The 56,772-nt window shown below is 62.9% G+C and carries 54 protein-coding genes and 2 tRNA genes (2 of these 56 only partly in view); 41 read left to right on the forward strand and 15 right to left on the reverse strand.

What is annotated here, in order from left to right:
- The 7 genes from rpoB to ADAD_RS0103850 form a co-directional block, all read left to right on the forward strand.
- On the forward strand, positions 1–1,876 hold the final stretch of the coding sequence (gene rpoB, locus ADAD_RS0103820) for a DNA-directed RNA polymerase subunit beta (RefSeq protein ID WP_192807571.1). The gene continues 2,279 nt to the left of window position 1, outside the view; the window shows 1,876 of its 4,155 coding nt (coding positions 2,280–4,155); its start codon lies beyond the left edge, outside the window; the stop codon is at positions 1,874–1,876.
- 7 nt (positions 1,877–1,883) lie between these two features.
- Positions 1,884–1,963, forward strand: a tRNA-OTHER gene (locus tag ADAD_RS0103825).
- 42 nt (positions 1,964–2,005) lie between these two features.
- The gene (gene rpoC, locus ADAD_RS0103830) at positions 2,006–6,337 is read left to right on the forward strand and encodes a DNA-directed RNA polymerase subunit beta' (RefSeq protein ID WP_010409903.1); all 4,332 of its coding nucleotides are present in this window, start codon (positions 2,006–2,008) and stop codon (positions 6,335–6,337) included.
- A 125-nt stretch (positions 6,338–6,462) separates the two neighbouring features.
- Positions 6,463–7,275 carry a hypothetical protein gene (locus ADAD_RS0103835; protein WP_139020324.1) on the forward strand — a complete coding sequence of 271 codons (813 nt, stop codon included), beginning with the start codon at positions 6,463–6,465 and terminating at the stop codon, positions 7,273–7,275.
- Positions 7,276–7,442: 167 nt separating this feature from the next.
- Positions 7,443–9,752, forward strand: a complete 2,310-nt coding sequence (locus tag ADAD_RS0103840; protein WP_139020325.1) for a putative bifunctional diguanylate cyclase/phosphodiesterase — start codon at positions 7,443–7,445, stop codon at positions 9,750–9,752.
- Between the two features lie 39 nt (positions 9,753–9,791).
- Positions 9,792–11,180 carry a glutamate--tRNA ligase gene (gltX, locus tag ADAD_RS0103845; RefSeq protein ID WP_010409909.1) on the forward strand — a complete coding sequence of 463 codons (1,389 nt, stop codon included), beginning with the start codon at positions 9,792–9,794 and terminating at the stop codon, positions 11,178–11,180.
- A complete protein-coding gene (locus ADAD_RS0103850) occupies positions 11,177–12,184 on the forward strand; it encodes a histone deacetylase family protein (protein ID WP_010409910.1) in 1,008 nt (335 codons plus the stop codon). Before gltX ends, ADAD_RS0103850 begins: the two co-directional genes overlap by 4 nt.
- A gap of 18 nt (positions 12,185–12,202) precedes the next feature.
- Here the strand turns inward: ADAD_RS0103850 and ADAD_RS0103855 are convergent, their stop codons facing one another.
- Positions 12,203–13,360: a GGDEF domain-containing protein gene (locus ADAD_RS0103855; RefSeq protein ID WP_010409912.1), complete on the reverse strand. Its 1,158-nt coding sequence runs from the start codon at positions 13,358–13,360 to the stop codon at positions 12,203–12,205.
- A gap of 364 nt (positions 13,361–13,724) precedes the next feature.
- Here ADAD_RS0103855 and ADAD_RS0103860 point away from each other — a divergent pair, with 364 nt between their 5' ends.
- A complete protein-coding gene (locus tag ADAD_RS0103860; protein ID WP_139020326.1) occupies positions 13,725–14,297 on the forward strand; it encodes a hypothetical protein in 573 nt (190 codons plus the stop codon).
- A gap of 6 nt (positions 14,298–14,303) precedes the next feature.
- On the opposite strand, the gene pyk is transcribed toward ADAD_RS0103860, so the two are convergent.
- The gene (gene pyk, locus ADAD_RS0103865) at positions 14,304–15,776 is read right to left on the reverse strand and encodes a pyruvate kinase (protein ID WP_010409916.1); all 1,473 of its coding nucleotides are present in this window, start codon (positions 15,774–15,776) and stop codon (positions 14,304–14,306) included.
- 55 nt (positions 15,777–15,831) lie between these two features.
- On the opposite strand from pyk, the gene ADAD_RS0103870 reads away from it, so the two are divergent.
- From ADAD_RS0103870 to ADAD_RS0103915, 10 genes are all read left to right on the forward strand, one after another.
- Complete coding sequence (locus ADAD_RS0103870) at positions 15,832–16,149, forward strand: DUF1244 domain-containing protein (protein WP_010409919.1); 318 nt, start codon at positions 15,832–15,834, stop codon at positions 16,147–16,149.
- Between the two features lie 115 nt (positions 16,150–16,264).
- Complete coding sequence (locus ADAD_RS0103875; RefSeq protein WP_010409920.1) at positions 16,265–16,501, forward strand: DUF2312 domain-containing protein; 237 nt, start codon at positions 16,265–16,267, stop codon at positions 16,499–16,501.
- A 94-nt stretch (positions 16,502–16,595) separates the two neighbouring features.
- Complete coding sequence (locus ADAD_RS0103880) at positions 16,596–17,471, forward strand: SDR family oxidoreductase (RefSeq protein WP_010409922.1); 876 nt, start codon at positions 16,596–16,598, stop codon at positions 17,469–17,471.
- Positions 17,464–17,814: a YbjQ family protein gene (locus ADAD_RS0103885; RefSeq protein ID WP_010409924.1), complete on the forward strand. Its 351-nt coding sequence runs from the start codon at positions 17,464–17,466 to the stop codon at positions 17,812–17,814. Before ADAD_RS0103880 ends, ADAD_RS0103885 begins: the two co-directional genes overlap by 8 nt.
- 129 nt (positions 17,815–17,943) lie before the next feature.
- Entirely contained in the window at positions 17,944–18,690 is a 747-nt protein-coding gene (locus tag ADAD_RS0103890; RefSeq protein WP_010409927.1) for a YebC/PmpR family DNA-binding transcriptional regulator, read from the forward strand.
- Between the two features lie 199 nt (positions 18,691–18,889).
- Positions 18,890–19,357 (forward strand): crossover junction endodeoxyribonuclease RuvC, encoded by a 468-nt coding sequence (ruvC, locus tag ADAD_RS0103895; RefSeq protein WP_010409930.1) that lies wholly within the window; start codon positions 18,890–18,892, stop codon positions 19,355–19,357.
- Between the two features lie 108 nt (positions 19,358–19,465).
- The gene (locus ADAD_RS0103900; RefSeq protein ID WP_192807570.1) at positions 19,466–19,822 is read left to right on the forward strand and encodes a hypothetical protein; all 357 of its coding nucleotides are present in this window, start codon (positions 19,466–19,468) and stop codon (positions 19,820–19,822) included.
- Positions 19,823–20,012: 190 nt separating this feature from the next.
- Positions 20,013–20,327 (forward strand): antibiotic biosynthesis monooxygenase family protein, encoded by a 315-nt coding sequence (locus ADAD_RS0103905; RefSeq protein ID WP_010409934.1) that lies wholly within the window; start codon positions 20,013–20,015, stop codon positions 20,325–20,327.
- Positions 20,324–20,671, forward strand: a complete 348-nt coding sequence (locus ADAD_RS0103910; protein WP_010409936.1) for an arsenate reductase — start codon at positions 20,324–20,326, stop codon at positions 20,669–20,671. The genes ADAD_RS0103905 and ADAD_RS0103910 overlap by 4 nt, the downstream gene beginning before the upstream one ends.
- A gap of 56 nt (positions 20,672–20,727) precedes the next feature.
- Positions 20,728–21,717 carry a glycerophosphodiester phosphodiesterase gene (locus ADAD_RS0103915; RefSeq protein WP_010409938.1) on the forward strand — a complete coding sequence of 330 codons (990 nt, stop codon included), beginning with the start codon at positions 20,728–20,730 and terminating at the stop codon, positions 21,715–21,717.
- Here ADAD_RS0103915 and ubiG read toward each other — a convergent pair whose 3' ends face one another.
- Positions 21,718–22,446, reverse strand: coding sequence for a bifunctional 2-polyprenyl-6-hydroxyphenol methylase/3-demethylubiquinol 3-O-methyltransferase UbiG (gene ubiG / locus ADAD_RS0103920; RefSeq protein WP_010409939.1), 729 nt, complete (start codon positions 22,444–22,446; stop codon positions 21,718–21,720).
- Positions 22,447–22,499: 53 nt separating this feature from the next.
- On the opposite strand from ubiG, the gene ADAD_RS0103925 reads away from it, so the two are divergent.
- Genes ADAD_RS0103925 through purT form a run of 3 tightly spaced genes read left to right on the forward strand, consistent with a single transcriptional unit; the run spans position 22,500 to position 25,053 of the window.
- Positions 22,500–23,777, forward strand: coding sequence for an aspartate kinase (locus tag ADAD_RS0103925; protein ID WP_010409941.1), 1,278 nt, complete (start codon positions 22,500–22,502; stop codon positions 23,775–23,777).
- A complete protein-coding gene (locus ADAD_RS17290; RefSeq protein WP_010409944.1) occupies positions 23,774–23,899 on the forward strand; it encodes a hypothetical protein in 126 nt (41 codons plus the stop codon). Before ADAD_RS0103925 ends, ADAD_RS17290 begins: the two co-directional genes overlap by 4 nt.
- Entirely contained in the window at positions 23,896–25,053 is a 1,158-nt protein-coding gene (gene purT, locus ADAD_RS0103935; protein WP_010409946.1) for a formate-dependent phosphoribosylglycinamide formyltransferase, read from the forward strand. The genes ADAD_RS17290 and purT overlap by 4 nt, the downstream gene beginning before the upstream one ends.
- 3 nt (positions 25,054–25,056) lie before the next feature.
- Here purT and ADAD_RS15465 read toward each other — a convergent pair whose 3' ends face one another.
- A complete protein-coding gene (locus ADAD_RS15465; protein ID WP_010409948.1) occupies positions 25,057–25,602 on the reverse strand; it encodes a DUF2306 domain-containing protein in 546 nt (181 codons plus the stop codon).
- 165 nt (positions 25,603–25,767) lie between these two features.
- Here ADAD_RS15465 and ADAD_RS0103945 point away from each other — a divergent pair, with 165 nt between their 5' ends.
- Both ADAD_RS0103945 and ADAD_RS0103950 read left to right on the forward strand, forming a co-directional pair.
- Positions 25,768–26,577 carry a LytTR family DNA-binding domain-containing protein gene (locus ADAD_RS0103945; protein ID WP_010409950.1) on the forward strand — a complete coding sequence of 270 codons (810 nt, stop codon included), beginning with the start codon at positions 25,768–25,770 and terminating at the stop codon, positions 26,575–26,577.
- 39 nt (positions 26,578–26,616) lie between these two features.
- Positions 26,617–27,636 carry an NAD(P)H-dependent flavin oxidoreductase gene (locus tag ADAD_RS0103950; protein ID WP_029139889.1) on the forward strand — a complete coding sequence of 340 codons (1,020 nt, stop codon included), beginning with the start codon at positions 26,617–26,619 and terminating at the stop codon, positions 27,634–27,636.
- 35 nt (positions 27,637–27,671) lie between these two features.
- On the opposite strand, the gene ADAD_RS0103955 is transcribed toward ADAD_RS0103950, so the two are convergent.
- Positions 27,672–28,070: a TM2 domain-containing protein gene (locus tag ADAD_RS0103955; RefSeq protein WP_237700734.1), complete on the reverse strand. Its 399-nt coding sequence runs from the start codon at positions 28,068–28,070 to the stop codon at positions 27,672–27,674.
- Between the two features lie 163 nt (positions 28,071–28,233).
- Here ADAD_RS0103955 and ADAD_RS0103960 point away from each other — a divergent pair, with 163 nt between their 5' ends.
- The 4 genes from ADAD_RS0103960 to ADAD_RS15470 all read left to right on the forward strand — a co-directional run bounded on the left by ADAD_RS0103960 (position 28,234) and on the right by ADAD_RS15470 (position 31,493).
- Entirely contained in the window at positions 28,234–28,950 is a 717-nt protein-coding gene (locus ADAD_RS0103960; RefSeq protein WP_010409956.1) for a YceI family protein, read from the forward strand.
- Positions 28,951–28,998: 48 nt separating this feature from the next.
- Entirely contained in the window at positions 28,999–29,889 is an 891-nt protein-coding gene (locus ADAD_RS0103965; protein ID WP_010409959.1) for a dienelactone hydrolase family protein, read from the forward strand.
- A 90-nt stretch (positions 29,890–29,979) separates the two neighbouring features.
- Complete coding sequence (locus ADAD_RS0103970; protein WP_010409961.1) at positions 29,980–31,002, forward strand: SPFH domain-containing protein; 1,023 nt, start codon at positions 29,980–29,982, stop codon at positions 31,000–31,002.
- Positions 30,999–31,493, forward strand: coding sequence for an NfeD family protein (locus tag ADAD_RS15470; RefSeq protein ID WP_010409963.1), 495 nt, complete (start codon positions 30,999–31,001; stop codon positions 31,491–31,493). The genes ADAD_RS0103970 and ADAD_RS15470 overlap by 4 nt, the downstream gene beginning before the upstream one ends.
- A 32-nt stretch (positions 31,494–31,525) precedes the next feature.
- Here the strand turns inward: ADAD_RS15470 and ADAD_RS0103980 are convergent, their stop codons facing one another.
- On the reverse strand, positions 31,526–32,488 hold the full coding sequence (locus ADAD_RS0103980) for a complex I NDUFA9 subunit family protein (RefSeq protein WP_010409965.1): 963 nt from the start codon (positions 32,486–32,488) through the stop codon (positions 31,526–31,528).
- 206 nt (positions 32,489–32,694) lie between these two features.
- Between ADAD_RS0103980 and ADAD_RS0103985 the strand changes: the two genes are divergently transcribed.
- From ADAD_RS0103985 to ADAD_RS0104015, 7 genes are all read left to right on the forward strand, one after another.
- A tRNA-Leu gene (locus ADAD_RS0103985) sits at positions 32,695–32,781 on the forward strand.
- 237 nt (positions 32,782–33,018) lie between these two features.
- Positions 33,019–34,296: a tyrosine-type recombinase/integrase gene (locus ADAD_RS15475; RefSeq protein ID WP_010409967.1), complete on the forward strand. Its 1,278-nt coding sequence runs from the start codon at positions 33,019–33,021 to the stop codon at positions 34,294–34,296.
- The gene (locus ADAD_RS0103995) at positions 34,289–34,858 is read left to right on the forward strand and encodes a hypothetical protein (protein WP_139020327.1); all 570 of its coding nucleotides are present in this window, start codon (positions 34,289–34,291) and stop codon (positions 34,856–34,858) included. Before ADAD_RS15475 ends, ADAD_RS0103995 begins: the two co-directional genes overlap by 8 nt.
- Positions 34,859–34,940: 82 nt before the next feature.
- On the forward strand, positions 34,941–35,117 hold the full coding sequence (locus ADAD_RS16565; protein ID WP_083825560.1) for a helix-turn-helix transcriptional regulator: 177 nt from the start codon (positions 34,941–34,943) through the stop codon (positions 35,115–35,117).
- A 502-nt stretch (positions 35,118–35,619) separates the two neighbouring features.
- The gene (locus tag ADAD_RS0104005; RefSeq protein WP_139020328.1) at positions 35,620–37,251 is read left to right on the forward strand and encodes a hypothetical protein; all 1,632 of its coding nucleotides are present in this window, start codon (positions 35,620–35,622) and stop codon (positions 37,249–37,251) included.
- On the forward strand, positions 37,248–39,617 hold the full coding sequence (locus ADAD_RS0104010) for a hypothetical protein (RefSeq protein WP_010409975.1): 2,370 nt from the start codon (positions 37,248–37,250) through the stop codon (positions 39,615–39,617). The genes ADAD_RS0104005 and ADAD_RS0104010 overlap by 4 nt, the downstream gene beginning before the upstream one ends.
- Positions 39,618–39,854: 237 nt before the next feature.
- A complete protein-coding gene (locus ADAD_RS0104015; protein WP_010409977.1) occupies positions 39,855–40,247 on the forward strand; it encodes a VOC family protein in 393 nt (130 codons plus the stop codon).
- A gap of 124 nt (positions 40,248–40,371) precedes the next feature.
- Here the strand turns inward: ADAD_RS0104015 and ADAD_RS0104020 are convergent, their stop codons facing one another.
- Positions 40,372–41,004, reverse strand: a complete 633-nt coding sequence (locus tag ADAD_RS0104020) for a tyrosine-type recombinase/integrase (protein ID WP_050803683.1) — start codon at positions 41,002–41,004, stop codon at positions 40,372–40,374.
- 926 nt (positions 41,005–41,930) lie between these two features.
- On the opposite strand from ADAD_RS0104020, the gene ADAD_RS16175 reads away from it, so the two are divergent.
- The 4 genes from ADAD_RS16175 to ADAD_RS0104040 all read left to right on the forward strand — a co-directional run bounded on the left by ADAD_RS16175 (position 41,931) and on the right by ADAD_RS0104040 (position 45,697).
- Positions 41,931–42,233 (forward strand): MgtC/SapB family protein, encoded by a 303-nt coding sequence (locus ADAD_RS16175; RefSeq protein WP_010409983.1) that lies wholly within the window; start codon positions 41,931–41,933, stop codon positions 42,231–42,233.
- A gap of 248 nt (positions 42,234–42,481) precedes the next feature.
- Complete coding sequence (locus ADAD_RS0104030) at positions 42,482–43,729, forward strand: DUF389 domain-containing protein (RefSeq protein ID WP_010409986.1); 1,248 nt, start codon at positions 42,482–42,484, stop codon at positions 43,727–43,729.
- A 338-nt stretch (positions 43,730–44,067) separates the two neighbouring features.
- A complete protein-coding gene (locus ADAD_RS0104035) occupies positions 44,068–44,565 on the forward strand; it encodes a YciE/YciF ferroxidase family protein (RefSeq protein ID WP_029139894.1) in 498 nt (165 codons plus the stop codon).
- 1 nt (position 44,566) lies between these two features.
- Entirely contained in the window at positions 44,567–45,697 is a 1,131-nt protein-coding gene (locus ADAD_RS0104040; protein ID WP_010409990.1) for a glycosyltransferase, read from the forward strand.
- Between the two features lie 94 nt (positions 45,698–45,791).
- Here ADAD_RS0104040 and ADAD_RS17180 read toward each other — a convergent pair whose 3' ends face one another.
- A complete protein-coding gene (locus tag ADAD_RS17180; protein ID WP_237700735.1) occupies positions 45,792–45,986 on the reverse strand; it encodes a hypothetical protein in 195 nt (64 codons plus the stop codon).
- A gap of 108 nt (positions 45,987–46,094) precedes the next feature.
- Between ADAD_RS17180 and ADAD_RS0104050 the strand changes: the two genes are divergently transcribed.
- The 3 genes from ADAD_RS0104050 to ADAD_RS15490 are packed head-to-tail and all read left to right on the forward strand — an operon-like array spanning position 46,095 to position 48,230.
- Positions 46,095–46,934 carry an acyl-CoA dehydrogenase gene (locus ADAD_RS0104050; RefSeq protein WP_237700736.1) on the forward strand — a complete coding sequence of 280 codons (840 nt, stop codon included), beginning with the start codon at positions 46,095–46,097 and terminating at the stop codon, positions 46,932–46,934.
- A complete protein-coding gene (locus ADAD_RS16290) occupies positions 46,931–47,653 on the forward strand; it encodes a PIG-L deacetylase family protein (RefSeq protein WP_010409994.1) in 723 nt (240 codons plus the stop codon). Before ADAD_RS0104050 ends, ADAD_RS16290 begins: the two co-directional genes overlap by 4 nt.
- Positions 47,646–48,230: an SAM-dependent methyltransferase gene (locus ADAD_RS15490; protein WP_010409996.1), complete on the forward strand. Its 585-nt coding sequence runs from the start codon at positions 47,646–47,648 to the stop codon at positions 48,228–48,230. The genes ADAD_RS16290 and ADAD_RS15490 overlap by 8 nt, the downstream gene beginning before the upstream one ends.
- Here ADAD_RS15490 and ADAD_RS0104065 read toward each other — a convergent pair.
- From ADAD_RS0104065 to ADAD_RS0104100, 7 genes are all read right to left on the reverse strand, one after another.
- Positions 48,227–49,420: a zinc-dependent alcohol dehydrogenase gene (locus ADAD_RS0104065; protein ID WP_010409998.1), complete on the reverse strand. Its 1,194-nt coding sequence runs from the start codon at positions 49,418–49,420 to the stop codon at positions 48,227–48,229. The genes ADAD_RS15490 and ADAD_RS0104065 overlap by 4 nt on opposite strands.
- Positions 49,417–50,067, reverse strand: coding sequence for an SRPBCC family protein (locus tag ADAD_RS0104070; RefSeq protein WP_010410000.1), 651 nt, complete (start codon positions 50,065–50,067; stop codon positions 49,417–49,419). Before ADAD_RS0104070 ends, ADAD_RS0104065 begins: the two co-directional genes overlap by 4 nt.
- A gap of 9 nt (positions 50,068–50,076) precedes the next feature.
- Positions 50,077–52,170 (reverse strand): catalase, encoded by a 2,094-nt coding sequence (locus tag ADAD_RS0104075; protein ID WP_010410004.1) that lies wholly within the window; start codon positions 52,168–52,170, stop codon positions 50,077–50,079.
- Positions 52,171–53,561: 1,391 nt separating this feature from the next.
- Positions 53,562–54,506, reverse strand: coding sequence for a cation diffusion facilitator family transporter (locus ADAD_RS0104085; protein ID WP_010410010.1), 945 nt, complete (start codon positions 54,504–54,506; stop codon positions 53,562–53,564).
- On the reverse strand, positions 54,503–55,141 hold the full coding sequence (locus tag ADAD_RS0104090) for a cation diffusion facilitator family transporter (RefSeq protein WP_010410012.1): 639 nt from the start codon (positions 55,139–55,141) through the stop codon (positions 54,503–54,505). The genes ADAD_RS0104085 and ADAD_RS0104090 overlap by 4 nt, the downstream gene beginning before the upstream one ends.
- On the reverse strand, positions 55,138–55,506 hold the full coding sequence (locus ADAD_RS0104095; RefSeq protein ID WP_010410015.1) for an STAS/SEC14 domain-containing protein: 369 nt from the start codon (positions 55,504–55,506) through the stop codon (positions 55,138–55,140). Before ADAD_RS0104095 ends, ADAD_RS0104090 begins: the two co-directional genes overlap by 4 nt.
- Positions 55,507–55,531: 25 nt before the next feature.
- Positions 55,532–56,772 carry the end of an efflux RND transporter permease subunit gene (locus ADAD_RS0104100; protein WP_010410018.1) on the reverse strand. It continues 2,023 nt past the right edge of the window, so only the last 1,241 of its 3,264 coding nucleotides appear in the window; its start codon lies beyond the right edge, outside the window; the stop codon is at positions 55,532–55,534.

Consider the following 56,772-nt stretch of genomic DNA (forward strand, 5'->3'; position numbering starts at 1 on the left):
CACGCTGCAGAAGTTCCAGCGTTCGAACCAGAACACCTGCATCAACCAGCGTCCGCTGGTGAAGGTGGGCGAAACGATCGAGGAAGGCGACGTCATCGCCGACGGCCCCTCGACCGACCTGGGCGAACTGGCGCTGGGCAAGAACAGCCTCGTCGCGTTCATGCCCTGGAACGGCTACAACTACGAAGACTCGATCCTGATCTCCGAACGCATCGTGAAGGACGACGTTTTCACCTCGATCCACATCGAGGAATTCGAAGTGATGGCGCGCGACACCAAGCTCGGGCCGGAAGACATCACCCGCGACATTCCCAACGTGGGCGAGGAAGCGCTGCGCAACCTCGACGAGGCGGGCATCGTCTACATCGGGGCCGAAGTGCACCCGGGCGATATCCTGTGCGGCAAGATCACGCCCAAGGGCGAAAGCCCGATGACGCCGGAAGAAAAGCTTCTGCGCGCCATCTTCGGCGAAAAGGCCAGCGACGTGCGCGACACCTCGCTCCGCCTGCCGCCGGGCGTTGCCGGGACGGTCGTGGAAGTGCGCGTGTTCAACCGTCACGGGATCGAGATCGACGACCGTACGCGTGCGATCCAGAACGAGGAAATCGAGCGTCTGCGCAAGGATAGCGCCGACGAACGCGCCATCCTCAACCGCGCGACCTACAACCGCCTGCGCGACATGCTGGTGGGCCAGACCGCTTCGGCCGCGCCCAAGGGCGTGAAGAAGGGCACCGAGATCACCGAAGACGTGCTGGAAGGCGTCGATCGCCACGAATGGTTCAAGTTCGCGGTGGAAGACGATGATCGCCAGGCACAGCTGGAAGCGATCAAGGGCCAGTACGACGAGGCCGTGAAGGGCATCGACGCCAAGTTCGAGGACCGCAAGGAAAAGCTCGAACGCGGTGACGAACTCGCCCCGGGCGTGCTCAAGATGGTCAAGGTGTTCGTCGCGGTGAAGCGCAAGCTGCAGCCGGGCGACAAGATGGCCGGCCGCCACGGGAACAAGGGTGTGATCAGCCGCATCCTGCCGGAAGAGGACATGCCGTTCCTCGCCGACGGGACGCCGGTCGACATCGTGCTCAACCCGCTGGGCGTGCCCTCGCGCATGAACGTCGGGCAGATCTTCGAAACGCACCTCGGCATGGCGGCCCGCAACCTGGGCCACCAGATCAAGGATGCGCTGGAAGACTGGCGTGCCAGCAACCCCGATGCGCAGCCCGGCGAGCCGCCTGCGGCGATCAAGGAGAAGCTGCAGGAAGTCTACGGCGAGGATTACCACGAGACGATCGAAGGTCGCTCGGGCGAGGAAATCTCCGAGCTGGCAGGCAACCTCGTCCGCGGCGTGCCGATGGGTACCCCGGTGTTCGACGGTGCGCGCGAAGGCGACGTGACCGTGCAGCTCGAAAAGGCGGGCCTCGACGGCGACGGCCAGTCCGTCCTGTTCGACGGGCGCACGGGTGAAGCCTTCCACCGCAAGGTGACCGTGGGCATCATCTACATGCTGAAGCTGCACCACCTCGTGGACGACAAGATCCACGCACGCTCGATCGGGCCGTACAGCCTCGTCACCCAGCAGCCGCTGGGCAGTAAGGCGCAGTTCGGCGGACAGCGCTTCGGTGAAATGGAAGTGTGGGCCCTGCAGGCATACGGCGCGGCCTACACCCTGCAGGAAATGCTCACCGTCAAGTCGGACGACGTGGTCGGCCGCCAGAAGGTCTACGAAGCGATCGTCAAGGGCGACGACACCTTCGAAGCGGGCATTCCGGAGAGCTTCAACGTGCTCGTCAAGGAAATGCGCTCGCTGGGCCTCAACGTCGAACTCAAGTCCATCGCGGACGAGGACGACGAAGACGGCATGCAGATCGCGGCGGAGTAAAGATCAGGCCGGTGTGGCGGAACGGTAGACGCACCACTCAAGTGGTCCCCGGCGACGGGGTGCGGGTTCAACTCCCAGCCACCGGCAACTGATCGAGATACGGATTTCACCCCCAAGAGGGATTGAGAAATGAACGAACTGACCAAATTCACCAACCAGCTCGCGAAGCCCGAAACCTTCGACGAGATCCAGATCGGCATCGCCAGCCCCGAGCGCATCCGTTCGTGGTCCTTCGGCGAGATCAAGAAGCCCGAGACGATCAACTACCGCACGTTCAAGCCCGAACGTGACGGCCTGTTCTGCGCGCGCATCTTCGGCCCGGTGAAGGACTACGAGTGCCTGTGCGGCAAGTACAAGCGCATGAAGTACAAGGGCGTTGTCTGCGAAAAGTGCGGCGTCGAAGTGACCGTCACCAAGGTCCGCCGCGAGCGGATGGGCCACATCGAACTGGCCGCGCCGGTCGCGCACATCTGGTTCCTCAAGTCGCTGCCCTCGCGCATCGGCCTGCTGCTCGACATGCAATTGAAGGTGCTCGAGCGGGTGCTCTACTTCGAAAACTACATCGTCACCGAGCCGGGCATCACTCCGCTGGAACGCTTCCAGCTGATGACCGAGGATGAACTCCTCGAAGCGCAGGACGAGTATGGCGAGGACGCCTTTACCGCCGGGATCGGTGCGGAAGCCGTCAAGAACATGCTGATGGACCTCGACCTCGAGCAGGAGAAGGCCGACCTTCTCGAAGAGCTCGAAACCACGAAGTCCAAGCTCAAGCCCGCCAAGATCATCAAGCGTCTGAAGGTCGTCGAAAGCTTCATCGAATCGGGCAACCGCCCCGAGTGGATGATCCTCGAAGTCGTCCCCGTGATCCCGCCCGAGCTGCGCCCGCTGGTGCCGCTGGATGGCGGCCGTTTCGCGACGTCCGACCTCAACGACCTGTATCGCCGCGTCATCAACCGCAACAACCGGTTGAAGCGCCTGATCGAGCTGCGCGCGCCCGACATCATCGTGCGCAACGAAAAGCGCATGCTGCAGGAAGCGGTCGATGCGCTGTTCGACAATGGCCGTCGCGGCCGCGTCATCACCGGCGCCAACAAGCGTCCGCTGAAATCGCTGTCCGACATGCTCAAGGGCAAGCAGGGCCGCTTCCGCCAGAACCTTCTGGGTAAGCGCGTCGACTATTCGGGCCGTTCGGTCATCGTGACCGGGCCGGAACTCAAGCTGCACCAGTGCGGCCTGCCGAAGAAGATGGCGCTCGAGCTGTTCAAGCCGTTCATCTACGCCCGGCTCGACGCCAAGGGCCTTTCCATGACGCTCAAGCAGGCCAAGAAATGGGTCGAGCGCGAGCGCAAGGAAGTCTGGGACATCCTGGATGAAGTCATCCGCGAACACCCGGTTCTCCTGAACCGCGCGCCCACGCTGCACCGTCTCGGCATCCAGGCGTTCGAGCCCGTGCTGATCGAAGGCAAGGCGATCCAGCTGCACCCGCTCGTCTGCTCGGCCTTCAACGCCGACTTCGACGGTGACCAGATGGCCGTCCACGTGCCGCTTTCGCTGGAAGCCCAGCTCGAAGCGCGCGTGCTGATGATGAGCACCAACAACATCCTCTCGCCCGCCAACGGCAAGCCGATCATCGTGCCCTCGCAGGACATGGTGCTGGGGATCTACTACCTGTCGATGGAACGGCAGGAGAAGACGCCCGAATTCGTCGAGGATAATGGCGAGCAGATCGAGAAGCTGCCGCGCTTCACCGACATGAGCGAAATCCACTACGCGCTCGAAACCGGTTCGGTGACGCTGCACTCCAAGATCATCACCCGCGTTCCGCAGACGGACGAGGACGGCAAGACGGAGATGAAGCGCTTCATCACCACGCCGGGCCGCATGCTGATCGGCGAATGCCTGCCGAAGAACCACAAGGTGCCCTACGACATCGTCAACCGCCTTCTGACCAAGAAGGACATCGGCGACGTGATCGACGAGGTGTACCGTCACACCGGCCAGAAGGACACGGTGCTGTTCGCCGACGCGATCATGACGCTGGGCTTCCGCTATGCGTTCAAGGCCGGCATCTCGTTCGGCAAGGACGACATGGAAATCCCCGAATCGAAGGAAGAAATGGTCGAGAAGACCAAGTCCCTCGTCGCGGATTACGAACAGCAGTATCAGGACGGCCTGATCACCCAGCAGGAAAAGTACAACAAGGTGATCGACGCCTGGAGCCGTTGCGGCGACCAGGTGGCCGACGCCATGATGGACAAGATCAAGTCGCGCCCGATCGACGAGAACGGCAAGGAAGCGCAGATCAACTCGATCTACATGATGAGCCACTCGGGTGCGCGTGGTTCGCCCGCGCAGATGAAGCAGCTCGCGGGCATGCGCGGCCTGATGGCCAAGCCTTCGGGCGAGATCATCGAGACGCCGATCATCTCGAACTTCAAGGAAGGCCTGACCGTCCTTGAATACTTCAACTCGACCCACGGTGCCCGTAAGGGCCTGGCGGATACCGCGTTGAAGACCGCCAACTCGGGCTACCTCACGCGTCGCCTGGTCGACGTGTCGCAGGACTGCACGATCGTGGTCGAGGACTGCAAGACCGACAACATGCTCGAAATGCGCGCCATCGTGCAGGGCGGTTCGGTCATCGCCTCGCTCGGCGAGCGTATCCTGGGCCGTACCCTGGCCGAAGACGCGGTCAACGCGGCCACCGGCGAAGTCATCGCGAAGGCGGGCACCCTGCTCGACGAACCGATGGTGAAGGAAATCGAGGCGGCCGAAGTTCAGGTCGCCAAGATCCGCTCGCCGCTGGTGTGTGAGGCAGAGCAGGGCGTGTGCGCCACCTGCTACGGGCGTGACCTTGCCCGTGGTACGCCGGTGAATATCGGCGAGGCGGTCGGCGTGATCGCCGCGCAGTCGATCGGTGAGCCGGGTACCCAGCTGACCATGCGTACCTTCCACATCGGCGGGGCCGCGCAGCTGAACGAAACCAGCCACCTGGACTCGGTGTCCGACGGTAAGGTCGTCTATCGCGACATGCCCACGATCGAGGACAAGAAGGGCCGTATCCTGTCGCTCGCCCGCAACGGCGAACTGGCAGTGATCGACAAGGAAGGCCGCGAGCGCGAGATCCACAAGGTGCCCTACGGTACCGTGCTGATGCACAAGGATGGCGAGAAGGTCACCGAAGGCGATCGTCTGGCCGAGTGGGACCCGTTCACCCTGCCGATCATCACCGAACAGTCGGGCGTCGTGCGCTTCCAGGACCTGGTCGAAGGCTCGACCCTGGAGGAACGCGTCGACGATGCGACGGGCATCGCCCAGCGCGTCGTGACCGAGAACCGGGCAACCGGCCGCAAGAAGAAGGAAGAGCTGCGTCCGCGCCTCACCCTTCTGAACGATGCCGGCGACGAAACCGAAGCCGCCCGCTACCTTCTGGCGCCGGGCACCACGCTTTCGGTCGAGGATGGTGCAGAAGTGCAGGCGGGTGACATTCTCGCCCGTGCATCGCGCGAAGCCGCCAAGACGCGCGACATCACCGGCGGTCTGCCGCGTGTTGCCGAGCTGTTCGAAGCGCGTATTCCGAAGGACAACGCGATCATCGCCAAGATTTCGGGCAAGATCGAATTCGTCCGCGAATACAAGGCCAAGCGCAAGATCGCGATCGTTCCGGAAGAGGGCGAACCCGTCGAGTACCTGATCCCCAAGACCAAGGTGATCGACGTGCAGGAAGGCGACTTCGTGAAGAAGGGCGACACTCTGATTTCGGGTTCGCCCAACCCGCACGACATCCTCGACGTGCTGGGCGTGGAAGCGCTGGCCGAGTATCTCGTGAACGAGATCCAGGAAGTCTATCGACTCCAGGGCGTGAAGATCAACGACAAGCACATCGAGACGATCGTTCGTCAGATGCTGCAGAAGGTTGAGATCACCGATGGCGGCGACACCGTGCTGCTGCCGGGCGAACAGGTCGACCTGGAGGAAATGAACGAGGTCAATTCCAAGCTTGGCCGGAACAAGACGCCTGCACAGGGCAAGCCGGTTCTGCTGGGCATCACCAAGGCTTCGCTCCAGACGCGTTCGTTCATCTCGGCCGCGTCGTTCCAGGAGACGACCCGCGTGCTTACCCAGGCTTCGGTCGAGGGCAAGAAGGACACGCTGATCGGGCTCAAGGAAAACGTGATCGTGGGCCGCCTGATCCCCGCCGGAACGGGCGCGACCATGAACCGCATGCGGGTCACGGCATCCAGCCGCGACGCTGCGCTGAAGGCTTCGTGGAAGAAGGCGCAGGAAGCGATCATCGCCGCCGAAACGGCGGAGGAAGAGCGCAAGGCCGAACTCGCGCAGGGTCCGGAAGCCGCGACGGGCGACGATCCGCTCGCCAAGATGGAGGGAACCACGCACGGCACCGATGCCGATGCGGGCGAGTACCTGCAGACCGGCGAAGAGGATGGCGCAGCCGAGTAAGGCAGCGTTCAACCGCGACACATGAAAAGGGCCCCGGGGGAGCGATCCTCCGGGGCCTTTTTCGTGCGCCCTGCGTTTCATCGCGCGAGCGCGAAAGGCAAATGCAGGAGAGCGCGATGCGTGTGATGCCGGTAATATTCGTTGCGGCCCTTGCCGCATGCGCCCCGCAGGCAAGCGAACCTGCCCCCGGCGGCGGTGACGGCGCGACCGCCTCGACGCAGGCCGGGCAGCCCTACGATCTGCGCGGGCAGTGGAGCGTTGCGCGGCTGAACGGGCAAACCCTCGACACGCGCATTCCCTTCACCGCTTCATCCGACACGTTCACCTGGGAGCCTGCCTGCGCCGGACAGCAGATTGCCTATCGCACCGTGGATGGCCGCATAGAGTTCTACCAGCCGCCGCGCGAAGGGGACCGGATTGTCTGCGATATCGGGTATCCCGAGCCGCTGCCGCGCGTGATCGAAGGGCTGGAGGGCCGCTGGGACGTGGAGCAGAAGGGCAATGGCAACCTTGTGCTGACCCGGGGTGAGACCCGGCTGGAGCTGGAGAAGGCGCCCGCTCAGCCGCAGGTGTCGCTCGCCGGGGAGTGGCGCGTTGCAGGGATCGACGGACGCGAATTCAATGAATCCTACGGCCTCGCGCTGAGCGCCGACGAGAGCGAGCTCTGGTGGGAGCCGCGCTGCGCCGGTGTCGCCGTGGAATATCGTATCGAAGGGACGCGCTTCTCCGCGCACAAGCCTGCCGTCGCACCGCCGCCGACGGCCGGATCGGCAGAGCCGCCAGCTGCCCCCGCCCCTGCGGTATGCGCAATCGGGCTGCCGGAGCGCCTGCAGGAGGTCATGGCAGCGATCCGCGCGGCGGACCGGATAGAGCGGACCCGGGCCAATGGAGTGCTGATTTCGGGCAATGGCCGCAGTGTTACCCTGTTCGGTCAGTAACCGCCGAGAAGAGGCCGGCGGCCGCAGCCGTCGCGAGACGGATCCACTCTGCCGACACTCCATAGATAACCCGCTTGCGAAACTATGTTTCAACTTTGCGGCTATGCGCTTGATCTTCGATTAAGAGTTCTGGGTTACGCGTCCGTCCTCGAAGGGGGAAAGGTTTCGTGACTCAGAAACAGTTGGCGATCCTTGGTGAAAAAAACCTGTTGCTGGCTTGGCGGCTGCGTGAATTCATTTCGCACCTGCCCGCGCTGTGTGCGCTGCATTCCTTTGCCGCCCTTGCCTGCATCGCGGCGCTATGGGGGCATCCCATCATCTTCTTCACGGTTCCCTGGGCGGGGGTTATCGTGCTGTGCAATTACCGCCAGTGGCGCCTCTCGCGCAAATGCTATCCCGATACGATCGACGCGGATCACCTTAGGGGGCTGCATCGCGATCTCCAGATCGCCGCCAATATCGAGACCGCCGGATGGGTTGCGGGTGCGATCCTCCTGTTTCCGACATTGTTCGTGATGCACCCGGTCTTCTTCACGGTGCTGATCGCAGGCCTGCTGGCCTCTACCGTGATCGCCTACCGGCCGTTCCCGGGTTCGCTCGCGCTCTATCTCGGTGGCGCGATGTTTGCGGCGGGGGCGCTTTCCTTCACCATGACGGACACGTTCTCCTGGCCCTCGCTCGCGCTGGCGATCGGCTTTGGCTACGCGCTGATCTGTTCGACCCGCAGGCAGGGGCGGCAGTTCGAACAGTCTTGCCGCGAGCAGATCAACCAGTACGCGACGGTGGAGACGGTAAGCCTGCTGCTGCACGAATACGAAGCGTCCTCCTCCGACTGGTTGTGGGAAGTCGACGAGGGCAACTGCCTGGTCAACGTGTGCGAACGTTTCGGCAGTGCCGCCAGGCAAGACCGGGACTTTCTGGAAGGGCGCGAGCTGGTGGGCCTGTTCGATCACGGCCCGGCGAGGGAACGGCTGGCGGGGCTCCTGCTCGAACGCGCGCCGTTCCGCGATCTGGTGCTCGAGATAACGGTGGCGGATCAAACCCGGTGGTGGACGCTTTCGGGCAACCCCAACGCCGACGGTTCGATGCGCGGCGTCATGCGCGACGTTACAGAGACCCGCGAGACCGAGCAGCGCGTGGCGCGCATGGCGCGGTACGATACGCTCAGCGGCCTCGCCAACCGGCACCTGTTCAACGAAACGCTGGAGGAAACGCTCGGCGCGCAGGTGAAGAACCAGCGCGTGGCGCTGCTGTATATCGATCTGGACCATTTCAAGTCGGTCAACGACACGCTGGGCCACCATGTAGGCGACGAACTGGTCCGGGCCGCAGGCGGACGCATCGGGGCCATCGTGCGCGAACACGATCTTGCCGCGCGGCTGGGGGGAGACGAGTTCGCGGTGCTGCTGACCAGGGTGCGCGATCTCGATACGGTTCACGCCTGCGCGCAGCGGATCGTCGATACGCTTGCAGAGCCTTTCAACCTGCACGGCCAGATGGTCCGGGTGTCGGCTTCCGTAGGCGTCGCCTATGGCTCCACGCGCGGGATCGACGGCGACGAATTCATGCGCCAGGCCGACATTGCGCTCTACGCCGCGAAGCGCGCGGGGCGGTCTACCTTTGCCGACTACGACGCATCGCTCAACCAGATGGAGCGGACCCGCCGCGACCTCGAACTGGACATGCGCACCGCGATTACAGAGGGGCAGTTCAGGCTCGTCTACCAGCCGCAGATCAACCTGCGGACCGGCGCCTGGGCCGGGAAGGAAGCGCTGGTGCGGTGGGAGCATCCCACCCGCGGCGCCATTCTGCCGGGCGAGTTCATCGACATCGCGGAGGAAACCGGACTCATCATCCCGCTGGGAGAATGGATCATCCGGCAGGCGATCCACGAAGCGGTCACCTGGGAAGAACCGCACAGGATCGCGATCAATCTCTCGCCGATCCAGATGCGCAATCCGAACCTCGTCGGCGTGCTGACCAGCGCAATCATCAACGCCCAGATCGATCCGCAGCGGGTCGAGATCGAAATCACCGAAAGCGCGCTGATGCAGGACAGCGAAAGCAATGTCGAAATGCTCCATCGCCTGCGCGAACTGGGCGTGCGCATCGCGCTGGACGATTTCGGGACCGGCTATTCCTCGCTCAACTATCTGCGCGCCTTCCCCTTCGACAAGATCAAGATCGACCGGTGCTTCGTGTCCGAGATGCTCGATCGCAGCGATTGCCAGGCCATCGTGCGCAATGTCGTGATGCTCGCACGGGCGCTGGGTATGGAGACCACCGCCGAAGGCGTGGAGACGCAAGAACAGTACGACTGGCTGAAACGCCACGGCTGTACCGAGGCGCAAGGCTACTACATCTCGCGCCCCCTGGAATCCTCCCGCGCGAGCGAACCTTCGCGCGATCCCTCGCAATGGGCGGAGTATCGCGAACTGGGCACCAATGTTCACCCCCTGCGCCAGGGTGCTGCCTAGAACTTGTCCGCGCCGCGCGGCGGGAGTAGCGCTTGCGCCATGATCGTTACCCGCTTCGCGCCATCGCCCACCGGCCACCTCCACGTCGGCAACCTGCGCACCGCGCTGCACAACTGGCTGCTGGCGCGATCGGGGGGAAGCGGGTCCGCCACGGGCCGCTTCCTTCTGCGGATCGACGATACCGATGCGCAGCGCAGCCGCGAAGAATATGTCGAGGCGATCCGGCAGGATCTCGCCTGGCTCGGCCTGCAGCCGGATGGCGAATACCGCCAGTCCGAAAGGATGGACCTCTACGAAGACGCCTTCGAAAAGCTGAAGGCGGCGGGGCGCGTCTATCCGGCCTACGAAACCGCGCAGGAACTGGAACTGAAGCGCAAGATCGCGCTGGGGCGCGGGCTGCCGCCGATCTACGACCGCGCGGCGCTCGCGCTGAGCGACGAGCAGCGCGCGGCGAAAGAGGCGGAGGGCATCGCACCGCACTGGCGCTACAAGCTGGACCACGAGGAGCACATCGACTGGGCGGATGGCGTGCGCGGGCCGGTGAAGTTCGATCCCTCGCAGCTGTCCGACCCGGTGATCCGCAGGGCCGACGGCAGCTGGCTCTACATGCTGCCGAGCGTTGTCGATGACATGGACATGGGCGTCACCGACGTGCTGCGGGGCGAAGACCATGTCTCGAACACCGCAGTGCAGGTGCAGATGTTTTCGGCACTGCACGAGGCGGGGATGGGGCCCGACCATTGCGATGTGGTCGACAGTTTCCCGCGCTTCGGCCACACCGCGCTGCTGGTGGGCAAGGAGGGGAAGCTGTCCAAGCGGCTCGGCTCGCTTTCGTGCGAAGCCCTGCGAGAGCGCGGGATCGAGCCCGAGGCTATCTTATCCCTGCTGGCGCGACTGGGGACCAGCCAGCCGGTCGAGCCGATCGCGGACCGGCAGGTCCTGATCGAGACTTTCGACCTGGAGACCTTCGGCCGCGCGCCTGCAAAGTTCGACGATGCAGAGCTGGAGCGGCTCAATACCGCCATCGTCCACCAGATGGACTACGCCGAGGTGCAGGGCCGTCTGCCCAAAGGCATCGACGAGGCCGGCTGGCATGCGATCCGGCCCAACCTGTCGCATGTCTCCGAAGCCGCCGAATGGTGGCGGCTGGTCACCGGCCCGATCGAGCAACCGGAATTCTCCGACGAAGACCGCGCCTTTCTGGGCGAGGCGGCGAACGCGCTGGCGTGGTCCGACAATCCGTGGGGCGATCTCACCACGGCTCTGAAAGAGCGGACCGGGCGCAAGGGCAAGCCGCTCTTCCTGCCGCTGCGCCAGGCGCTGACGGGCATGGACCACGGCCCCGACATGGGCGAACTCCTCCCGCTCATCGGAGAGGACGAGGCGCGCGCGCGGCTGGAACATGCGGCAGGCCAGACGCCCGCGTGAGGCATTTTTCCGATCCCGCGCAGGGCCGCCACGCGCCCTTGCGCGAACTGCATAATGGCGAGTGGATGGATTACGCCGAAAGTCCCGCGCGGTTCGAGGCGATCCTGCAGGCGCTCGGCCCGGGGGAGCCCGCGCGCGACTTCGGGCTCGATCCGATCCTTGCGGTTCACGACCCCGCCTACCTTGCCTTTCTGCGCGAGGCGCACGCGTTGTGGCGCGCTGCCGGGCGCACGGGCGATGCGTTGGGGTATGTGTTTCCCGTGGTGGCCCGCCGCCCGCTGGACCTCGAGCGGATCGATGCGCGGATGGGCGCTTATTCCATGGATGTCTCCACCCCGGTCGCCGCAGGCACCTGGGCGGCCGCCTATGGCGGGGCCCAGTCTGCGCTGAGTGCGATGGATGCGGTGCTGGGCGGAGATGCCGGCGCCTTCGCGCTCTGCCGCCCGCCCGGCCACCATTGCGGGGCCGATTACATGGGCGGCTACTGCTACCTCAACAACGCCGCCATCGCTGCGCGCGCGGCGCAGGCGCGCGGCATTTCGCGGGTCGCAATCCTCGATGTCGACTATCACCACGGCAATGGCACGCAGGATATTTTCTACGAGGATGGCGATGTGCTGTTCGCATCCATCCATGCCCACCCGAAGAACGACTTCCCCTTCCATTGGGGTCACGCGGACGAACGCGGCGCCGGTCCGGGGGAAGGAAAGACGCTCAACCTCCCGCTGCCGCAGGGCACCGACTGGACAGCCTATGCGCCCGCGCTGGACACCGCGCTGGACGCGGTCCGGGCGCACGGGGCGGATCTGCTGGTGGTTTCCTTCGGAGCGGATACCTTCGTCGGAGATCCCATCTCGCACTTCAGGCTGACCCGGGAAGACTACGCCGCGATGGGCGCGCGGATCGCCGCGCTCGGCCTGCCGAGCGTGGTGGTGATGGAAGGCGGCTATGCGGTCGACGCGCTGGGCGCGAATGTCGCGGCGTTTCTGGGCGGCTGGGATTAGGGCGCCCCGGCCGATCGGTCAGGCGGCCGCGAGCGTCAGCGACGGCGAGACGGTCTCCTCGCGGGCGATCTCGACCCGGTTCCGGCCGTTCTGCTTTGCCGAATAGAGTGCGATGTCCGCGCTGCGCATGGCGGCGCGTATGGATGTGTCCGCATCGAACGCGGCGACCCCGAAACTGGCACTGACCTGCACGTTCGGGCCGATCGCCGGGTGTTGCAGGCTGTCAAAGGCGCTGCGCAGGCCCTCGGCCTGCTCCGCCGCTTCTTCCAGGGTCGTATCCGTCAGCAGAAGCGCGAATTCCTCGCCGCCGATGCGGCCCGCGTGATCGCCCTGCAGGCTCAGCATGCAGGCGAAGGAGCGGATCACTTCGTCGCCCACCTGATGGCCGAAGCGGTCGTTGATCGCCTTGAACCGGTCGATGTCGCACATGATGATCGCCCCGCGCGACGCGGTGGGCTTGTCGATCAGGGTGTCGAAAGCCCTGCGGTTGAGCAGTTCGGTCAGGCCGTCGCGTTCGGAGGAATGCCGGTAGCCCAGGATCACCCTGGCCACGATCCGCGCTACGACCAGCAGCGCCAGACTCGTGTTGAGCACGCCCATGCACTGGATGAAGACACGTTCGAACAAGGCGGCATCGAAAAGCCCCCAGGGGGTCGGTTCGTCGAGCAGTGCCGGGAACATCGGCACGCGAAGGATCACGCCCACGAGCACGAGGAAGCAGAGCACCAGCAGAGCGTGTTCGAAGGCATCGCGGTCGTGTTTGCGGGCCAGCGCCAATGCCGCGTCGAAGAAGACCAGGATGCTCGCCAGCTGGAACGGCACATATTGCAGCGTGGGTGGTACGGGCATCGCCAGCAGCAGGAGCGATAGGGCCGTGAGCAGCGCGGTGCCGGAAACCACGCGATGGCTCGTGAACGCAAGGCCGGTCCCCCGGCGTATGGCCTGCGCGGCACAGACATAGATCGCGGGAACCAGCATGGCGATGGCTGCGACGCCCAGCCTGGAATGCGCTCCGAAGCGCAGGACCAGCAATTCGACGAAGACGCACAGAAGCGCTGCTGCCATCCAGCCGAGCGCCGAACCGCGCCGCAGGGAAAGATGGACGAGCAGCGACACGAGGATCAGTGCCGTGATGATCCCCAGGATGGTCAGATGCAGGTCTACCGCTATTGCCACTATCGCCCACTCCGCTCTCAGGGCGGTCCTACCGCGATAGACTAAACGTTTTCCTTATAGGGCCCGAGGATCATTCGGCAGCGCCAGCTGACTGCGATCGGCTGGCGACATGCCTCCTTCACCCACCGGAACACGGTATCGGGCGATTGACTGGCTTGCCGACTTGCGCGGTGACGCAGATCGCGCCGAACAGGATGGGCACGATCGCCAGGCCCATGGTCAAGGCTGCATACCGATCCGCGCGCCGCTTCTTCCCCCCTGTCGATTTAACAAGCCCGAACTATACGGTAAGCATTGCTGGATTGGCAGCGCGAACCGGGTGTGGGACCTGCGCGAAGCAAGATCGGGAATAAAGGGGCGGAGAATGCGTTTCATTTGCCAGGCAGTGCTCATCGTGTGGGCTGCGGTTCTTGCAGCCGTGCCCGGCCAGGCTGCGGAAAGTCAGCCCTGGGCGGCGGTGGTCAAGCAGGATGCTCTGACCGACGAGGTTTCCCGCCGCGTGTGCGCGGCGCAGGACGACTTCAGGCTGTGCTTCGAATTCGACGATCGCGGGGTCTGGGCGAGCGTTTCGAGCCTCGGGTCCGCCGTGTTCGACACCCAGCTTTTCCCGGCGTTCCGCGTGGACCGGCATGATGCGATCGAATCGGTCAATGCCGATGTCCTGCGCCTCGAAAGGACGCTGCGGGACAAGATAATCCCCCGGCATTGGGAGCCCGGGCATCTGACCTGGCGGGCCCAGGTTCCTTCGGGCTCGGGAGATTGGGAAGACACCCCGCCGCTGCTGATCGGGCAGCTGGTCGAAGGCGAGCGTCTGCTGGTCCGGGTCTATCTGTCCGGCGGCTACCAGAAGGACATCATTTTCCCGCTGGCCGGATTCTGCGCGGCGGCAGCGCAGGTCTATGCGCAGGGCGCTCCAGTCCTGGAATGCCCGGCCTGAACGCGCCTACCGTCCCTTCAGTTCGTCCCCGCTGAGCGAGACCACGTGCAGCAGATTGGTGCTGCCCGGGGTGCCGAAGGGTACGCCTGCGAGCACGATCAGCTTGTTGCCCGCCTTACCGAAGCCATGGCGCAGCGCCATCCGCTTGCCCTTGCCGATCATCTCTTCGAAGGTCTCGATATCGCGGGTCACAACCGCATGCGCGCCCCACAGCAGGGCGACGCGCCGGGCAACGCCCTTTTGCGGGGTCAGCACCAGCATGGGCACCGAAGGCCGCTCGCGCGCCACGCGCCGGGCGGTTGATCCGCTGAAGGTGAACACCGCGATGGCGCTGATGCTCACCGTTTCCGCAATGGTCGAACAGGCATGGCTGAGCGCATCGGCAGTGGTCGGATCGGCCTTCGTTTCGAGGAAGGTCATCCGCTTGGCGTAGCTGCCGTCGCGTTCCACCTTGGTGACGATGCGGTCCATGATGGCGACCGCTTCTTCCGGCCATTCGCCCGCCGCGGTTTCGGCCGACAGCATTACCGCATCCGCACCGTCGTACACCGCGTTGGCCACGTCGGAGACTTCGGCGCGCGTGGGCGCCGGGCTCTCGATCATCGATTCGAGCATCTGGGTGGCGACGATCACCGGCTTGCCTGCCTGGCGCGTCATGTCGACGATGCGCTTCTGCAGCGGGGGCACGTCTTCCGGGTCCAGCTCCACGCCCAGATCGCCGCGCGCGACCATGATGCCGTCGGACAGCTCCACGATCTCGGCCAGGCGGCGCACCGCGCTGGGCTTTTCGATCTTGGCGCACAGGGCGGGGATCATGCCGTCAGCCCCCTTGGTATGGGAACCCATCAGCTTGCGTGCCTCGGCCACGTCCTCGGGCCGCTGGACGAAGCTCAAGGCGATCCAGTCCGCCCCCTGTTCGCAGGCAAAGGCCAGATCCTTGCGATCCTTGTCGGTCAGCGCGGGGATCGGGATTTCCGCATCGGGCACGTTCACGCCCTTGCGATCGGAGATGACCCCGCCGACTTCGGCCGAACACAGGATCTTGTCCTTTTCCGCCTTGATGACCTTCAGCCGGATCTTGCCGTCGTTGATCAGCAGCCGCTGGCCCTTCTCCATCAATCCGAACAGTTCGGGGTGGGGCAGCTGGACGCGCGTTTCGTCGCCCGGTTCGGGATTGGTATCGAGCGTGAAGTGCCCCGAATGGCGGATTACCGCTTTGCCATCCTTGAAGGTGCCGACGCGCAGCTTGGGCCCCTGCAGGTCCGCCAGGATGGCGATGGGCCGGTCGAATTCTCCCTCCAGTTCGCGGATCGCGGCGATGGTCTGCGCATGAGTCGCGTGATCGCCGTGGCTCATGTTGACCCGGAAGGCATCGACGCCTGCCCTGAACAGCCGGCGGAGCATCTCCGGCTCGCGGCTGGCGGGGCCTATGGTGGCGAGGATTTTGACCTTACGGTTTCTTGGATCGAGCTTGGGCATGGCTCAGCGCTATGGCAGGGCAATATTTCAGTACAAGAGCGAAAGGCCCCGAAACATGTCGCAATCCCAAGATCCGCTGGACCAACTGGACGATGCGGTGGCCGCCGCTGCCTTCCGCCGGCTGGTGCGCCATCTGCGGCATCGCCACGATGCGCAGAACATCGACCTGATGGGCCTCGCCGGCTTCTGCCGCAATTGCCTGGCGGACTGGATCCGCGATGCGGGCTATGAAGGCGACAAGGCTGCGGCGCGCGAGCTGATCCACGGCATGCCGGCCGAGGAATGGAAGGCGACGCGCCAGACCCCGGCGACGCAGGAGCAGATCGAGCGGATGGAAGCCAGCCTCAGGAAGAACGGCCCCGATCTGCGCTGATTGCGGCGGCCGATCCACAGGCTTGGGAAAACTCGGCCATGGCCTCGCCTTGCGCCGTGCGCCGCCGCCGCTATCCCGGCGCCGATTGATTCGTCCCCTCACCGGAGATTACCCCATGGCCGAAGCCACCGACGACCGCCTGCGCCTGTTGATCGAGCGTATCGAACGCCTCGAGGAAGAGAAGAAGGGCATCGCCGACGATATCCGCGACGTCTATGCCGAGGCCAAGGCGGTCGGCTACGATCCCAAGATCATGCGCCAGGTCGTGCGCCTCAGGAAGATGAAGCCCGACGACCGCAGCGAGATGGAAACCATCCTCGAAACCTACAAGGCGGCGCTGGGGCTGGGCTGACGCGCCCGGGCCAACGCCTGCAAAATTCGGAACCGGTCCGGTGCGGGGCGGCTTGAAGAGGGTGAAAGACCCCTCTTTTCAAGGACAAGCCCCCATGACCGACCCGACCAGAACCGACACCGCCTTCGTCCCCGAAACCGCCGAAGAGCCCCGCATGCCGGGGCACGAAACGCAGCTGGACGACAAGCCGCAGTGGCAGCCGCGTTACCCCGGATCGGGGCGGCTCAAGGGCAAGACCGCGCTGGTGACCGGTGCCGACAGCGGTATCGGCCGCGCGGTCGCGGTGCTGTTCGCGCGCGAGGGTGCGAAGGTCGCCATCGCCTATCTGGAAGAGCATGACGATGCGCGCATCACGCGCGAGGCGTGCGAGGCCGAGGGCGCGCAGGTGCTGCTTTCCGCAGGCGATCTGGGCGACCCCGACCATTGCGAAGGGCTGGTGAAGGCGGTGGTCGACCGCTTCGGCGGGCTCGACGTGCTGGTCAACAATGCGGGCGAGCAGCATCCCGACAAGGAGGTGACCAGGATCACCGCGCAGCAGCTTCAGCGCACCTTCCAGACCAATATCTTCAGCCAGTTCTATCTGGTGCAGGCCGCGCGCCCGCACCTGAAGAAGGGCGCTGCGATCGTGAACTGTACCAGCGTGACGATGTACAAGGGCGCACCCGAACTGCTCGATTACAGCGCTACCAAGGGCGCGATCACCGCCTTCACCCGCTCGCTGTCCGAAAACCTGATCGAAGACGGCATCCGCGTGAACGCGGTCGCGCCCGGCCCGATCTGGACCCCGCTCAACCCCATGGGCGGCGCGAGCGAGGAGAAGATGGAGCATTTCGGCGAGGGTACGCCGATGGGCCGCCCCGGCCAGCCCAACGAGGTCGCGCCCGCCTTCCTGTTCCTTGCCTGCGAGGATTCGTCCTATATGTCGGGCCAGGTACTGCACCCCAACGGAGGAATCATCGTCAATGGCTAGCCCGTGGAAGACCGCCGAGACCGGCATCATCGTCACCACCACGCACGCGGTGGAAGGCCGCCCGGCGCAGGACTATCTCGGCATCGTGACCGGCGAGGCGATCATCGGCGCGAACATGTTCCGCGATCTTTTCGCCGGCATCCGCGACATCGTGGGCGGGCGCGCGGGCTCCTACGAAAAGGTGCTCAAGCAGGCGCGCCACGATGCGATCGAGGAGATGCAGGCCGAAGCGCAGAAGCTGGGGGCCAATGCCGTGGTCGGCGTCGATCTCGATTACGAAGTGATCGGCGATACCGGCTCGATGCTGATGGTGAGCGCAAGCGGTACGGCGGTGAAGCTTTAGAAGTCTCGCACTACGCGGAGAAGGGCCTGCGCACATGGCGTTGTCGTGCGCGCGCACCTTCGCTAGGGCAATCCGTCTGACCGGGCCCCACTCCGGGGCCCGCGAAAAGTATCACTTTCCGGGGTCAAAATGGCAGGCCATTCCAAATTCAAGAACATCATGCACCGCAAGGGTGCGCAGGACAAAAAGCGGTCCAACCTGTTTTCCAAGCTCAGCCGCGAAATTACCGTGGCGGCGAAGATGGGCTTGCCCGATCCGGACATGAACCCGCGCCTGCGGCTCGCGGTCAACGCGGCCAAGGCGCAGTCCATGCCCAAGGACAATATCCAGCGCGCGATCGACAAGGCGTCAGCCAGCGATGGCGAGAATTACGAGGAAGTGCGCTACGAAGGCTACGGCCCGGGTGGCAGCGCGATCATCGTCGAGGCGCTGACCGACAACCGCAACCGCACCGCGACCAATATCCGCACGGCGTTCTCCAAGAACGGCGGTAACCTGGGCACCGAAGGCTCGGTCGCGCACGGGTTCGAACGGCTGGGCCTGATCGTCTATCCGGCCGATGCAGGCGACGAGGAAAAGGTCCTCGAAGCCGCGCTGGAAGCGGGGGCGGAAGACATCGCCAGCACCGATGACGGGCACGAGATCTGGACCGCCGCGGAAGACCTCCACGCGGTGGCCGAGGCGCTGGAAAAGTCGCTCGGCGAAGCGGAAACCGTCAAGCTGGCGTGGAAGCCCAACCTCACCGTCGACATGGACGAGGGCAACGCGGGCACGCTGCTCAAGCTGATCGACGCGCTGGACGATGACGACGACGTGCAGACCGTCTGGGGCAACTACGACATCTCCGACGAAGTGATGGAGAAGCTGGACGCCTGAGCTGGAAAGGGTGGTTTGCGCTGAAAAATGACTTGTTCATGCAAGGCGACTGCATCGACCTTGAACAAGCGCCGCCATGTTGGTTTCTCCGTCACCCTGAACTTGTTTCAGGGTCCAGCTCTCCGATGGCTCTGATCGCTCGGGATGCGGAATGGATGCTGGAACGAGTTCAGCATGACCATCAGGCAAGGCGGGTTCCATGACCATCATCCTCGGCCTCGATCCCTCGCTCTCCTGCACCGGCTGGGGCGTGATCCGCGCCGAGGGATCGCGGCTGAGCCATGTCGCCAACGGCCAGATCGCCACCCTGGCCAAGGCCCCGATGCCCGAGCGGCTTGCGAAGTTGCACCGCGAACTCGCTGCGGTGATCGCGCAGCACGCGCCCGAGCGGGCCGCCTGCGAAGAGGTGTTCGTCAACAAGAACCCGCAATCCACGCTGAAGCTGGCGCAGGCGCGCGGGGCGGTGCTGGCCGCTTGCGGTGCTGCGGGGCTGGCCGTGCGCGAACATGCCGCGCGCAGCGTGAAGAAGGCGGTGGTCGGCACTGGCGCCGCCGAGAAGGCGCAGGTTCAGGCGATGCTCAAGGTGCTGCTGCCGGGCGCGAAAATCGCTGGGGCCGACGCGGCGGATGCTCTCGCGGTGGCCATTGCCGACGCCCACGCGCGCTAGCCTGCGCCCCGCCCCCGCATCATTCGGGCGGGAACACGCGATTTCTCCGAGCGTAGACTATCCATCAACAGGCGAGACTGGTGGCCTCGCACAGACCGGAGACCCTCCATGCGCATTCTTCCCGTATCCGCTCTTCTCGCAGGTGCCATCATGCTGGGCGGTTGCGCCTACGGTTATGGCGATGGCTACGGCTACGATGACGGGTATGGCCCCGGTTACGGCGATGGCTATGGGGGCGGCTACGGCTATTCCTACCGCGACAACAATGATTTCGAGCGTGCGGCGGTGAACGCCTGCGGGCGCGAGGCCAGCCGGTATGGCCGCGTCCGGATCACCTACGCCGAAGAGCGCGAGCGGGGCCTGTACACGGTGCAGGGCCAGATCGAGATTCGCGATCCCCGGCGCGACCAGTTCACCTGCGAATTCGGCGCGCGCGGCCAGATCGTCGATTTCCGCCTGGGCTGATTTCGGCCACCTTGCACGGCTGTCCTACCGGCCGGCATGGCGCTAGGGGTGGGCACGTGCCTCGCCCCGCGCCCTCTCGATCGATCGTCCCGCCGGATCGCTCCGGGCAAGGTGGTTTTTCGTCCCTTGTACACTGTGTCAGGTGTGTCAGGCTTCGTGCCTCTGCAATCCGCCCGGGACACGCGCACTGATGTATCTCGTCGTCTTCCGCAGCCGCAAGCGCGCCGATCACGATGCGGCTGCCTATGCGCGCGACGCGCAGCGCATGGTCGAACTCGCCGGCGCGCAGCCCGGCTTCCTGGGGGTGAAGACCTACGCCGCGCAGGATGGCGAGACGGTGACGATCTCGGAATGGGCGACGCGCGAAGCGGCCAGGGCGTGGCGCCGCCACCCGGACCATTCGGCCGTTCAGGGCGCGGGCAGGCAAGCCTATTATGCGCAATACACGATGTTCACCTGCCCCGATCCGCAGGTGACGCAATACCCGCAGGACGAGGACGCATGACCATCACGATCAACGGCATTCCCAATTGCGACACGGTGAAGAAAGCGCGCAAATGGCTGGGCGGGCAGGGGCTCGACCACACGTTCCGCGATTTCAAGAAGGATGCGCCGGGCGCGGACGAAATCGGTGGCTGGGCCGATGCCGCGGGCTGGGAGGTGCTGCTCAATAAGCGCGGCACCACGTTCCGCAAGCTGGACGATGCCGACAAGGCCGACCTGACGCGCGAAAAGGCGATTGCCTTGATGGTGCAACATCCAAGCCTGATCAAACGCCCGGTACTCGAACACGAAGCAGGACTGCTGGTCGGCTTCAACGAACCGGAATGGAAGGACACCTTGTGCTGAAATGGCTTACGGCGGCTGCAATCGCCCTGTCACCACTCGCTGTCAGTGCGCAGCCCATGGCTGATCTGAAACCCGTCAACGCCGATGGCGACATGCTGGTGATCGCGCATCGCGGCGCTTCGGGCGAGCGGCCCGAGCACACGCTGGCCAGTTACGAACGCGCGATCGATCAGGGCGCGGACTATATCGAGCCCGATCTGGTGGTGACGAAGGACCTGGTGCTGGTCGCCCGGCACGAGAACGAGATCGGCGAGACGACCGATGTTGCCGACCGGCCCGAATTCGCGGACCGGCGCAAGACCAAGACCATCGAGGGCCAGCTCATCAATGGCTGGTTCGCGGAGGACTTCACGCTGGCCGAACTGCGCACCCTGCGCGCGAAGGAACGGATGCCGGCGCTGCGTCCGGGCAACACCGCCTACGACGGACTCTACCAGGTGCCGACCTTCGCGGAGATCGTCGCGCTGAAACGCGCGAAGGAAGCGGAAACGGGCCGCCGGATCGGCATCTATCCCGAACTCAAGCACCCGACCTGGCTGTTGCAGGAGACCGGGATCGACACGGTCGACCTGCTGGTGCGCCAGCTGCGCGAGGAAGGGTTGGACGGGGCCGATGCCGATGTGTTCGTGCAGATCTTCGAGGTCGGGCCGCTGCAGCGGATCGATGCGATGATCGACGTGCCGCTGATCCTGCTGATCCGCCCCGAAGGTGGCCCCTACGACGAGCCGGGCATGACCTGGGCCGGCATGATGACGCCCATCGGGCTGTCCGAGGTGGCGGAGTATGCCGACGGGATCGGCCCGTGGATGGGCCATGTGCTGAACGACGACGGCACGCCGAGCGATCTGGTGCGCGATGCGCATGCGGCGGGGCTACAGGTCCACCCGTGGACCGTGCGCAAGGAAAACGTCTTCCTGCCCCCCTCGCTCCGCTCCGACGCGAGCGAGAACGGCGTGGGCAACATGATCGGGCTGGTAAAGCTGCTCGAGGCGGCGGGAGTGGATGGCTACTTCACCGACGATCCGGGGCTGGTGCGAGGAGAGTAGTCAGGTACGGCGCGCCGCCAGGATGTAGTTGAGGCTCGTATCGTCAGACAGATGCAGCCCCTTTCCGGGTCGCCAGGCAATGCCCTGCGTCGCGGTGACGGTGAGGCCCGCAGCGCCAAGCAGATCGTCAAGCTCCTCGGGCGTGACGAAGTCGTCCCAGTGGTGCGTGCCCCTGGGCACCGCGCCCACGGCCTCTGCCGCGCCGACGAGCAGCGCGCGGCTGGCGAAAGTCCGGTTGGGCGTGGAGAGGATCAGGAGACCGCCATCGGCCAGCTTGCCTGCCAGAGCCGCGATAAAGGCGGGCTTGTCCGCCACATGCTCGATCACCTCCATGCAGGTGACGAGGTCGAAACTGCCGAGGTCCAGCGCGCCGATCTCGCCCGCCATGTAGCGGATATCGAGCCCGGCAGCCTCGGCATGCGTGGCGGCGGCGGCCGCATTCTCGGGCGCGGCATCGACGCCGGTCACCTCCGCGCCGAGCCGTGCCAGCGGCTCGCACAACAGGCCCGCGCCGCAGCCGACATCCAGCGCGCTCTTGCCTGCAAGCGGGCTCGCGCTCCGGATATCGCCGCCCCAGTGCCGGTCGATCGCGTCGCGAATGAAGCCAAGCCGGACCGGGTTGAGCCGGTGGAGCATGGCGGACGAACCTTTCGGGTCCCACCAGTCTGCTGCCAGCGCTCCGAAGTGACTGGCCTCTTCGGGACGGATGGTTGCTGTTGCATCGCTCATCCCCGCTCCCTAACACCGCGCCCGAAAAGGCACCAGCAAGGAGAGCTTACGCCTTGGCGCGGATCGTGATGAAATTCGGCGGCACGTCGATGGCCGGGACCGAGCGTATTCGCCGGGTCGCGCAGATCGTGCGCAAGCAGGCTGCAGGCGGTAACGAGGTTGCGGTGGTCGTCTCCGCGATGGCGGGCGAGACGGACCGGCTGGTCAACTTCGCGCGCGAGGCGCACGCGCTCTACGATCCGGCGGAATACGACGTGGTGGTCGCCAGCGGTGAACAGGTCACCTCCGGCCTGCTGGCGCTGACGCTGCAATCGCTGGGGCAGAAGGCGCGCAGCTGGCTCGGCTGGCAGCTGCCCGTGCGCACGATCGAGGCACATGCCAAGGCGCGCGTCGATGCGATCGACTCCGAAGCGCTGCTCGCCAGCATGGCCGACGGCACCATCGCCGTCATTCCCGGCTTCCAGGGGCTGGGCGCGGATGGCCGCATCACCACCATGGGGCGCGGTGGATCGGACACCAGCGCGGTCGCGGTGGCGGCAGCGGTGAAGGCCGACCGGTGCGACATCTACACCGATGTCGACGGGGTCTACACCACCGATCCGCGCATCGTCGCCAAGGCGCGCAAGCTGAAGGCGGTGACCTACGAGGAAATGCTCGAACTCGCCTCCGTCGGCGCGAAGGTTTTGCAGACCCGCTCTGTCAGCCTCGCGATGAAGGAAGGCGTACGCATACAGGTGCTCTCCAGCTTCGTGGACGATGATGCGACCCCGGCAGACGATCTGCCGGGCACGCTGATCGTCTCCGAGGAAGAAATGGAGCGGATGGTCGAAGAGGGAAAGATGGAACGCAAACTCGTTACCGGCATCGCGCACGACAAGAACGAAGCCAAGATCATCCTGACGCGCGTGCCCGACAAGCCGGGCGCGGTGGCGGAGATTTTCAGCCCGCTGGCCGAAGCGTCGATCAATGTCGACATGATCATCCAGAACGTCGGGAGAGACAAGGGCGAGACCGATGTGACCTTCACGATCCCGCAGGCGGATCTCGCGCGCGCGCAGGCCCTGCTGGAGGACAAGCGCGAGGCGATCGGCTACAACCGCATCATCACCGACAGCCATGTGGCGAAGATCAGCGTCGTGGGCGTCGGCATGAAGAGCCACGCGGGCGTGGCGAGCGACATGTTCCGCGCGCTGGCCGAACGCGGGATCAACATCCAGGCGATCACCACCTCCGAGATCAAGGTTTCAGTGATGATCGACGAGGATGAGACCGAGCTGGCGGTGCGCGTGCTGCACACGGCTTACGGGCTGGACGCGGAAGACGCTGCGTGAGCGACAGGACGAAACGGACCGTCGGCATCGTGGCGCTGGTGATCGCGCTGCCGCTGGTGCTCTGGATCGTATATAATGCCGGTTTCTGGGTGGGCGAGATGGGCACCCGGACCACTCCGTGAGCCACACGGCAAAGATCCTGTTGCTCGGCTCGGGCGAGCTGGGGCGCGAGTTCGTCATCTCGGCCAAGCGGCTGGGCGCCTATGTCATCGCCTGCGACAGCTACGACAACGCGCCCGCGATGCAGCTGGCCGATGCGCGCGAGGTGTTCTCGATGCTCGACGGCGAGGCGCTGCGCGCCGTGATCGAGAAGCACGCGCCCGACCATGTCGTGCCGGAGATCGAGGCGATACGGACCGAGGTGCTGGCCGAGGTCGAGGCTGCGGGCGTCCACGTAGTTCCCACCGCGCGCGCCGCACAGCTGACCATGAACCGCGACGCGATCCGCGACCTGGCGGCGCAGGAGCTGGGCGTGCGTACTTCGCGCTATGGTTATGCGACCAGTCTCGACGAAGTGCGCGCCGCAGCGGGCGACACGGGCTTTCCCTGTGTCATCAAGCCGGTCATGTCCTCTTCGGGCAAGGGCCAGAGCACGGTGCAGGATGCCGACGGGCTGGAGGCCGCGTGGGACTATGCGGTCGCCAATATGCGCGGCGACCGGGCGCGGGTGATCGTCGAGCAGTTCATCGACTTCGATTACGAAATCACACTACTTACGGTCCGGCATAAGGACGGCATCACCTTCTGCCCGCCCATAGGCCACCGGCAGGAACGCGGCGACTATCAGGAAAGCTGGCAGCCGCACGGGATGAGCGAGGCCGCGCTGGGCCAAGCGCAGGAGATGGCGCGCAGGGTCGTCGACAACCTCGGCGGCCACGGCCTGTTCGGGGTGGAGTTCTTCGTGCGCGGAGACGATGTGATCTTCTCGGAGCTCTCGCCTCGCCCGCACGATACCGGAATGGTCACGCTGGTCAGCCAGAACCTGACCGAGTTCGATCTCCACGCCCGCGCGGTCATGGGGCTGCCGGTGCCGGATACGATCCGCGCACGCCCCGCCGCCAGCGCAGTGATCCTCGCCGACCGGGAGAGCGGGACCGTCTCTTACGATGGTCTCGCCGAAGCGATGGCGAACGGAGCGGACATCCGCATTTTCGCCAAGCCCGTTACCCGCCCCTTCCGCCGGATGGGGGTCGCACTGGCGACGGCTGGCGACACGGACGAAGCCCGCCGCCTCGCGGTCGAGGCAGCGGGCAAGGTCACGCTTGCCTACGGCTGACGCTCAACCCAGCAGCATCACGTTCATCAGCCGGCCGGGCAGCGCGAAGGCGAAGATGCCCGGAATCATGAGCGCGGTCAGATAGGTGAACACGATCTGCTTCTTGTGGCCCGCAATATCGCCCTTGCGTGCGGTGGCGATAACCCTCCAGGCCGCATGGAAGGTGATCGGCACGAAGATATGGATGAAGCTGAAGCCGCCGGTGGACTGGATGAAGATGGCGCTGGTCGCGGTGACGAGCATCAGCACGAGCCAGATCTTGCCCAGCGACTTGTGCAGCGGCGTGCCCTTCTTCGCCAGCAGGAGGAAACCGCCCAGCGGGATCGCGGGCAGCACGGTGGCCACGTGAACGATGATCGGCAGCTTGGCGTAGTGGTGAAGGTTGTCCACCATGCCCAGCGCCGCCTTGCCCAGTGCAATGACGCACAGGAAGGTCATCGTGAAGCACACCAGGCCTACGATGGTGCGCGTGACCGGCCCGATGTCGAAGCGGACCGGCCGCTTTGCGCGAGCCGGGAAGAAGGGAAGGGACGGGGCGAGGCTGGTCATCACTGATCTCCGGATGGTCGGTCGGGTGTTCGATGAACCTGTTGTGCCGGCCGCCCGCTGGCGGGCAACGCGGTGTGCGCGAGCCACACCTTGCCTTCGTGAAAGGCGCCCAATTCCGCCATTATGCCACTTTACGAAGCGCGAACGGGCGCTAGGTTCGTGTCGATGAGCGACGAGGCAACCAACGGCCGACACGAATTCGCGCGCAAGCTGCTGATCGACCTGTCGGTCATGACCGTCGTCGGTGTGATCCTCGCGCTGATCGGCCCGTTCGGCAGCGCCGATGCTCCGCTGGCTGTGCGGCTGGTAAGCTGGCTGCTGTTCGCCTGGGTCGGCTATGCGGTCTACAACCCGATCGGCTGGGCGGTGGAGCAGCTTCACCGGTCGCTCCACCTGTCCGAGATTGGCCTGTGGATCGCCGGCTGCCTGATCGCGACCATCCCGATGACCGCAATCGTATGGGCGATCGGCTTCTGGCCGCGGCCGGTGCCGATGCCGACGGGCGAGCAGGCGCTGGAAGCCTATATCAACGTGCTGATCATCGGCGCGAGCATCACCGTGCTGTTCCATCTGATCGAGCGATCCAAGCAGGCGCCGCCGCCCGCTGCGGTGGAACGCCCCGCTGCAGCCGCCCAGCCCGAAACCGTCGATGCGCCCGCGCCCCAGCCCGCGTTCCTCGAGCGCCTGCCCGCGCATCTCGGCGCCGATCTGATCGCGCTGGAGATGGAGGACCACTACGTGCGCGCGCATACTGCGCTCGGCAGCGAACTCATCCTGATGCGGATGCGCGATGCGGTGGCGGAGCTGCAGGGCGTGGAGGGCGCGCAGGTTCACCGCAGCTGGTGGGTCGCGCGCGATGCGGTGGAGGACGTGAAGCGCGAAGGCCGCAACCTTCGGCTGGTGCTGCCCGGCGGGATCGAGGCGCCTGTGTCGCGCACGCGGGTTGCCGAACTGAAACAGGCGGGCTGGTTCTAGAGCTTGCCGGTCGCCGCTGCCGCGCCTAACCGCCTTTTCATGAGCAATACTCCAAAGACTGACGCGCTGATGGCGCGTGGCGCAGACTTCCTCGGCAGCGAGCATGCCATTCTGTGTGGCGCGATGAGCTGGGTTTCCGAACGCAACCTCGTTTCGGCCATCAGCAATGCCGGCGGCTTCGGCGTGATCGCCTGCGGCGCGATGACGCCCGACCTGCTCGACACCGAGATCGCGGAGACCAAGAAGCGCACCGACAAGCCCTTCGGCGTCAACCTCATCACCATGCATCCCGACCTGTTCGACCTGATCGCGGTGTGCGAGAAACACGCAGTCACCCATGTCGTGCTGGCGGGTGGCATCCCGCCCAAGGGCAGCGTCGAGGCGATCAAGGGGGGGAAGAACCCCGCCAAGGTCATCTGCTTCGCGCCCACGCTGGCGCTCGCCAGGAAGCTGCTGCGAAGCGGCGCGGATGCGCTGGTGATCGAAGGCATGGAGGCGGGCGGCCATATCGGCCCCGTCTCGACCAGTGTGCTGGCGCAGGAAATCCTCCCGGAACTCAGCGAAGAACACCTGGTCTTCGTCGCGGGCGGGATCGGGCGCGGCAGCGCGATTGCGGGCTATCTGGAGATGGGCGCGTGCGGCGTGCAGCTGGGCACGCGCTTCGCCTGCGCGAAGGAAAGCATCGCGCACGAGAACTTCAAGAAGGCCTTCTTCCGCGCCTCCGCCCGCGATGCGGTGGCGAGCGTGCAGGTCGATGCGCGGCTACCCGTGATTCCGGTCCGCGCGCTCAAGAACAAGGGCACCGAGGAATTCACCGCCAAGCAGCGTGAGATAGCCGGATCGCTCGACCGCGAGGAGATCGCCATGGCCGAGGCGCAATTGCAGGTCGAACATTACTGGGCGGGGGCCCTGCGCCGTGCCGTGATCGATGGCGATGTGGAAAATGGCAGCCTGATGGCTGGCCAGTCGGTCGGCATGGTCAAGGAAGAAGAGCCGGTGGCCGACATTATCGCCAAGCTGATGGCGCAGAGCGAGGAGGCGCTTACGCAGCGCCGCTAGGCGCTGGCCTTCGGCCTGGCCCCGCTCCTGCGGGGTCAGCCGTATTTTTCTGCAAATCTCTCGTCGTCCATCGTGATGTAGATGATGCCTTCGATAAACGCGATGATTGCGGGGATGAAGGTCCAGCAGAATACCAGGTACAAAATGCCCTGGCCGATCCGGTCCAGATAGAACTTGTGGCCACCAAAGCCGCCAAGGATCCACGCCAGGGCGAATGCTGCGACCTTGTTCTTGCTGCCTGCCTGAGGCCGGTACGCTGCAGCCCTCTCGGATGAGCGCACGGCTTCTTCGGCCTTGCGCATGGAAACGTCGAGCGTTTCGCCGCAATGACGGCATTTCTTGGCCCGTGCGGAAATGTCTTCATCGCAGAACGGGCAATTGATGCGGGCGGCCGTTTCCGGCTCGATCTGCTTTTCGTTCGTTTCGGCGCTCACGGCGCTCGATGTAATATCTGTCACCTAAATACCCCCGAATTCCCTCTCGACAGGTATAGATCGCTGATTCTGTTCGTCCAGTCCCAACAGGCAGCACCGCTACCGCCAAAAGGAGGCATGCACGGGCTGGAACCCAAGCGGTTCTGGGGGCTTTGATGGAGGAGTGCGCCCGCGCGGGCAGGCCTGCGCGCGCGACCATGTCACCGCCAGCCATTTCGGAGCCTTCATCATGCGCATTGCCCACTCCCTCGCAGTATTCACCCTGATCGGTGCCGCCACCGTTCCCGCGCTTGCCTTGCAGGAGGCTCCGGCCCAGCTGCCCGGTGTTGTCGATACCAGCCGCGTGGCAGGCGGAACCTATCAGACGGACCCTTCGCATTCGCTGGTCGCGTGGTCGGTCGATCATTTCGGGTTCAACGATTACTATGGGCTGTTCGGCGACGTCGAAGGCACGCTCGAGATCGATCCCGAGAATCCGGGCGATGCCAAGGTCGACGTGACGATCCCGGTCACCAGCCTTGCCGTGGTGAGCGAAGGGCTGAAGGACCATCTCCTGCGCCCGGGCAAGGATGGCGCCGATCCCGACTTCTTCGGCCCCGAACCCGACGCCGCCCGTTTCGTGTCGACCGCGGTCGATATGGGGGACGACGGCACGAGCGCATCGATCACCGGCAATCTGACGCTCAACGGCGTCACCAGCCCGGTCACCATCGATGCCAGGTTCACCGGCGCGGGCACCAATCCGATGAACAAGGCCGAGACGATCGGCTTCGAGGGCACGACGACGATCCAGCGCTCCAAGTTCGGCGTCGACTATGCGGTGCCGATGGTGTCGGACGATGTGAAACTGATGATCACCGTCGCTTTCGAAAAGCAGTAATGGCCAGGACCGCGCAGGCGGATTGCGGGAAAGAAACGGGAGAGGGCGATGTGCGATGAAGCGAAACTCGCGCGGTGGGCGCGGGAAGGGCTCAACCGGCGGCAGTTCGGCCTGCTGACCGGGGCAGCTGCGGTCGGCGCCTGTGCGCCGATGGCTTCGGGCAGCAATGGGGGCGGCGATGGCGATATGTCGCTGCCCGCCATGACCGAACGGCAGGTGAGCTTCGAGACGCCTGCCGGCACGATGGATGCGTTCTTCGTCGCGCCCGTTTCCGGCCCGTCGCCTGCGGTGCTTTTCTGGCCCGATATCGCCTCTCTGCGCGAAGCCAAGCGCAACATGGCGCGCCGCCTCGCCGGGCGGGGATATGCGGTGCTGGTGGTCAATCCCTATTACCGCGACGTCGCGGGCCAGCAGTTTCAGGATTTCGCCGATTTCGCAGGCAATAACGGCTTTCAGAAAGTGAAGCCCTGGCGTGAAAAGCTGACGGCAGAGGCGATCATGGCCGATGCCACCGCGGCGGTGGGCTGGCTCGACGCGCAGCCCGAGGTCGATACCGCGCGCGGTATCGGCACGCAGGGCTATTGCATGGGCGGCCCCTTCACGTTCTGGTCTGCGGCTGCCGTGCCCGACCGGATCAAGGGCGTCGCCAGCTTCCACGGCGGCGGGCTGGTGCGAGACGACAATCCGATGAGCCCGCATCGCACCTTCGACGATACGCAGGCGCGCTATCTCGTCGCCATCGCGCAGGACGACGATGCCGACGCGCCCGACCACAAGGCGATCCTGCGCGAAGCGGCGGCCGAGGCAGGCCGTCCAGCCAAGGTGGAGGTCTACGCGGGCGATCACGGCTGGACCGTGCCCGACAGCCCCGCCTATGCCGAAGCAGCGGCGGAGCGTGCCTATGCGGATCTCTTGGCGCTTTACGGGGCCGCGCTCTGACCTTTGCCGAGCGGTCCGATTTCCGGTCGGTTTTGCTTTGTTCTGATAGCTGCGCAGGGTACACTCTCTCCGGAAAAAGGGAGAGTTTGAATGGGCTTGTATATCGCGCTCGCGCTGCTGGTCTTTCTGCTGCTGATCTTCGTGATGGCGGCGGTGACCATGGTCAAGCAGGGCTATGTCTACACGATCGAGCGGTTCGGCAAGTTCACCAAGGCCGCCGATCCGGGGCTGACCATCATCTTCCCGCTGATCGACCGGGTCGGCCACCGCATCAACATGATGGAACAGGTGCTCGACATTCCGGGCCAGGAGATCATCACCAAGGATAACGCCATGGTCGGCGTGGATGCGGTGGTGTTCTTCCAGGTGCTCGACGCGCCCAAGGCCGCGTATGAGGTTTCCGGCCTCAACAACGCGATCATGGCGCTCACCACCACCAACCTGCGTACCGTGATGGGCAGCATGGATCTGGACGAGACGCTGTCCAAGCGTGACGAGATCAACGCCCGCCTGCTTTCGGTGGTCGACCATGCGACCTCGCCCTGGGGGGTCAAGATCACCCGCGTGGAGATCAAGGACATCCGCCCCCCGCGCGACATCTCCGAAGCGATGGCGCGGCAGATGAAGGCGGAACGTCTGAAGCGCGCCGAAATCCTCGAGGCGGAGGGCGACAAGAGCTCCGCCATCCTGCGCGCCGAAGGCTCCAAGCAGTCCGCCATCCTCGAAGCCGAGGGCAAGCGCGAAGCCGCCTTCCGCGATGCCGAGGCGCGCGAGCGTGCGGCCGAGGCCGAGGCGAAGGCGACCCAGTTCGTGTCCGACGCGATCGCCAGCAACGGCCAGCAGGCGATCAACTACTTCGTCGCGCAGGAATATACCAAGGCGGTGGGCAAGTTCGCCGACAGCCCCAATGCCAAAACCATCCTGTTCCCGGTCGAGACGACGCAGCTGATCGGATCGCTCGGCGGCATTGGCGAGCTGGTGCGCGGCGCACTGCAGCCGGGCGAGAGCAACCCGGGAGACAGCGGCGTGCCGCTTTCCGGCGGCCGCGATCCGGTCACCCGTGAACGCACGCGTCCCTCGGTGCCGCGCACCGGCCGCGGCGACTCGCAATGATCGAAGGGATCGACAATTACTGGCTGTGGATCGCCCTGGGCCTGGCGCTCGCCGCGCTCGAACTGCTGGCGCCGGGCGTGTACCTCATCTGGCTGGCGGTCGCGGCGCTGGCCACGGGGGCGCTCAGCTTCCTGTTCGATGTCGGCGTGGCGCTGGAAATCGTCAGCTTCGTCAGCCTCTCGCTGATCGCCGTCTACAGCGCGCGCCGCTATCTCAGCTACAAGCCCATTATCAGCAGCGATCCGCTGCTCAACCAGCGGGGCGGGCGCATGGTGGGCGAAACCGCGCTGGTGGTCCAGCCGATCGAGAGCGGCAGCGGACGCGTGAAGCTGGGCGACAGCGAGTGGATTGCGCGCGGACCCGATACCGCTGCGGGCGAGCGGGTCCGCATTACCGGCAATGACGGCGCGATCCTGCTGGTGGAGCCGATCGCCCTGATCGCGGACAAGGGCCAGGCGGGTAGCGAAGAAGCGGGGCCCGCGCCGGGCTGACCTGTCGCCGGCGCGCGCTCGGGGCGCTGGCCCTAGTTCTCCCGCCCCTGCACGGTATCCATCTTGTCAGCAAAGCGGCCATGCTTGCGGTGGTGGACCATGTAGCGGTCGATCACCAGCTCCAGCGGGCGCGGCTGGATACCGAAAGCGGCAAATCCGGGATACGCGCCGTCGGCCACGCTGCCGGCTTTGAGCATGCGCCATTGATCGCTGCTCATCGGCGTGCCGGGTAGCGCGGCGAAGGCGGCGCTGGCGCCATCGGGCATCGGCAGGAAAGTTCGCTTGCGCCGCTGCGCCTCGGCGATTCGCTGGTTCAGCTCCATCATCGTCCAGCGGTCGGGCCCGGCCAGCTCGTAGGTCTCGCCGGCATGGGCGGACGGATCGGCCAGCGATGCGGCGACCGCAGCCGCCACATCGTCCACGTGAACGACCTGCAGCGGGGAATCGGGGGCGAACACCGGCAGGACCGGGAAGGTGGAGATCAGGTCCGCGAACATGGTCAGGATGCCGCCGTCGGGACCGAAGATGATCGAGGGACGCAGAATGGTCGCCTCGGGGAAGGCATCGCGCACCAGTTCCTCGCCCAGTGCCTTGGCCCGCGCATATTCGGACGGGCCATCGATATCGGCGCCGATCGCGCTGATCTGAACGAAGCTCTTTGCGCCTGCATCCTTCGCCGCCCTGGCGAGCGTGCCCGCAGCCTCGCCCATCAGCTTCATCAGGTCGCCTTCGAAGGTGCCGACCAGGTTCACCACCGCGTGGCTCCCCTCGACGCAGGCGCACACGCTGTGCTCGTCCAGGATGTTGCAGCGGGCGAACTGCAGCTGGCCAAGCTTGGCCAGCGGCTTGAGCGAAAAGGCGTCCTCGGGCGTGCGTGCCGCGATCCGGACCCGCGCATTCTGCTGCAGCAGGTCTTCCGCGACATGGCGGCCGACGAAGCCGCTTCCGCCGAAAATGGTCACCACCTTGTCTGCGAGGGGACTGGTCGTGGGCATGTGTCTGGCCTTTCCGGGCAGGGCTGGAGCGCAAGGTTTATGCGGCTCGCTTTGCCGGATGGCAGCGGACGCTGCAAGACTGCCATGGGGCCATGTCGATTGCCTGCGATTTGCCCAGCTATTTGCGTTGACAGGCAGCCCCCTGCTCCGCTAGTGGCCCGCGCCTACCTTCGGCTCCGGACAAAGATGACCGGAATGCCGCGTGTGCCCAGATGGCGGAATTGGTAGACGCACCGTCTTCAGGTGGCGGCGATCGCAAGGTCGTGGAGGTTCGAGTCCTCTTCTGGGCACCACTTTTCCATTCCAACACATCCCGTAACGTCTCGACAAACTGGCAGAAATCTGCCAGTTTCTAGACTTTGTTAGTCCCGTAATGTCCTGCGAGATATCATAACAGCCAAGCCCGTTTTGGGGGCAGCCTGGGGGCAAGTGAGCGATTCGGAGACCGCCTTTGATAGGCGATCTGCCCCCAGAGATTGTCTTGGCCGCTATGTCCAAATCCCCGCTGGACCCGATGAGGGAGTTGGATCATGGCCTTCACCGATGTCGCCTTGCGTGCGCTCAAGCCCAAAGACAAATCCTACAAACGTGCCGATGAGCGCGGCCTCTATATCGAGGTCATGCCGAACGGCTCGAAGCTGTGGCGGGTGAAATACCGCCTGCATGGCGTGGAGAAACGACAATCACTTGGCCGCTATCCGGACGTGTCGCTTGCCGAGGCGCGCAAGCTTCGCGATGAGGCCCGTGCGCTTGTCGCTGCTGGGAAAGATCCTGCCATCGAGCGTCGACAAGCCAAGCTCGTTGCAGCGCTCGCTGCGGAAACCACCTTCGTTTCGGTAGCGCGCGAGTTCATCGAAAGGAAGGTGGCGGGCGAAGGGCGCGCCCAAACCACGGTCGACAAGGCTCTATGGTATTTGGAGCAGCTCAAGCCGCTTCATCCGCTCCCTGTTGGCCAAATTCGGCCAGCCGATGTGCTAGCAGCGCTGAAACGGATCGAGGCCAAGGGCAAGTTCGAGACCGCCAGACGTTGTCGCTCCTTTGTAAGCCGGGTGTTTCGCTACGCTGTTGCAACATTGCGCGCTGAGAATGATCCGGCCGCAGTGCTGAAAGGCGCTCTTCGCAGCCCCAGACCCAAGCACCACGCTGCGCTCGAAAAGCCGGAGCAGGTCGCGCACCTGCTCCGGGCGATCGACGAATATCCCGGCCATCTCGTCACCCGGCTGGCCCTGCAAATCTTGCCTCATGTCCTGGCCCGGCCTGGCGAGCTACGCATGGCACGATGGGATGAATTTAACCTCGATGCAGCCGAATGGCGGATTCCGGCCGAGCGCATGAAGATGCGCAAGCCGCATCTCGTGCCGCTCTCTCGGCAGGTGGTCGCCTATCTTCGCGAATTGGTGCCACTGACCGGCCCAGATGGTTTCGTGTTCCCGGCATTTCACACTTGGAAGCGCCCAATGAGCGAGAACACCATGAATCAGGCTCTGCGCCGCATGGGTTATACGAAAGACGAGATGACCGCACACGGTTGGCGCTCAACTGCATCTTCGCTGCTCAATGAGTGCGGTAAGTGGAACCCAGATGCGATCGAACGTTCGCTGGCACATAGCGATCGGAATTTGGTTCGCGGTACCTACAATCGGGCGAACTACTGGAACGAACGAGTCGATATGCATCAATGGTGGAGCGATTTTCTCGACCGTCTTCGTCACGGCGGAGAAGTTCTTATGATCGACGAATTGCAGCAAGATGGCAGCGGTAATGTCGTGAGTCTGGCAACTCGGCGCGAGCGTCGGACGCGTGTCTGAAAACGTCTATAAGCCCCTCGAATGGAATCTTTCTGACGGAGCTCGGCGAGAGCTCAGACAACGCTGGCCTAATCTAGATGTGCCGGACCTTATTATCGCGGTGCAAATCTTCCGAATGCAAATGGATGCCCATGAGATTGGGGGAACGACGGCTTGGCTAGAAGAGATGGCGCGGCTCTCCACGACATCGCGAGCATTCCTGTCTGAACTCGAAGCTGTGAAATGGACCAAATATTCCTTCCCTGGCCCCGTCGGAGGTTATGGCTCAGTCTGGCTGCTAAGAGTGTTGACCGCCTTGACGAGGGTGGTTTCAAGAATTTCCACACGGCAGATTGAGCTTGCCAAGGATAATGATCGAAGAAGCAAGAAGGGGCCGCGGGCCGAATTCGTTTTGACCGTTGCGAGACAGCTGAAGCACGCGGGCTACGGAGTGAGCGCTCGAGCTAACGACGATCTGGTGAGGATACTCGATCTGATGTTCGACGAAGCGGGTTACCCTGTCGTCGACTCCCGCAAAACGGTCGCCCACGTTTTGCGAAGGGCGGGAAGCGACTGGCATTGATACGCCCTTCGATTCCCATGAGGTCCGTAGAAGTTTTCCGCCGCTTGGTCGAAATGTTGGCTTTAGCCAACAAGGAATGACCATGCGACTGATCCGGCTTCAGGAAGTTTTGAGCAAGACTGGCCTATCCCGGTCGCGCCTTTATGCGGACAGTTCTTTTCCTCAGCGTGTGCGCCTGGGTCGTCGAGGAGTTGCATGGGTGGAATCTGAAGTCGAAGATTGGATTGCGCAGCGGATTGCTGATCGCGAACTCACTTAGGCTTCAGATAACGTCCTCCCTACGGACCAATGTGCAACGCGGTTATGTTGTGCGCGTATTCTTTCACAATGGAGTGTTAAATACCGGGCCTTCGCAGGGCAGATCAGCAGCAATTATGGGGTTTTTTTCATTTATAAAGAGATTCCGCTCCACGTGCGCCTGTCGCGATAGCGACGAAAAGGGCTCTTGATATGCTCTTTTTTGTATGAACGGCCGGAGCTTGGGCCGCGAGCCGAATGTCAACAATCGATCGAGACGTGAAAAAGTAGATGGCTAATAAGGGGCTGAAGAACCGGGGGAAGGGTTCCGCAACCTTTCAAGAATGATGCGCGTGGAATTCTAACGGAACTTCGGTTTGGAGTGTTCCGTCAGGGTTCGCTCATTCAAATAGCGTTTTGAGAGTTCAAAAGGTTTTCGCTGCCCGCCTTGGGACAGACAATCCTAAGGTTCCGCCTGCTACTCGAATTGAAGTCGTGTTTGGTCTGTCACTGTGTGGTTGGTCTTGACCAAGGAGCGGCAGTTCATAGAAGTTCTCGGGCGAGGCGCCCTGGGTCCTGACTGCGGCGACCACAGCGCGGGGGAGGAGCGCGCGTTGCCGACATCGAATGTAGATCTGGAGCCGGGGTTCCCGGAGTGGACCGAGATCGGGCAGGACAGCGGACTCGACCCGCTCGGAATGCAGCGCCCGGTCGAGGTGCTCTTCCAATCGCTCGTTCCCGGCATCAGCACAATCACACTTCGTCTTCGTTATTACTCCTTCTTCGCCTGGGTGCTCGAGGCCTTCGCGAAAACCGAACAGGACAACGACCCGCGCGCCTTCAGTGCTTTTCACCGGCGGGCCGAGGTCTTGCTGGCACTTGTCAGTGCTCGCGACGGCAACGAGGTCGGGGTAACCGGCATAGACTGGGCATCGCGCCGGCTCTCGCAAGCGGCGGAGGGCGATGACCAAGGCAAGACAATCGAGTTTTACGTGGCCGCCGACCCGGACGCCCCGCCTGAGGATCGCTACCTGCGAAACAAGGGTGGCGCGTTTGGCGCCATCTACTCGACGCAGATGTACGAAATGGACCTCGTCGAGCTTTACGACGAGAACATCGGACTCCCCTATTGTACCAGCGCGGCAGTGCCACTGGCGAAGGCGTTCGAAGAGGCTGTGGGAAGCCGCTCGGAGGAATTCTTGGAGGTGCTTGACAGCGGGAAGGCCTCGCTTTTCCAGCTCGACAACCTCTCTGCATTTTTGCCATCGCGAGTGGAGGCGGGAAGCGCCGAGCAAGCGGCGCTAGTCGATGCCCTACTCGGCCGGCTCGGCCAGCCGTCGATCGCGAACGTTCACCGCCGAGAAACGCTCAAGCTCGTGCTGGCGCGGGCCGAGGCACTGGGGAAGAGGCCGAGGACCGACGACCTCAAGTGGGAGTTCTTCGAGCTGGCCGACAAGCCTGGTGGCAACCTCTCGGACGAGGTCTGCGAGGCGTGGGCGCTATACCAGGCGAGCGACCTCCTGCGGTTGGCATACGAGTGCCTGCTCAAAGCATCGCTGGTCGAAGTGCGCGGCGGAGCCGGGGGTCGGCTCACGATCGGCGCCACCGTTTCCAGCCTGGTCGAAGCCCTGGGCGTCCCGGGCGAGACCACCTTCAAGGACTTCCTCGCGACCTCCGGGGAAGACGAGACGATTCGCGAACTGGCCGAAGCGATGCTCTCGGCCCAAGGAGCGGGCGAGACCGAGGAGATGGTGGCGCGCGCGGTTCGCCTCGCCGCCCGGCTTTACCGGCGCGCGGCGGACTTCAGCCCGGGCGTGCTCGAATGGCTAAACGTCGATGAATACTTCCAGTCCCTCGTGACAGAGGTGCAGTTCTACCAAACGCTGCTCGGTCTCTCGGCAAAAGAAGCACTTGGTCGGATCATCACCGAGCGGGTTGTTAAAAGGCACCTGTGGGTCGCGTCGCGCAAGCTTCGCTACAAAGCATACACTTTCCTGTTCGAGCCAGATGAGGGCGCGCTGCGTTACCGCGACGACTTCAAGATTTCGCCGAGTAGCCCTCGCCTCGACCAGGCGATCCAGTTCCTCGTTGACGGCGGCCTCGTCGGCGAGAGCGGCATCACCCCGCGCGGCAAGGCGGAGCTCGCCAAGGGATGAAGTACTACGACGTCTTCGGCGACACCGGCTACCACTCGGCCTTTCTCACGACCTTTGCCTTTACCGCGCAGGCATTCGAGGACGTGCCGTTCCCGAAGCTCAGGGGAGTGGGGTGCCGGAACGTCACCGTTCTCGCGGACCAGTCTATGCTGAACCTGAGCCTCGAGGAGTTCGGCGTGCCGCGTTTCGCGGGTTCGCTCTACCACTTGGCAAAGGTTGACGTACGTGGCGCCTTTCACCCCAAGATCACGCTGTTGCTAGGCAAGGAGAAGGGGCGACTGCTGGTAGGGTCGGCAAACCTCACCGCCTTGGGCATCGCCGGGAACAAGGAGCTCGTCGCCGACCTCGCTTACTCGCGCGACGAACCACATTTCGCGCCGCTTCTCCGGCAGGCTTTCGAGTATATCGAGTCCTACGCACCGGCCGGTGACCCCTGGTTTCCAGTTGCCCGTGAAAGAGCGCTAGCGCTTTCGCCCTGGCTCGCCGAAGAAGAGGCGGCTGGAGAAGGTTTGCCCGACGGCTTGGCGCTGCTGCTAGATCGCGGCCCCGCGACGATTCTCGAACAGATTTCCGCTGCGGTGGGCGACGACGAGATCGACCGGTTGGTGGTCATGTCCCCCTACTGGGACAGCAAGCTCGAGGGCCTCAGGCGGCTCCGCGAGGCGATGGGCATGCCAGCCACCGACCTCCTGCTCGAGAAGAGCAGGGGGGAGTTTCCGATCAGCGCCTTTGACGCTTCGACTGGCATCGAGTTATTCGACATCGAGGGCGAAGGGAGCGGTCGATTTAACCACGCCAAACTGATCGTCGCGCTCAGTCGAGAATCGGACCACGTCGTTTCGGGAAGCGTCAACTGTACCATCCCAGCGCTGCTCGGGTCCTCGATCATGAACGGAAACGCGGAGGCGGCGATTTACAAGCGGGTGGCACCGGGCACGGCACTCGCGCGGCTCGGACTCGACGGATATCGCGGATCCCCGCTTGACCCCCTCTCGTTACCGGAACCAAATCACCCCTTGTCCAAGGCCGAGGAACCAGCTCCCCGCGAGGCGGGCACCTTCCAGTTGCGGGGCAACAGGATCACTTGGAAACCGGCGCCCGGCTTGAAAATGGTGCCTACTAGAGCCCACCTTTTCGACAGGCTGGGAGCAAGCCCTTGGAGTGACCTCAGTATAAGCGTTCTCGAAGAGACCGGCTGGTTTATCGACCTGGAGCCTGAGCGCCCAAGGTCGGCCCGGGTCCAGTTCGCCGACGGCAGCCTTTCTGCCGTGACGATGGTGCTCGACCTCGACATCCTTGCCCCCTCTTCGCTCCCTTCTAGCGGCGGAAAGAAAGCAAAGGTCGCTGACCGGCTGCTGAGAGTAACCCACGAAGACCTCGAGCTCGTCGGTATCTTGACCGAGCTCGAAATAATCGAGCTTGATGAGATCGGGCCCTCTGTGAAGAAGTCCTCGCAGGTCGAAAGAACTGACTCGGGGAAGGAAGAAGAGCGGACCTATTCTACCCTGACCTACGACGACTACGTTAGGGCGCGAGAACGACGGGAGGCGTCGCGTGATCCGGGCTCGAGCCAACTCAATCGCCGGGGAGACCGCGCAGCCGATTTGGTCAGCTCCTGCTTGAACCGGCTCATCGGGCTCGTGTCGCGCGATCTTTCGGAGGAAGAGGACGCCGAGTTCAAGCGAGCTACCACACAGGATCCATCTGTGAATGAGCCAAGCGCGTTGACCGGTCATGATCCCATAGGGGAAGAAGCCGCCACGCCCTCGCGGCCCGCGTCTGCTGCAGAAAACAAAGGATTGCGAAAGGCTCGAGCGGACAAGATCGTCGATGCGATCGCCGCCTTCGAGGCGAGGAGCAGGGCACTGCGTGGAAAGCCGATAACCACGACCGAGCTAGTCCGGCTAAGGCTCCTGCTACAGATCGTCCTGAACTACGCTCAGCCCGTGGACGGGGCTGCGGCTGGGGAGGGAACTTTGCCGCTGGCGGACAAGTCAGGCCATGGCTGGGCCCGCCTCTTGGGCCGCCTTCTCATGCAACACTTCGGGACCTTCCTCGCGGTTCATGGCCTCAGGCTCGAAGAAGACGAGAACGAGCAGCTCCGTGTAATTGAGTACCTCGCCACCGCGTATTTTGCCGCAAAGGCAGCCCTGCAAGCAGTTGAAGGACACCCGCGTGCAGACGTGCTCGTGACGCCTATGGAAAGGCTGACAGCTAACATCGCCCAGCAGGTCGCCATGGTCGTTCACGGAAACCACGCAGAAGCGCTTCACCTCAACATCGTAATTGAAAAACTATCTGACCGGTTTTCCGAGAGACTTGGGATATTTGGTGTGCCGCGTTTGGCGGTACCGGACGGTTCCTAAGATGATGGGAACAGCCATGAACGCCAGATTAGAAATCGCAATTTGAGAACGTTCTTTCCTCCTTGCGCGGCGGAGCTTTCAAAGGCCGCTTTTGGGCCGTAAGCCGCCTGTCCGGTTTTGGGATTGAAACCGCGGGAAGCGGCCGTTCAGCAAACGACCCCATTGCGGACGATGATCATATATTGCCTTGATCGTCAAAACCGACAGGAGCACCATCTCTCACCAAGGAGAGGTGATATGCATGTTCCGAAAGGCTTCGCGGTCGTAACGCCGTATATCTTCGTCGATGGCGCCGAAAAGTATATCGAGTTTCTGGAAGCTGCGTTCAACGCGATCGAGATCGGCAGAAGCAAGGCTCCCAACGGGCGCATCGCCAACTGCCAATTGAGGTTAGACACCGCGACGATCATGGTAAGCGAGGCGTCGGAACAGTTTCCCGCAAGTTCGGGTGCTTTCTATTTCTACGTTGAAGACGCCGACACGGCGATGGAAAGAGCACTCGACGCGGGCGCCGAAAAAATAATGGATGTTGAAAATATGCCCTATGGCGACAGGCAGGGGGGCGTCCGCGATACGTCCGGAAATATCTGGTGGGTTTCTGAGCGCTTGAGCGCAGCGCCGTATTTTTAACGTCAGCCCTGCCCGTCCAATAATTCAAACCTGTCTGTCCGCTTACCACCCTAATTCGGTCGATCACGCCATTCTAACGCCGCCTCAAAGCGGCCGACCGAATAGGTCGGTCGACCGCCTCTGATCAAATCTCAGTCCGCTCTGCCAGCAGCAGGGCGTCTTCTACATCGACGCCCAGATATCGAACCGTGTTCTCGATCTTGGTGTGGCCGAGCAAGATCTGAATTGCCCGGATGTTGCCAGTGGCCCGGTAGATCATCGCAGCCTTAGTCCGCCGCAGCGAGTGCGTGCCGTACTCAGCCTTGCGCAAGCCGATGGCTGTCACCCACTCGTCGACCAGGCGGGCGTACTGGCGCGTGCTCATATGACCTTGGTGATCAACGCGGCTAGGGAAAAGATAATCATGAGCCGAACCGCCACGTCGCTCCAGCCAGGCAATCAGAGTTCCACGAACATCCGCTGTCAGTTCGAACTGGACGGGACGGTTGGTCTTTTGTTGTATGACAATGGCGCGACTGCGAATGTCCGCCCCAGCGACGACATCGCCGATCTTGATTTTGACGAGATCACAGCCACGCAGCTTGCTGTCGATCGCGAGGTCGAAGAGAGCTTTGTCTCGCAAACGCCCTTCGCGATCTAGGTGAAAGCGGATCGCCCAAATTTGCTTCTGTGTCAGAGGTCGCTTGGTGCCGACGTTCTTGCCAGCGTTCCAGGCGGCGCGAGCTTGTATGGCGGGGTCAAATCGAGAGTATCCCATTGTTCATCTCCTCGGCCGTCATTGGCCAAGCAGGGAACGCTGAAAGAGGAGGCTTCTGGGCCGCTTGCGGACTATCCGCTGTGGGGTCTGCGGCGCATGAAGCTGCCGTTGCCTTCGTGGTGCGCCACCAGTGCAGCAGCAATTGCACCTGCCCAGACCAACGGTTCGGCACCAGGGACGGCCAGGGCTGCTACCCCCAGTAAAGCACCTATGCCGCCGCCTAGTGCACCTTTGCCAAAAATATCTTTCGCAGATTCGGTACCGGCGCCATCGGTGGTAGTGGTCTGGCTGTCTTTACGCGCGACCACTGAAATATTGTCATAGCCTGCCCAGCTGTTCTCAAATCGCGAATAGCGCGATCTGCCGCGTCGAGTGTATCGAAAACCGCAGAACTGAGATTGCAGTTATGCTTGGTCATGCCTTAAGGGACCCTAGTCGAATGAATGGCAAATCATCGCCGTTGCGCTTCTTCCTTTCCGTCCAGTACATCTCGCCCACTGGAGTGGTGCGAAGATAAGGCGACCCTGGTGCTGATCGGTACACAGCGCGGGTTGCGAGAGGATCTTTCGCTCTTAAAGGCCTGTGAACGCCGGCCGACACAACTAGTGCTGATTATCGATGAATTTTCACTAATAGTTTTTTACCGCTCCACTCGCGGGGCTCCGGCAAAATCTCCATTGACCGGTTTAGCATCGGACTTCGAACTTGAATTCGACAGTTGTCTTTTATCCTGCCGGACTGCTAGCGACGCGGCATGGCCCCCGGCACTTTTGAACCGTTCCATATCACGTGGATTGAAGCACTACTGCGGATGGGAACCGCGTTCGTCCTTCCTCTTGCGATCGGAATCGAGCGTTTTTATCATAAGAAACCAATCGATTTCAGGCCATTCGTCATTGTCTCACTAGCTGCGTGTTCACTATTCGTTGGCCGCGCTTGAAATCGCGCATAGGACTTTCGAAGACCAAATTTCCATCGACCCAACTCGCGTATTTGCGGGCGTCATCACCGGCATTGGCTTTCTTGGTGCTGGAGCAATGTTCCGGGATGGCGGATTCGTCAAAGGCGGTGGGTCCGCAGCTTCAATCCTTGCAGCGGGAGCTATCGGCATCGTGTCCGGTGTCGGACTTATCTGGCTAGCAGTCATGACCTGCGTCCCGATAATATTGATGCTAATTCTTACGAGAAATATGACTGATAGATATGACGCCGGGGACAGGCAAGAGTAGCTAAATCTACCCTGCAAACCCAAACATAGCTTACCCACATGGCTAGATCGCTAGTGCGTGGACCTACTACAAACGCTTTGTCCGTGAGAGTGGTATTCTTAAATTCCGCATGGAAGCGGTTAACGCTAGAAATACTGAAACCGCCGGCATCTAACCGCACCGACCAGCAGCGCGAAGCTCGATTTTACCACTTGGCGACTGAGGTCCGTCCACACAGGAAACGGAGGGGCAAAAAAGAGGATAAACTCATGCGGCAACTTACGATTACAATCCCGCCTAAGGAGCTGCCCAAGGTCGAGCGTGCCGCCAATGACAATGACGGCACCATAATCGCGCAGATCGATGTCCGGCGTGACGGACAAGACCGGGCGATGCTCTTGTGCGTTATACCCAACGCGCGCATCGAAGGGTTTTTCGCAGACGTCGAGAATGTCGACGAACTCTATGCGACTTTCGCGCCGCAAGGCGTATTATCTCTGGAGCCGCCGGCGGATGAACCTGAAAATCAGGTTACCGATGTTCAGCCTCGCAGTCCGCTCGAAATCTATCTCTCTGGCCTGCAGAGCATCGGCGCGTGGAAGGGCTTCCTAGCATATTCGGCCCTAGGCGGTGTCGTCGTCTGGATCGCGCTGTTTACGGAAAGCGTCTTTCTCCTCGTCGCTGCCATGCTGATCGCGCCGTTTGCCGGCCCAGCTATGACCACGGCCATGGCTACCGCCCGGGGCGATGCCTATCTGCTTCGCCGTTCGCTCCTCCGTTATGTTGCTGCGGTAGCCACCACAATCGCGACCGCTTTCGTATTGAGCCTGATATTTCAGCAGGAAATAGCCACGACCATGATGGGCGAAGTCAGTATGCGCTCGGCAGTTTCAGTCCTATTGCCGCTGGCAGCGGGGGCGGCGGGCGCAGTGAACCTTGCGCAGTCGAACCGCAGCAGTCTTGTGAGCAGTGCAGCCACCGGCATGCTCGTCGCTGCTGCCCTCGCACCGCCGGCCGGGCTCGTAGGCATGGGATTAGCAATAGGTCAAATGGACATCGTTGTTTCGAGCCTGTGGGCGCTGGCGATACAGATCGTGGGAATAAACATAGCGGGCTTTGTGGTGTTCAGGCTTTACGGAGTAACTACCAAGGGAGCGCGCTACCCCCGCGGCAAATCCGTTATCACCTATGTTGCCCTATCGCTGTCGCTCTTGGCCGGAACGGCGTTGCTGTACCTGCAATTTTCCACGCCTCAGCAATTCCAACAGTCCTCACTTGCCCAGCGGATTACGGCTGCAGCACAGGAGCGCATAGAAGAGCGCGAGGACCTAGATCTCATATTCGCCAAAGCCGAGTTCAGCAGGGCCATGAGCGCGGGCGACAATCCGGTTCTCGTTACTTTGCACGTCGAAGGGAGCCTGAGTGATGCGGAGAATAAGTTGCTTGCAGATCGAATTGGCGATCGCCTCGAAGAAGAATTTGGCGTCGTCGCTTTGGTGCAATTGGTAATCGTCTAGAACTCGATAGGAGAAAGAACTCAAGGCATTCTGAACTCAGCTTTGTCCGGCTATCCGCTCTTTGAAGTTGGTATTTTTTGAGTATTCGAAAATAGGACCGATAGGCCTCGCTTGATGCATTAAATACAACAGCAACTACGGAGATAGTGATGCTATGCGGGAAACGTTCTTCAATGAAGTTTTTCCACAATCGCCATGCCATCCCAGCATATCGGCATTTTCAATCATACGGTTGATTTCCTTGGGATCAAATTTCTCGAAACCAAACAGTCCGCTTAGCGATTATCTAACCACAAGCTACCGTGAGCTGTCATTGGCCAGCAAAAAGGAGACGTACTGTGTCTGCCCCGAAAAACCTCGAAGATTGCTACAAGGAAGAATTAGCCGACAACTGGTCTGCAAATGATCAAATGTCGAAAATGGTCAGCCAACTGGCTGACAAGGCTAGTGATGCCAAGCTCAAGGAACGCCTCAGCAAGGCCGCCGAAGGTATTAAGGACCATACCGCAACCTTGAAGGATTTGCTGAAGGATTGCGGCGAGAGCGAGAAAGAGCATTGCAAGGGCATGGAAGGCCTCGTCAAGGAGGCGAAGAAGCATGTCATCGAAGCGGATATCGACGATGATGACGTGCGCGACGTCGTCATCGTGGCGCAGTATCAGCGCATGTGCCATTACGGTATTTGCGGCTTCGGAACTGCCAAGGCGTTTGCCAAAGCACTCGGCAAGGATGACCACGCTGCCAAGCTCGACGCGATTACGGCCGATATCTACGGCGCGGACGAGAACATGACCGATCTGGCGGAACGATCGGTCAATCTCCAAGCCAAGGGCTGACATGACGATGGGTGCCGGCCCCTTGACCAAGCGGGTCGGCAGCCAACGCATTCGCACCTCGTCGATCATCGATGAAGCGGTTGCCGGGTTGCCGTTCAAGAACCAGATTTCTGTCGGGACGGTTGCCTCGTCACTCCCCGCAGAAGCGGATTTCGCTATCTGCGTTCCCGCCCGGAACGAGGAGCATATCCTGCCCGCCTCTCTGGCCTCACTCATCGATACGGTTGAGCGCAGCGGCACGGCTGGGACAATTGTCCTGCTGATCAACAACAGCGCAGACCGTTCCTGGCAGGTCGCCTCCAGCATGCTCGAGATTTCGGGATGCAACTATCTGCTCGTCAAAGTTTCGCTGCGGCCAACCGTCGCCGACGCACCTCACGCACGGCGTATCGCGCTTGATATCGGGGCACTACTCGTTCCGGGTGGCGCGCTACTCACAACCGATGCCGACACCCTTGTCGCTCCGAATTGGGCGGCGGCGAACCTTCGGCATATTCGCGATGGTGCCGATCTGGTGTGCGGAAGCGTTTCGATCGACCCGCAAGAATATTCCGGCCTGCCCCACTCCGTCCGGCATTGCGGGGAGGTTGAAGCAGCTTACTCGGAAGAGCTCGAACAGCTGTGGCAGCGTCGGACCGGCGGGAATGCGCCGAGTTTCCAGATCGCTGCGATGGGTGCCAGCCTGGCGCTGCCGACTGCGCGCTACCGTGCGATCGGCGGTATGCCGATACCACCTGTTGCCGAGGACAAGGCGCTGGCCAGTCTCGCCCGTCGCCGTGACTGGTCCATCAAGGTAGCGAGCGACGTGACGGCCAATACATCGGGACGACTTTTTGCGCGCGCTGCTGGCGGGATGGGCGATGCATTGCGCGACCGGGCCACGCACGACGATCCTTACTGCGATGAGCAGCTGGTGCCGCTCGCCCTGCTGCAACGCCTTGCGGATGTCTGGAATGGTTTGCAGTTCGGCACGGGGAGATACGCGCAGTTCCAGGACGCAATAGCGCGCGATCCTGCGTTGCAGCATCGCCGGATGCGCATGTCCCAAGTCATGGTCAACCTGTCCGATGCTCGAAGGGAGACGCTGGATGACACAACGAGCGAGCTTCACGCAGCGGGTGTCAGAGCGTGACTGACCGTTTGGCAAAACCCGGCATCAATCGAGCAATATTCTCATTGCGAACCGCGCACCTTCAGTCTGCTGCCGAAGAGCAGTCGCCCCGATGTCAAAGCGCGTTTGCATGGATGCGTCCATACCGGCCCGCTGCATGACAGCGCCCGGGCCTGATCCCCGTGATGAAGTGCTCGCTGCCATTGCCGCCCGCGCGGCGGCCAGTGACGGGATGGATGGTGATCTCTCCCATGATATCGCGGCGCTCCACGATGCTGGCTGGCTTGTCTCCTGCCTTCCCTTTACGCACAGGGGGCAGGGCTGGGGTTGCGCGCCGCAGGGCGTGGCTGGGGCATTCGCAGCCTTGCGTGACTTGGGACGGGCTAATCTCTCGGTCGCGCGTTTGTTCGAAGGCCATATGAACGCAGTGAAGCTGGTGGTGCTTTATGGCCGGGAGGATGCGCAGCAACGCCTCGCGCGCAGCGTCCACGCAGGCGAGTTGCTCGGCGTATGGGGTGCGGACGATCCAGACAGCCCGCTGACACTCTTGAACCAACCTGCAGGCATTGTGCTGGGTGGCGCCAAGCGCTTCGCATCGGGGCTCGGCCTCGTTCGCCAGGCAGTGGTGGCGATCAACGGTGAGCAGGGCGCCTTGCTGGCGCTTGCCCCGGCGAACGATCCTTCGCGTTGCGATCCTTCCAGCTGGAACGTCTCGGGAATGCGCGCCACGCGATCCGGGCGTTACGATTTCACCGGGGTCGAGCTTGCAGACGATGCCGTGCTTGGCGAACTGGGGGATTATTCCCGCGAGCCGCATTTCGAGGGCGGGATCTGGCGCTATTGCGCTGCACATTGCGGCGGTGCCGAGGCACTGTTCGCGCATTTCCGCGAAGCCTTGCTGGAGCGCGGCAGGATCGAGGATCCGCACCAGCTCGACCGTATCGCAACTGGCGCTATCGCGCTCGAAACCATGCGGCTGTGGCTGTGGCGAGCAGCAAAAGCGGTAGAGGCGCGCGATGCGAAGCCCGGCACCGCCACCCTCTCGCTACTGGCGCGGCAGGTGACCGAGGACAATTGCCGCACAGTGCTGGCGCTGGTCGAGCGCGGGCTGGGGATGGCAGCGCACGAGGAGGGCACCGCGATCGAGCGGATCCGCCGTGATCTGGGGCTGTTCCTGTGCCAGGCGCAGCCTGATGCCAAGCGCCAGCGTGCCGCGCAGGCTCTGGCCGGGTGCGGGTTACGGGCAGAAGATCTATGAGCGTTCCTGTAATCGCGCAAGGCAGCGTGCTTCGCGCTGCGGAAGGCGGGGCCGCAATCGAACTGGACGAGCTGTCGCCGCCCGGCGGGCTGCTGCTGGTGATGCCGCATCCCGACGACGAGACGCTGGGTTGCGGTCAGGCTCTGGCCGCAGCGGCAGATGCGGGGCGAACGATCGGAGTGGTGCTGGTGACCAATGGCGAAAGTTCGCACCCCTTCTATGATCGCGCCAAACTGGTCGCAATGCGCCGAGCCGAGCTGGAGGAAGCGCTATCGAGCCTCGCCCCGCGACGTCCGGTCGCAATTCGGGCGCTTGGACTGCCCGACGGGCAAAGTCGCCATGGCAATCTCTCAGACGCGGGCCAGGAGGCGCTACTTGCCTTTGCAGATATCATCGATCCGCAGGCGATCTGGACCACCTCGTACATCGATCCGCATTGCGATCACATCACCGCCCATGCGATCGCGCGCGATCTGGCGGAGCATTACCGGGCAACGTTGTGGAGCGCGCCGATCTGGGGCCGCTTTGGCGAGCGACGGCTGCCCGAAACCGAGCTTCGCCTGTTTGAAGCGCCTCCGCTGGCGGAGCGCAAGCGGCTTGCGCTTTCGGCCTATCGCTCGCAATTCACGGACGTCATCGACGACCCGGAGGCCTTTTTGATGCCTGCCCCGCTGCTGGAGCATTTCGCCACGCATCCGGAGATTTTCCACCGTGACTGAGGCACCCAGCGAGCGGCGGGCACGCTTCGACCAGTTGTTTGCCGAAAATCCCGACCCCTGGGACATCGACACCAGCGACTATGAACGCGGTAAGCGGAAGGCTGTGCTCGCCGCACTGGGCAAACGGCGCTTTGCACGGATGCTGGAAGTGGGCTGCGCGGGAGGGGCGCTGACCGAACGCCTGGCGGAACTTGCCAGTTCGATAGTGGCGCTGGATGTCTCGACAAAGGCGATCGAGCTGGCGGCCAGGAGGCTACATCGGTTCAACAGTGTCGAATTCATTGCTGCCGAAGCGCCCGACTATTGGCCGAAGGGGCAGTTCGACGCGGTGATCCTGTCCGAAGTTCTCTATTTTCTCAGCGCCGGGGAAATTCTCCAGGTCTCGCAGCTTGCCCATGAAAGCGTGACCGGGAACGGGCTGTGTCTGCTGGTCAACTGGATCGGCCAAAACGATTTACCGGTCGATGGTGACACAGCGGTCAAACTGTTTCTCGACGCCGCGCCCTGGCAAGTGGCCAAAGCGCGGCGCGAGGAGTTCTACCGGCTCGATCTGCTCGAGCGGACGCCCGGCGACTAGTTCGCCGCAGGCATGTCCATACCCGGCTTGAGCACCACCTTGGTCCAGCTGTCTTGCTCGGTGCGGAAACATTCGTAGCCGCAGGCTGCATCCTCGAGCGGGAGGCGATGCGAGATCAGGAAGGTGGTGTCGAGCGTGCCGTCTTCGATCTTTTCAAGCAGATCCTTGGTGTAGCGCTGAACATGGGTCTGGCCGCTGCGGATCTGGAGACCTTTCTCCATCAGCGCACCCAGCGGGAATTTGTCGGTGATCCCGCCATAGACGCCGGGTATGGAAACGCGGCCACCGGGCCGGACCGCAAGGATCGCCTGCTTTAGCGCACTGGCGCGATCGGCACCCATGCCGACCTTCTGCTTCACGACATCAACGATATTGTCGATCGCGAAACCGTGGCTTTCCATCCCGACGGCATCGATCACCGCGTCGACACCAATCCCGCCTGACATTTCCATCAGCGCTTCGCGGACGTTCGTCTTGCGGAAATCGATGACCTCGGCGCCAAGCTGTTTGGCCAGCGCGAGGCGGTTGGGATAATGATCGATGGCGATCACCTTGCTTGCGCCCATCACGATCGCGGACTGGATTGCGAACAGGCCGACCGGGCCACAGCCCCAGACCGCGACGGTATCGTCGGGCTGGATCTCGGCATTTTCTGCTGCCATCCAGCCGGTGGGCAGGATGTCGGATAGAAACAGCACCTTGTCATCATCAAGATGGTCGGGGATCACGATCGGGCCGACATCGGAATAGGGGACGCGGACATATTCCGCCTGACCGCCCGAATAGCCGCCGGTCATATGTGAGTATCCGAACAGTGCCGCCATGGAATGGCCGTAGAGCTTGGCTGACATATCCTGCTTTTCTGCCGGATTGGAATTCTCGCAGGCCGAGAACTGCTGGATCTGGCAATGGAAGCAGCCGCCGCAACTGATGGTGAAAGGCACCACGACGCGCTGGCCCTTCTCGAGCGTGCTGTCGCTGCCGGTTTCGACCACGCGGCCCATGAATTCATGGCCCAGCACGTCGCCGGGAAGGACGCCGGGGATAACCCCGTCGTATAGGTGGAGGTCGCTGCCGCAGATCGCGGTGGAGGTAACCTCGATGATCGCATCCCGCGAATTGATGATTTCGGGATCGTCGACGGTGTCGACCCGGACGTCGTGCGTCCCGTGCCAGGTAAGGGCTCTCATGTTTCCTTCTCCTGCTGCTTGGCAGCGCGGGTATTTTCCTTGCGGTGGGCGGAGGTAGCGATCTCGCCGGTTTCCATCAGCCCCTTGAAGCGCTTGAGATCGTGGCGCGCCTGCACTTCCGGCTCGCGCTGGAACAGCTTGGCAATGGCACGGCCGAGGTTTCCGGCGGGCGGATCGTAGGACATCACCAGCGAAACGCGGGTGCCGCGATCGCCCGGTGCGTCAGCAAATTCAACGCTGCCGCTCGTCTCGATGTCCGAGCCTTCGACCGAACGCCAGGCGATGCGTTTCCCTTCGACATCCTCGCAGACCTCAGTCTTGATCTCGACTGTCTGTCCGGCGGGAGCCTTGATCACCCAGACGCGGTGGTCGCCCTCATTCCGGATTGTCTCGACGTTCTCCATGAACTTTGGAAGATTGCCGAAATCGCGCCAGAATGCATAGAGCTCGGCGCGCGGCTTGCGGATTGTCACCGTCCGCCCGAGCACCGCATTGTCGCTATCGGTGCTTTTGCGGGTGTAGAAGGGGGCATCGTCATCGCCGCCCTTGCGCCGTTGCGACAGGAAGGCGCCGAAGGCCAGCCCCCCGATCGCGAGGCCGAGGCCGGCAACGGTGCCAGCCAGGCCGAGTTGCTTGTCATTGGTCATGGTCTGTCCTCAATCCTTCTTTACTTCTTCGCGATCCCAAAAGCGCAGCTTTGCGCAGCGACCGATGAAATCCTTGGCGGCATCGGGCTTGGCCAGTTCGACGAAGCCGTCGTCCATCCGCTTTGCCACACCAGCGCCTTCGAGCAGCGCCATTGTCTCGGGGACGTAGGCAATAAACTTGGCGTGGGCGAAGGCGTCATTGACGAAGTCGATGCTGGGCTTGTCCTTGCCGAAATTCTCGGCAGCCTTCTCGCCCATCACCAGCGCCACAGCGTCGTAAACCACCGAGGGGCCGCCATCGATCTTCTGGTCGGCTGCCATCATCTCTCCGTCGGAGAGCTTCGCACCCGCCACGTGCGGGGCGATGATCTCGACCATTGCGCCCGCGCCCTTGGCCGCGTCCTTCAACGCTTTCACCACTGCGGCATCGCCGCCTTCGGCGATAAAGATGCCCAGCTTGCGGCCCTTGAAATTGTCCGGGCCGTTCTTGAGGATGGACAGCGCCGGGCTTTCGGGCAGATCGTCGATCGGCTTGCGCGCGGCGGTGATCTTTTCGGGCAGTTCGGTCAGACCGATGCCGTCGGCAACCAACTTGGCAAGGCCATCGTCGATATGGCGCAGATGGCTCACCATCCGCTTGCGGATGTCCATCCGCTCGACCTTGGAAAGCTCGAACACCAGAGCATTGCCCATATGGTTCTGCTCGATCGCGGTCTGCGAGATGTAGAACTGGCGCGCCTGGCTGTAGTGATCGGCAAAGGTCTCGCTGCGGACCCGAACCTTAGGCCCGGTAACCGGCGCTTCGTAGCTGGTGAAGCCATGCTCGGCACTGGCGCGGGGGCCACGCGGTTCGCGATTGTCGTCCATATCGCCGGACCAGCTGTTGGGTTCGTAATTCACCCGCCCCTTGGGGTTGGTAATAGCCATGTGGCCATCCTGCTGGAAATTGTGGACCGGGCACTTGGGTGCGTTGATAGGGATATGCGTGAAGTTCGGGCCGCCCAGCCGTTTCAGCTGCGTGTCGAGATAAGAGAAATTGCGGCCCTGGAGCAGCGGATCCTCACTGAAGTCCATCCCGGGCACGATGTTCTGCGTGCAGAAGGCAACCTGCTCTGTTTCGGCGAAGAAATTGTCGACATTGGCATCGAGCGTGAGCGTGCCGATGATTTCAACCGGAACCTGTTCCTCGGGAATGATCTTGGTCGCGTCGAGTACGTCGAATTCGAAACTATCGGCGAATTCCTCGTCGAACACCTGGATGCCCAGATCCCACTGCGGGAAGTCGCCTACCTCAATCGAATCCCACATGTCGCGGCGATGGAAGTCGGGGTCCATACCGTTGATCTTCAGCGCCTCGTTCCAGACTACCGATTGCAGACCCTGCTTGGGCTTCCAGTGGAACTTGACGAATTTTGCCTCACCCTTTGCATTGATCATGCGGAAGGTATGCACCCCGAAGCCTTCCATGAAGCGGAAGCTGCGCGGAATGGTGCGATCGGACATGATCCACATTACCATGTGCATGCTTTCCGGGCTCAGGCTGATGAAATCCCAGAAGTTGTCATGTGCGGTCTGTGCCTGGGGAAAGCCGCGATCCGGCGCGGGCTTGGCGGCGTGGATCAGATCGGGGAACTTGATCGCATCCTGGATGAAGAACACCGGGATGTTGTTGCCGACCAGATCCCAATTGCCTTCCTTGGTATAGAACTTCGTCGCGAAGCCGCGGACATCGCGGGCCAGATCGGGCGAGCCCTTGTTGCCGGCCACGGTGGAGAAACGCGTGAAAGTAGGGGTCTTCTCACCGACATTATTGAAGATCGCGGCGTGAGAGTATTCGGGAATCGCCTTCTTCAGCTCGAAAGTGCCGTGAATGCCATAGCCGCGAGCGTGGACGACGCGCTCGGGAATGCGTTCGTGATCGAAGTGGAAGATCTTTTCGCGGCCGATATGATCTTCCAGAAGTTGCGGACCGCGCGGACCGGCGCTGAGCCAGTTCTGGTTATCGGCAACCGGCGCGCCCTGCGCGGTGGTCAGGATATCGTCCTCACCCTTGGGTTTTTGATGGGGGGCACCGCCCTTGGACAGGTTGAGGTCGTCCGACATGCGCATTCTCCGATTGGCTTCCAGTTCGTAAGACAAACGATGAGAGCCAAATTCAGTTGCTGATGAGAAAGAATAATTAAGAATATTAACCATTGTTAATGGAGCGATTGTTCCCTCTGACGCAGTTACGGTGTTCTCGAACCTCTGATCCTGCGTAACTTCGTGCGCCACCGGTTGCATGATCAGAGGTCAGGCGCAGCAAACCCTTTGCGTAATCCCTCATGCCAGAGTCACTGGCGTGCCTACGCGGCCGCGCAGAATTCGATCGCGATGATTGGTAAAGTGGCAGCGATGCGCCGGGGGAGCGGAGCGAGTGGGTGCCTCTTGCTGGGTGACACCCCCTAATACGAGGATCGAGGGCTTTCTCGCCGCGCAGGAGGATATCGAGAGTTTCGACGTTATCTACGCGCCGCAGGGTGTGCTGGCGCTACGGCCTCCGCCCACGAACCCGAAAACCAGACTTCCGATATCCTGGCAGGTGGCCCGCACGGGATAGTTCTTTCTGAGCTGAAATGCGTCGGCTCCATGACCGGCATTTGGAGCTATGTGGCGCTTGGCGGGGATGGTGGTGTGGATCACGCCGTTCACCGAATTCGTCTCGCTTCGGGTCGCCGCCATCCTCATTACGCGCTTCGCAGGACCGGCAATCACCTAAGTTAGCATGCGCTTGAGCGTATCGGTGCTGCTTTCGCTGGCCGCAGGCGCGGTGGGAGCGCTTAACCGGCTCGATCCTGATAACTGGTAAATTACCGGCTCGGCGACCGGGATGCTGGTCGCCGCTGCGCTTGCCCTTCCGGCGGGCACGATCGGTAGAAAGTTCGGGATCGGGCAAATGGGTATCGTGTTTTCCAGCCTGTTGGCGTTGGCAATTCAGATCGTAAGAATCAACATTTCACGGATCGTTATCTCTCGGCTCTACGGTGTGACCAACAGGCGAGGGCATTCGCGTCCTGACGGGCCCACGATTCCGGACTCACACGAATCGGCGGCAAGCGTCAGGACCGCAGCAGAAACATCGGAATGACCAAAATGAAAGTATAACCTTCTGTCGACATTTTTCGTAACGAACGGCAGCTTTCGAGAAGAGGTGGAGACCATCCTCATGACCGGAATCGGGGCGCAAAGCTGCTGTCGGAACGGTCCTGACCGAACGACCGGTTTCGGGCATTATTCGATGTGGCCGGAGTGACCGAGATTAGGGCGCATTGCCGACCGGCGGAAATGGGGCCGACAGCTGTCTGTCCGCTCTTCGGCTCATGAATGCAGATAGCGGACACCGGAGTGCCTAGCATTGCGCGATGCCAAACGCTTGGTATCTAGCTCTCGCCGGCAGCTTTTCGTTTTTACGCGGAACGTCCCGCCCTACAAACTCGAGCGCCCCGTCGCCTTCCTCAGAACCTTCCAGAATGCCCGGCTTGGGCTATCAACCCTTCGTCGCAGTCCGCTGCTAGGCAAGCTTCCAGCGTTGCATGCTCGATGTTGAAACGAGAGGAGACGTGCTGTCGCACCGTTCGCTTCAGGTCTTCGAACCGTTCGAGTGACGGGCTGGATGGCACGATATGCACTTCGAGAGCACGGCGGTGCTCCCCCAGGTTCCAGACGTGAAGGTGATGGATGCTTTCGACGCCGTCGATCGCCTCGAGTTCGTCCATGATTTCTCGCAGTTCGACGTCGTCGGGCACCGCACCCATCAGCAGGCGGACCGTGCGCGGCATCAACGATAGCCCCTGCCAGATCACATAGGCGGCGATGATGACGGTGATGACCAGATCGGCCACGTAGAGATCGTATAGCAGGATCAGGATCCCGGCGACGATCACCCCGACGGAGGCCATGGCATCCGACACATTGTGCAGGAACGCCGCCTTCATGTTGATGCTGTCCTTGGCGCCGCGGTGGGTAATGAAAGCGGTCACCAGATCGATCACCAATGCCACGCCCGCAACGGCGATCACCGTCCATCCTTCGATGGGTTGCGGATCGGCGAAGCGGTTGATCGCTTCCACGAGCAGATAGAAGCCGATGATGAGCAGCGTTGTCAGGTTGATGAGCGCAGCGACGACCTCGCCCTGCGCATAACCGAACGTCATCCGTCTGTCGGCGGGACGCCTGCCGATCCTACGGGCGAACCACGCGAGGCCGAGCGACGCGGCGTCACTGAAGTTGTGAAGGGCGTCGGCAATGAGAGCGAGCGAACCCGAGACTATCCCGCCGACGATCTGGGCGAGCGTGAGCAGGACGTTGATCGCGACCGCGAAGATCAGCTGGCGATCGCTCAGGTTCTCCTCGCCGTGGTTGTGGCCACCATGCCCACCATGTGTGTGATGATTGCTCATGTCCGGAACTGATCCCCCTTCCGATGCTCGCTCCCTTCCTCGTCATGGATGTCCATGTGGGCATCGCGCAGGATCTGGATGCCGCCATAAAGGGCAATGCATGCCACAGCGACGCCTACGACCAGGTCGGGCCAATTAGCGCCGGTGAGCATCACGACGATGCCCGCGATGATGATCCCGCCATTGGCAATAAAATCATTGAAGCTGAAGGTCGTCGCTGCGCGCATGCTGACATCCTTGTCCTCCGTCCGCTGGAGCATCCGCAGGCAGATCAGATTCACCACGGCTGCGACTGCCGCCATCGCGAGCATCATGAATCCACCTGGCTCCGAGCCTTCCACGAACCGACGCACGGCATCGGCAATGACACCTGCCCCGAATACCAGGAGCATGACCCCGGAGAACCGCGCCGCACCACGCTGCCAGATGCGCGAGCGGACCAGCGCGAGCAGGCTAAGCGCATAGACTAACGCGTCGGACGAGTTGTCGAGCCCGTTCGCCAGGAGCGCGTTCGAGTCCGCGAAGTAGCCGACGACGAAGAACCCGATCGCGATCGCGACGTTCAGCCAGAGGACGATCCACAGCGTCCGGCGCTTCCCGGCCGAACCGAGATCGATATCATGGTCGCCACTCATGCCGTGTCCTCCCCGGATCGGGCCCAGTTCTCGGCAACCTGGTGCTGGGAGCGCTCGAAGAACTTCATTTCGGCGCGGATGAAAGGATCGGAGAGCCTGGTGCCCCATTCCTCCCATTTAGCATCGCCGACGATGGCGATCCTGCCGAAGCTGTCCTGGTGACGCGCGTCGAACTTGAGATCGCGCCATAGTCCGGCGAGATCCCAACCTGCAAAATCGGAAGCAAGTTCGATCACCATCGGCAGCTTGCCGGGCTTTCGCCCGACAAGCTGCTCGAACCGAGGAACGAAGGCCTCGTAATCCGAGCTTTCGAGTTGGCCGCTGGCGCGTATGTGCAGCAGCCCGTTCTCTTCATCTATCTTCAACTCCGTATTCTCCGTTCCCGGAACATCATGCGATGTCCGTCAGCTCGCGCTGCTCCTCGCTGGTCACGTTCCGGCGCAGGCGATCCCACCATTTCTCTCGCCAGCTGCGCTCATCATCCGATCGATTGAGCACGAGCCGTGCAATAGCCGGCAGCACGAACAGCGTGAGCGCGGTCGCGGTGATCAATCCGCCGATTACCACCGTAGCCAACGGACGCTGCACTTCCGCGCCAGTGCCGGTTGCAAGGGCCATAGGCACGAAGCCGAGCGAGGCCACCAACGCTGTCATCAGCACCGGTCGCAACCTCGCCAATGCGCCATCGGAGATCGCCTCATCGAGAGGCATTCCGTTATCGAGGCGCTGGCGTATCGCGGTCATCATCACAAGGCCGTTCAATACCGCGACGCCCGATAAGGCGATGAAGCCTACTGCGGCGGACACCGAGAATGGCATCCCCCGTAAGGCAAGCGCGAAGACCCCGCCTGCCAGCGCCATCGGAATCGCGCTGAACACCGCGAATGCCGGAACCCAGCCACCCAGCGCCATGAACAGGAGCAGCAACACCAGCGCGAAGCAGACCGGAACGACGAGGGCGAGCCTTGCCTGCGCGGCCTGGAGGTTCTGGTATTGCCCGCCCCATTCGATGAAGGAGGCAGCCGGCAGTTCGACGCTTTCGGAGACGCCTGCCCGGGCCTCCTCGACGAACGACCCGAGATCGCGTTCGCGCACGTTCGCCGACACGATCACCAATCGGCGACCCTGCTCCCGGCGAACCTCGGCGAGACCATCTACCACTTGGAAATCCGCCAGCGTGCGAAGCGGGACCGTGACCCCGCTTTCGAGGACTATGGGCAGAGCGCCGAGCTGATCGAAATCGTCCCGGGTCGCATCGGCAAGCCGCACGACGACATCGAACCGGCGGTCACCCTCGAACACCAGCCCGGCGGGGCGGCCGCCCAGCGCGATGGCCACGGACTGCGCGACCTCCTCCACGGTCAGACCATAGCGGGCGATCGTCGGTCGATCGAAGGCGATGTCGAGCGTGGGGAAGCCGGTGACCTGCTGGACCTTGACGTCGGCAGCACCCTCGACGCCGCGAAGCACCCCGGCCACTTCTCCGGCTGACCGGGTCAGCGCCGTGAGGTCGTCTCCGTAGAGCTTGACCGCTACGTCGCCGCGAACACCCGCGATCAGCTCGTTGAAGCGCAGTTCGATGGGTTGGCTGAACTCGTAGAGGTTGCCGACCAGACCGCTGAGCGATTCCT

This window comes from Citromicrobium sp. JLT1363, assembly GCF_000186705.1.
GTDB lineage: Bacteria > Pseudomonadota > Alphaproteobacteria > Sphingomonadales > Sphingomonadaceae > Alteriqipengyuania.

Bases quoted from the DNA above. Each gene is read 5' to 3' on its own strand.
- rpoC (WP_010409903.1), top strand. From the start codon at position 2,006: ATGAACGAACTGACCAAATTCACCAACCAGCTCGCGAAGCCCGAAACC.
- ADAD_RS0103835 (WP_139020324.1), top strand. From the start codon at position 6,463: ATGCCGGTAATATTCGTTGCGGCCCTTGCCGCATGCGCCCCGCAGGCA.
- gltX (WP_010409909.1), top strand. From the start codon at position 9,792: ATGATCGTTACCCGCTTCGCGCCATCGCCCACCGGCCACCTCCACGTC.
- ADAD_RS0103860 (WP_139020326.1), top strand. From the start codon at position 13,725: ATGCGTTTCATTTGCCAGGCAGTGCTCATCGTGTGGGCTGCGGTTCTT.
- pyk (WP_010409916.1), bottom strand. From the start codon at position 15,776: ATGCCCAAGCTCGATCCAAGAAACCGTAAGGTCAAAATCCTCGCCACC.
- ADAD_RS0103870 (WP_010409919.1), top strand. From the start codon at position 15,832: ATGTCGCAATCCCAAGATCCGCTGGACCAACTGGACGATGCGGTGGCC.
- ADAD_RS0103875 (WP_010409920.1), top strand. From the start codon at position 16,265: ATGGCCGAAGCCACCGACGACCGCCTGCGCCTGTTGATCGAGCGTATC.
- ADAD_RS0103880 (WP_010409922.1), top strand. From the start codon at position 16,596: ATGACCGACCCGACCAGAACCGACACCGCCTTCGTCCCCGAAACCGCC.
- ADAD_RS0103885 (WP_010409924.1), top strand. From the start codon at position 17,464: ATGGCTAGCCCGTGGAAGACCGCCGAGACCGGCATCATCGTCACCACC.
- ADAD_RS0103890 (WP_010409927.1), top strand. From the start codon at position 17,944: ATGGCAGGCCATTCCAAATTCAAGAACATCATGCACCGCAAGGGTGCG.
- ruvC (WP_010409930.1), top strand. From the start codon at position 18,890: ATGACCATCATCCTCGGCCTCGATCCCTCGCTCTCCTGCACCGGCTGG.
- ADAD_RS0103900 (WP_192807570.1), top strand. From the start codon at position 19,466: ATGCGCATTCTTCCCGTATCCGCTCTTCTCGCAGGTGCCATCATGCTG.
- ADAD_RS0103905 (WP_010409934.1), top strand. From the start codon at position 20,013: ATGTATCTCGTCGTCTTCCGCAGCCGCAAGCGCGCCGATCACGATGCG.
- ADAD_RS0103910 (WP_010409936.1), top strand. From the start codon at position 20,324: ATGACCATCACGATCAACGGCATTCCCAATTGCGACACGGTGAAGAAA.
- ADAD_RS0103915 (WP_010409938.1), top strand. From the start codon at position 20,728: ATGGCTGATCTGAAACCCGTCAACGCCGATGGCGACATGCTGGTGATC.
- ubiG (WP_010409939.1), bottom strand. From the start codon at position 22,446: ATGAGCGATGCAACAGCAACCATCCGTCCCGAAGAGGCCAGTCACTTC.
- ADAD_RS15465 (WP_010409948.1), bottom strand. From the start codon at position 25,602: ATGACCAGCCTCGCCCCGTCCCTTCCCTTCTTCCCGGCTCGCGCAAAG.
- ADAD_RS0103945 (WP_010409950.1), top strand. From the start codon at position 25,768: ATGAGCGACGAGGCAACCAACGGCCGACACGAATTCGCGCGCAAGCTG.
- ADAD_RS0103950 (WP_029139889.1), top strand. From the start codon at position 26,617: ATGAGCAATACTCCAAAGACTGACGCGCTGATGGCGCGTGGCGCAGAC.
- ADAD_RS0103965 (WP_010409959.1), top strand. From the start codon at position 28,999: ATGTGCGATGAAGCGAAACTCGCGCGGTGGGCGCGGGAAGGGCTCAAC.
- ADAD_RS0103970 (WP_010409961.1), top strand. From the start codon at position 29,980: ATGGGCTTGTATATCGCGCTCGCGCTGCTGGTCTTTCTGCTGCTGATC.
- ADAD_RS15470 (WP_010409963.1), top strand. From the start codon at position 30,999: ATGATCGAAGGGATCGACAATTACTGGCTGTGGATCGCCCTGGGCCTG.
- ADAD_RS0103980 (WP_010409965.1), bottom strand. From the start codon at position 32,488: ATGCCCACGACCAGTCCCCTCGCAGACAAGGTGGTGACCATTTTCGGC.
- ADAD_RS15475 (WP_010409967.1), top strand. From the start codon at position 33,019: ATGGCCTTCACCGATGTCGCCTTGCGTGCGCTCAAGCCCAAAGACAAA.
- ADAD_RS16565 (WP_083825560.1), top strand. From the start codon at position 34,941: ATGCGACTGATCCGGCTTCAGGAAGTTTTGAGCAAGACTGGCCTATCC.
- ADAD_RS0104010 (WP_010409975.1), top strand. From the start codon at position 37,248: ATGAAGTACTACGACGTCTTCGGCGACACCGGCTACCACTCGGCCTTT.
- ADAD_RS0104015 (WP_010409977.1), top strand. From the start codon at position 39,855: ATGCATGTTCCGAAAGGCTTCGCGGTCGTAACGCCGTATATCTTCGTC.
- ADAD_RS0104020 (WP_050803683.1), bottom strand. From the start codon at position 41,004: ATGGGATACTCTCGATTTGACCCCGCCATACAAGCTCGCGCCGCCTGG.
- ADAD_RS0104030 (WP_010409986.1), top strand. From the start codon at position 42,482: ATGCGGCAACTTACGATTACAATCCCGCCTAAGGAGCTGCCCAAGGTC.
- ADAD_RS0104040 (WP_010409990.1), top strand. From the start codon at position 44,567: ATGACGATGGGTGCCGGCCCCTTGACCAAGCGGGTCGGCAGCCAACGC.
- ADAD_RS0104050 (WP_237700736.1), top strand. From the start codon at position 46,095: ATGAACGCAGTGAAGCTGGTGGTGCTTTATGGCCGGGAGGATGCGCAG.
- ADAD_RS16290 (WP_010409994.1), top strand. From the start codon at position 46,931: ATGAGCGTTCCTGTAATCGCGCAAGGCAGCGTGCTTCGCGCTGCGGAA.
- ADAD_RS0104065 (WP_010409998.1), bottom strand. From the start codon at position 49,420: ATGAGAGCCCTTACCTGGCACGGGACGCACGACGTCCGGGTCGACACC.
- ADAD_RS0104070 (WP_010410000.1), bottom strand. From the start codon at position 50,067: ATGACCAATGACAAGCAACTCGGCCTGGCTGGCACCGTTGCCGGCCTC.
- ADAD_RS0104075 (WP_010410004.1), bottom strand. From the start codon at position 52,170: ATGTCGGACGACCTCAACCTGTCCAAGGGCGGTGCCCCCCATCAAAAA.
- ADAD_RS0104085 (WP_010410010.1), bottom strand. From the start codon at position 54,506: ATGAGCAATCATCACACACATGGTGGGCATGGTGGCCACAACCACGGC.
- ADAD_RS0104090 (WP_010410012.1), bottom strand. From the start codon at position 55,141: ATGAGTGGCGACCATGATATCGATCTCGGTTCGGCCGGGAAGCGCCGG.